Raw genomic sequence first — 56,691 nt, 5'->3', positions numbered from 1 at the left:
TCTACTTCGAACCCAAGGCGCACCGCCCCGAGGGCCCCCGGCTGTGGTTCGGCGGCCAGCGCCTGCACGGCCCGGTCCTGCGCCGCCTCGTCGGGTACGGTCACGGCTTCCACCCGCTCGGCCGGCCCACGCCCGAGGACCTTCAGGGACTCGAGAAGGCGATGTCGACGGCCGGGCGGGACATCGCGGAGCTGGAGATGATCGGCGGCACCCAGGCAGTGTTCCCGGACGACCGCTCACCGGCGGACCTCGGCGCGGCGCTCTCCGTGATCCCGGAGCAGGTGGAGCAGGGCTTCACGACGTTCTGCGTCAAGCCGAACCAGTTCATCGACGACCCGGACGGCGTGGGGGAGTTCTGCCGCGAGGTCATGCGGCGCGTCGAGGCGCTGACGTCCTGACCGCCCCGGCCCGGATCACCGCTCGACGAACCGCGCGAGGTGATCCGGGTCCGGCCGCAGCAGCCCGTCCCGCACGGCGAGGGCGGTGGCCTCGGCCCGCGAGGCGCAACCGGTCTTGCGCAGCAGATGCTCGACATGGCTGTGCACGGTCCGCGGAGACAGGAACAGTGCCTGGGCGATCGCCTGGTTGGTCTGCCCGGTGGCGGCGCGGGTGAGCACCTCCAGCTCCCTGGGGCTCAACCCGTACGGCAGTTCCGTGGGCATCTCGTGCACCAGCACCGCGTCCGCGGCCAGGCCGGGTCCCGCCGGATGCCGGTGCAGCACGACCCGCCGCCAGCCACCCCCGGACGGCCACAGCAGCCGCAGCCGCTGCCCGCCGGTGCCGGCGAAAGCGTCCAGCAGCGCACCGAACCCGTCCTCCTCCCGCAGGACCCGGGGCCGGTCGCGGCCGGGCAGGTCGATGACGCGACCGTCGCCGGTGACCAGGCTCGCCGCGTCCTCTGTCGCCAGGCCGTGCAGGTCGCAGGCACGGGCCAGCGGGTCGGCGAAGGCGGCCAGGGCGGGAATCACGGAGGCGAGCAGCCGCCGCGCGTCGGTGTCGTAGGCGTCCGCGCTTTCCGTGGACAGGTGCACCAGACCCACCAGCCGGCCCCGCTGCCGCAGCGCCCCAGTGACACCGTCCCGGAAGCCGGCCGGGCGGACCCGCTCCGCGTAGAACCAGCCGTGCCGGAAGCGGAGCCCGGCGTCCTCGGCGTCTTCCGAGATGGACGGCGGCAGCTCCCGCCGTACGACATTGCGGTACCAGGGGGTCGCGACGAACTCCCCGGCCAGGGCCTGCGAGGCCTCGGCGGTGTAGCCGATGCTCGCGATCTGGACGTGGGAGCCGGTCAGCGGGTCGATCGTGAGCAGGGTCGCCGCGTCCAGGGGCAGCGCACGGGCGAGTTCGCGCAGCGCCTGCGCGGAGGCGGCGGTGGTGTCGCGCTCGCGGGTGAGCATGCCGATGCGGGCGGCTGCCGCGATCTGGTGGTGGCTGGTCATGACGAGCCTCCGGTCGGCTCGGACAGCGATGTCGTTTGGGGCCTAACGATAGGGCTCCCGTCCGCGCCCGGCAAGGTGCGCCCGGAAGTCCGGCCGTGCCCGCGGTCGGTATTTGTACGGATGGTGCGGCGGGCCCGGCGGGACTTTCCTGTTCCGCACAGCCGGACGCCCCAGTCGGGCCCGCCCCTCGGAGAGTCCCCGCCATGACCCCACCCCCGTACACCGCCTCGCGCAGACACTTCCTCGCCCTGTCCGCCGCCACCGCCCTGGCCGCCGCCGGATGCTCGGCTCCGGGGAACACGGCCGCCTCGGCCAAGCCCTCGGCCTCCGGCGGCGCCCGCCTGACGAAGATCGGTCTCGACTACCCCTTCACCCAGCTCCCGCTCTACTCCACGCTGGTGAAGCTCTCCACCGCGCAGGCGAAGCGGCACGGCATCTCGCTGCTGACGACGAGCGACAACGCCAGTTCCGACACCCAGGCCACCAACCTCAACACCTGGGTGGCCCGCAAGGTCCCGGCGATCGTGTCCTTCCCCATGGTGTTCGAGGCCGCCGAGCCCATCGCCAAGGCGGCCCTCGACGCCGGACTGATCTGGGTGACCTACGGCGGCTCCCTGCAGCACCAGAGCGCCGACATCCGGTTCAGCTTCCGCGAGGGCGGCACCCTGCTCGGGCAGGCGGCGGCGAAATGGGCCCAGGAGCACCTCGGCGGCAAGGGCAAGATCGCCTTTCTCACCGACGACACCATCGAACTCGGCCGCGAACGCACCAAGGGCATGATCGACGCCTTCACCAAGGCGGCGCCGGGTGTCGACGTGGTGGCGCGGGAGCAGTCCATCGACCCGGACTCGGGCCTGTCGAAGACGAAGGCGATCCTCGCCAAGCACCCCGACCTCAACCTCGTTCTCGGCGTCACAGACGCCGCCGCGTACGGCGGATTCAAGGCCCTGCAGCAGGCGGGCCGGGACAAGGACGACGCGAAGACCTTCGTCGGTGGCCAGGACGGCTCCGCGCCCTCCCTCCTCGCCGTCAAGCAGGGCACGTTCTACCGGGCCTCCGCCGCCCTCGCTCCGAAGGACATCGCCGCGGCCATCGTGGACGTGCCGCGCGCGGTCGCCGCCGGGAAGGCGAACCCGAGCGCCCAGGTGCCCATCACACTCGTCCAGCGCGCCGACACCGCCCGGATCGACGCCCTGCTCGCCCAGAACGCCTAGGGCCGACGAATGACGACCACGAACCTCCGCATCAGCGGCCTGACGAAGTCCTTCGGCGGCGTCCGGGCCCTCGACGGCGTGGACCTCACCGTCCCCGCCGGCCAGGTGCACGCCCTGCTCGGACACAACGGCGCCGGCAAGTCCACCCTCATCAAGTGCCTGGGCGGCGCCTACCCGCCCGACGCCGGCACCATCGAGGTCTGCGGGACGCCTTACAGCCGGCTCACCCCGCGCGAGTCCATCGCGTCCGGCGTGGCGATCATCTTCCAGACGCTCAGCGTGGTCGACGCTCTGACCGTGGCGGAGAACATCTTCCTCGGTCAGGAGTGGACCCGGCACGGCCGCATCGACCGGCGTGCCCAGGAGGAGGTCGCCGCCGGGCTGCTCCAGCGTGTGGCCGCGAAGTGCTCCCCACGCGACCGAGTGGGGGATCTGCCCATGGGGCAGCGCCAGTTGGTGGAGATCGCCAAGGCCCTCAGCCGCAGCGCCGCCGTCCTCGTCCTCGACGAACCGACGGCCGCCCTGTCCGGCGCGGAGACCGACGCCCTCGCGGAACGCGTCGAGGACCTGCGCGCCCAGGGGCTCGCGCTCGTCTACGTCACCCACCTCTTGGGGGAGGTGGAACGGCTCGCGGATGCGGTGACCGTACTCCGGGACGGACGGGTGACCCACCACGCGACGGTCGCGGGGCGGACGCGGCGCGAGCTGGTGGAGGCGATCGCGGGCCCCCCGGCGGAGCAGGTGCGACCACGGACGGAGTCCGGCCCGCGGACAGGGAGCATCGGCCACACGCCGGCGCCGGACACACATCACGTCGTGCACGCGCCGGCGGCGCCCAGGGCCGGGCACCCACCCGCTGGGGAGGCGCCCCGGGCCGGGCACACACCGGACCCGCCCCGGCTGGAGGTCGAAGCCCTGCGGGGACCCGGCTTCGGCCCCGTCGACCTCACCGTCGCCGCGGGCGAACGTGTCGGCCTGTTCGGGCTCATCGGCTCCGGCCGCACCCGCATCCTGGAGACCCTCTACGGCCGGCGCCGCGCCACCGCCGGCACGACCCGGGTCGGCGACCGTACCGTCAGCCCGGCCCGTCCGGCCGACGCGCTCGCCGCCGGGATCGCGCTCGTCCCGGCGGACCGGCGGGCCCAGGGCCTGTTCCCCACGATGACCGCGCAGGACAACGCGCTGCTCCCCTCCGTCCAGCCGCTGTCCCGCTTCGGGGTGCGGGCACTGCGCTCCGAGCGGCGGGTGTTCGGCGCACTGGCCGACGCGGTCGGGCTGCGACCGGCCCGGCCCGGGTTGCCGGCGGGGGCGTTCTCCGGCGGCAACCAGCAAAAGCTCGTCCTCGGCCGGTGGATCAACGAGGCCCGGCACGTGGAGGTGCTGCTGCTGGACGAGCCGACACAGGGCGTCGACGTGGGCGCCCGTCAGGAGATCTACCGGGTGGTGTCCACCCTCGCCCAAGAACGCGGCACCGCCGTGCTGTTCGCCTCCAGCGACCCCGAGGAGATCGTGGCGCTCGCCGACCGCTGTCTGATCGTCGCGCAGGGACGGATCGCCGGCGAACTCTCCGGCGCCGAACTCACCGAACAGGCCCTGCTGTCGGCCGCTCACGACCCCCTGACCGCAGAAGGAGCAGCATGACCACCGCCGACCCGGCCCTCGCGCGGCCCCGCTTGATCACCACGGGCGGGCTCGCCGCCGTACGCCGCAACCCGCTCCTCGTCGTGCTCGTCGCGATGGTGCTGGTCTTCCAGCTGACCACGGGGAGCTTCCTGGACCCGGCCAATCTGAGCGGCATCGCCACCGACGCCGCGACCCTCGCCATCGTCGCCGTCCCGCTGGCCCTGCTCGTCATCAGCGGCTACCTCGACCTGTCGGTCGGCTCCACGCTCGCCCTCGGCGGTCTGGTCGGGGGCTGGCTCGCGGGGCAGCACCACCAGTCGCCCGCCGTCGCCCTGCTCGGGGCACTCGCCGCGGGGGCGCTGGTCGGGGCCGTCAACGGCGTGCTCTGCTGCTGGTTCGGGCTGTCCGCGTTCATCGTCACCCTGGGCATGCTGACCGCCGTACGGGGCCTGGCGCAGCAACTGTTCCCACTTCCGCTGAGCGGCTTCGGCTCCGGGTTCGCCTGGATCGGTGGGGCTCGCATCGCGTGGATCGCCGCCCCGGTCGTCGTCGCGGCGCTCGTGCTGGCCGCGGGCGCCCTGTTCCTCGCGCTCACCCCGGCCGGACGGCACGTCTTCGCCATCGGCGTCAACCGGGAGGCCGCCCACCTCTCCGGCATCCACATCCGCCGCACCCCGTTCGCGCTGTTCGTCGCCACCGGTGTGGCCGCCGCCCTGGCCGGCGCCATCAAGGCGTCGGTGCTGGACAGCGCGGTGGCCGGCACCTCCGGCGCCGGGTTCGAACTGACCGTGCTCACCGCGGTGCTGCTCGGCGGCGTCGCCCTCACCGGCGGCTCCGGCTCGATCCTCGGCGTCCTGCTCGGCGTGCTCTTCCTGGGCGGCCTGCAGAACGGCCTGACCCTGCTGAACGTGCCGACGTTCTGGCAGCAGATGGCCCAGGGCACCGCGCTGGTGGCCGGCGCGGCCCTGGCGTACTTCGCACCCCGCACCGGCCGCTGATCAACCATTCCCCTGAAATGAGGTCATCCGTGAGCGACACCGCATCCGTGGGCGAGACCCCCTCCGTGAGCGACAGCGCTCCCACCCTCGTCCTGACCGGCGGCCAGGTCCTGACCGTCGACGCGGGGTTCACCGTCGCCGAGGGCGTCGCCGTGCGCGGCCGGGACATCCTGGCCGTCGGCAGCGACGCGGAGATGCGTGCCCTGGCCGGGCCCGGCACCCGGATCGTCGAACTGGGCGGCCGGACCGTGCTGCCCGGCATCAACGACTCGCATCTGCACGGCGCCGCCTACGGCATGACGAAACCGCCGTTCGCCCTCGACGTCGGCCACCCGGCGGTCGGCTCCGTCGCCGACATCGCCGCGTCGGTCGGCCGGGCGGCACGGGAGACACCGCCGGGGGAGTGGATCATCGGCCTGGGCTGGGACCCCGGCTACCTCGCCGAGTGCCTCGCCGACCCGGGCCGCTTCCCGCACCGGCGGGACCTCGACGCGGTGGCGCCCGATCACCCGGTCTGCCTGACCGACTTCTCCTCGCACATGGTGTGGGTCAACTCCGCGGCACTGCGCCGTTGCGGCGTCGACGCCGGCACCCCGGCCCCGCCCGGCGGTGTGATCGACCACGACCCCGACGGCCGGCCGACCGGCATCCTGCGCGAGGCCGCCGGACGGCTCGTCCAGGCCGAGCTCCCCGCACCGACCCGGGACCAGCGCCGCCGTGCCATCCAGGGCGTGATCCGCGAACTGCACTCCCGCGGCATCACCAGCTACACCGAGCCCGGCCTCGGCCCCGGCGGCGCCGGCTCCCTCTTCGGCGGCCTGAGCACCGACAACTGGAACGCCTACGCCGACCTCGCCGCGAGCGGCGAACTCCAGGCCCGCGTCAGCGTCCTGCTCCTGCCCGCCCCCATGGGCGGCTCCGCCGCGGACGTCCGCGAGGGGCTGGCCGAACTGCGCCGCCCCGAGTCGGCCGACCCCCGGCTGCTGCGGGCCATCGGAGTCAAGATCTTCGCCGACGGCGTACCGCCCAACCGCACGGCGTGGATGAGTGAGCCGTACCCGGGCGGCGGTCACGGCGCCCTGTGCGTGCACGGCGACACGCCCGCGCTCCAGGTGCACGAACTGCGCGAGATGATCAGGCTCGGCCACGAGGCCGGCTTCCAGCTCGGCGTGCACGTCACCGGCGACCGGGCCATCGACCTCGTGGTGGACGCCTTCCTCGCCGCCAACACGGCCGCGCCCCGCCCCGACGCCCGCCACTACGTCATCCACGGCGACTTCATCAGCCCGGGCAGCCTGGCCAAGCTCGCCGCGCACGGCTACGGCGTCAACATGAACCCCGCCATCAAGTGGACCATCTCCGACCTGATGGACGAGCTCGTCGGCCCCGAACGCTCCGCCTACCAGTGGCCGGTGCGCTCCGCGCTGGACGCCGGCGTACGGGTGTGCGCCAGCTCCGACGCCCCCATCACCGAGCCCGACTGGCGCCAGGGCGTGGCCGCGATGATGCTGCGCGAGTCCAAGGCCAGCGGCCGTACCAGCGGCCCCGAACAGTGCGTCCCGCTCGCCGACGCCCTGCGCGCCTACACCTCCACCGCCGCCTGGCAGGACTTCGCCGACGACTGGAAGGGCACCATCGAAGCGGGCCAGGCCGCCGACCTGTGTGTGCTGGACCGGCCGCTGCTGGACCTCGACCCGCACGAGATCACTCAGGCGCAGGTGGACCTCACGGTGTTCGACGGGCAGGTGGTCTTCGAGCGGTGACTCACGATCCGGTTCGTGCCGCGAGGCCGTTTCGGTTCGTGCGGCGAGACCCGCTCAGGTGCGAGCGGTGAGACCTGCTCGGGCCGCCCGCACCGCCGGGCGCCGCGCCCCCCACCGCCGGGCGCGGTACCGGCCGGCCCCCCGGCACACCGCATAGATGCCGAACGAGATCGTCGTGACGTAGGGGCTGATGGGAATGCTGCTGCCCAGGGCGAGCAGGATGCCGCCCTCGATGGAGACCACGGCGAACACCACGCTCAGCGCGGGCAGCAGCACCGGCGACGCGGTGACGCGGGCGGCCGCCGCGGCCGGGGTGACGACCAGGGAGAGCACCAGCAGCGCGCCGACGATCTGCACCGACAGGGCGACCGCGAGCCCGAGCACCAGCATGAACGCGAAGGACAGCGCACGCACCGGCACCCCGCGGGCCTCCGCCACGTCCGGATCCGTACTGGCGAAGGACAGCGGACGCCACATCACCGCCAGGGCGGCCAGCACCAGGACGGAGGTGCCCAGCAGCCAGGACATCTGCGGGGTGTCCACGGCGACGATCTGCCCGGTGAGCAGCCCGAACTTGTTGGCGGCCCGGCCCTTGTACAGGGCGAGGAAGAGCACGCCGAGTCCCAGGCCGAACGGCATGATGATGCCGATCACGGAGTTGCGGTCCCGGGCCCGGGACCCGAGGACGCCGATGGCACCGGCGGCCAGGAGCGAACCGGCGATCGAGCCGACCACGATGTTCGCGTCCAGCAGCAGGGCCGCGGAGGCGCCCGCGAACGACAGCTCGCTGATGCCGTGCACCGCGAACGGCAGGTCCCGCATCAGGACGAACACCCCGGCCAGCCCGCCCACCAGGCCCAGTGCCACGCCGGCGACGAGGGAGTTGCGGACCAGGGCGAGGAGTTCGCCGTAGTCGGTGAAGTCGAAGATCTGGTGCCAGATCCCGTCGGCGAGTGTCATGCCCGCACTCCGTCCGTCTCCTGAGGCCGCTCGTGGGGCCTCCGTTCGTGATCCCGCTCGGGGTGGTGCGGCGGGGTCGCCGTCTCGTCGGGAGCTCCCGCGACCACCACCCGGCCCCGGACGCGGAGCACGTCGACCTGCGTGCCGTAGAGGCGGGACAGCGACTCCGAGGTCAGCACCTCGTCCGGGGTCCCGGCCCGGTGGCCGCCCGGGGCCAGGTACAGCACGCGGTCGGCCATGCCCAGCACCGGGTTGATCTCGTGCGTCACGAACACCACGGCCGTGCCGTGGGAGCGGCGCCGGGCGTCGATCAGCTCGGTGACGGCCCGCTGGTGGTGCAGGTCGAGCGACAGCAGCGGCTCGTCGCAGAGCAGGAGGCGGGGGTCGGTCGCCAGCGCCTGCCCGATGCGCACGCGTTGCCGTTCGCCGCCGGAGAGCATCCCGAGTGGGACGTCGGCGTAGGCCGACGCGCCCACCGACTCGAGGATCTCGTCCACCCTGCGGCGGATGCCGCCGGTGCGCAGCCGCGGCCCGAAGCGGTGGCCGTCGATGCCGAACCGGACGAGGTCGCGGGCGCGCAGCATGGCCTGCGCGGACAGGGCCGCCTGCTGAGGGACGTAGCCGATCTGCCGGGCGGCCTCGCGCGCCGGCCGGCCGAGGACGGTCAGCGTGCCGGCGGACAGCGGCTGACGCCCCAGCAGCGCCCGGACGAAGCTGGTCTTGCCCGCGCCGTTCGGCCCCAGTACGGCCAGGAACTCACCGGGCCGCACGTCGAGGTCGAGACCGCTCCACACCTCGCGGTCGCCGTAGGACAGGGCGGCCGCGCGCAGGGCGATGACCGGCGTGCCGTCCTGCCGGGGTATCGGGGTCACTTGGCCAGCGCGCTCGCGAGCGCGTCGAGGTTGGAGGTCATCCAGCTGAGGTACTTCTTGCCCTTCGGCAGGGTCTCGGTCACGGGCACGACGGGGACGCCGGCCGCCTTGGCCGCCGCCTCGGCCTTCTCGGTCTGGGGGCCGGAGGTCTGCTCGTTGTAGACGAGGGCCTTCACCTTCTTGTCGCTGAACAGCGCGAGACTCTCCTGGAGGATGCGCGGGGAGACGTCGTCGCCCTCCTCGATCGCCTCGCTGAACTGCGCGGGCGTCCGGTTCACCAGCCCGCTCGCCTCGGTCATGTACAGCGGCACCGGCTCGGTGATGGCGATGCCCTCACCGCCGTGCGCCTTCTTGATCTGCGCTTCCTCGGCCTCCAGCGGCGCGAGCTTCGCCTTGAAGGCTGCGGCGTTCTTCGTGAAGGCGGTGGCGCCGCTCGGGTCGGCCTTGGCGAGGGCGGCGGAGATCCGGTCGGCGACCTCGGCGACGGTGGGGAAGTCGTACCAGACGTGCTCGTTGAGCTCGCCGCCCTTGGGTGCGGTCTTGCCGGAGACCCGGACCGCGTTGATCACGGCGGCGGAGTCGTTGTGGCCGCTCTTGAGCATGTGGTCGACGAAGTCGTCGTAGCCGCCGCCGTTCTCGACGACGACCTTCGCCTTGGCCAGGGCCAGCTGGTTCTGGGGGTCGGCCTCGTAGGAGTGCGGGTCCTGGTCGGGGTCGCTGATGACCGAGGTGACGTCGACCCGGTCGCCGCCTATGCGCCGGGCGATGTCGCCCCAGACGTTCGTGGAGGCGACCACGGCCACGCGAGCCGGTGTGCTCTTGCCGCCGCCGGAGTCCGGCCCGGAGTCCGACGAGCTGCCGCAGCCCGCGAGCAGGGCCAGTGACGCGCTGGTCAGCAGCGCGATGCGGCGGGACGTGGACAGGGACATGGCTCCTCCAGGACGGGCGTGCACAAAGGTCATCGACGGGCATCACGCTAGATGGGAATGAATGTCAGAAGCGGGTCGCGGCCGAAGTCATGTGAAAGCCATTGCCAACTGTTGGCGATCCGCTGGACTGTCTATCCAATCGCTGGACTCCTGGTCTAAAGTGATGAAGGTGAGAGGGGGCGGTAATGGACAACGCTCTGAACGCCGAACGGGACGCGGTCCTCGCCGCGCTGAAGCCGGTCGTGGACGGGATCGCCGCGACCTTCGGGCCGGTCTGCGACGTCGTGCTGCACGACTACCGGGACCCGGAGCACTCGGTGGTCGCGGTGGCCGGAGCGGTGACGGGGCGCACGGTCGGCGGCGCGATGAGCGAGATCGGCTTGCGCGTCCTCGCCGCCGGCGACGAGGCGTCCGACGAACTGAACTACGTCACCCGCACCCGAAACGGCACGGCCGTGAAGTCCTCCACGATCGTGCTCCGGGACTCCACGGGGGCCGTGTTCGGCGCCCTCTGCGTCAACGTGGACGTCGGTGCGCTCACGCAGGTCCACGACCTGCTCGGTGCGCTCGCCGGAGCCGGTGCCGCCGCCCCGGCGGAGCTCCCGACGACCACCTTCGGCAACGACATCGACTCGGTGGTCGACGCCCTCGTCGACGCCCACCGCTCGCAGCAACGGGGCAGCTGGGCGGAGCTGGACCGCGCTGAACGCCTGGAGCTGTTCGGCGGCCTGGACACCCGCGGGGTCTTCGCCGTGCGCGGCGCCGTCGAACAGGTCGCCGCCCGGCTCGGCATCTCCCGCGCCTCCGCCTACAACTACCTGTCCCGGGCGCGGGCCGCCCACGACACTTCCACCGGAGGATCCGCGTGACGACCACCACCCCACCGGTCACCCTCGACGACGTCCGGGACGCCGCCGCACGGCTGAAGGGCGTCGCCCACCGCACACCCGTGCTGCGCTCCCGCACCCTGGACGCGCTGGCCGGAGCCGAGATCTTCCTCAAGTGCGAGAACTTCCAGCGTGTGGGCGCCTTCAAGTTCCGCGGCGCCTACAACGCCGCCTCCCGCCTCACCCCCGATCAGCTGTCCCGGGGCATCGCCGCCTACTCCTCCGGCAACCACGCCCAGGCCGTCGCCCTGGCGGCCCGGGAGCTGGGCACCACCGCCGTCATCGTCATGCCGGAGGACGCCCCGCCCTCGAAGCGGGCCGCCACCGCGGGCTACGGCGCCGAGATCGTCACGTACGACCGCTACACCGGAGACCGCGTCGCCGTCGCAGAGGCCCTCGCCGTCGAGCGCGGCCTGGCCCTCATTCCGCCCTACGAGCATCCGCACGTCATGGCCGGGCAGGGCACGGCCGCTTACGAACTCCTCGAAGAGGTGGGGGAGCTGGACGCACTGCTGACACCGGTCGGCGGCGGCGGGCTGATGGCCGGAAGCGCCACGGCGGCCAAGGGACTGCACCCCGGCATCCGGACCATCGGCGTCGAGCCGGAGGCCGGGGACGACACGAAGCGTTCGCTGGAAGCGGGCCGGCGCGTCAGCGTCCCGGTCCCGCGCACCATCGCCGACGGCCAGGCCCTGCACACCCCGGGAGAGCTGACGTTCTCGGTCAACCGGCGGCTCCTCGACGAGGTCGTCCTGGTCACCGACGACGAGATCCGGGACGCGATGCGGTTCGCCTTCGAGCGCCTGAAGATCGTCGTCGAGCCGAGCGGCGCCACCCCGCTGGCCGCGCTGCTCACCGGCCGGGCGGGCACGCTTCCCCCTCGGGTCGGTGTCGTCATCTCCGGGGGCAACATCGACGCCGGACGCTTCGCCGAGCTCTGCGGCGGCGCCACCACCTGAATGGCGCCGCCCCGAGGGCGGACGGACGATGGAACCAAACCCTCACCGAGGAGGAGCGTCATGCTTGAAGTGAAGACGCTCGACAAGCCGGACGAGCGGCGCGACTACCCCCGAGGCCACCTGGAAGCCGTCCATATGACAGGGCTGGACTTCGCCGTGGCCACCTTCGAACCGGGCTGGCGCTGGTCCGAGTCCGTGGCCCCGATCGCCGGGACGGACAGCTGTCGGATCCACCACAACGGCTATGTCGTCTCGGGTCGTATGCACATCCGCATGGACGACGGCGCGGAGAGCGAAGTGGGACCCGGTGACGTGTTCGTCTGCGCGCCCGGTCACGACGCCTGGGTCGTCGGCGACGAGCAGTGCGTGGTGTACGACTTCGCGGGCAGCATGGCCAAGGAGTACGCCAAGAAGGACTAGCGCGGCCTCTCACCTCCTTCGACCGGCCACCCGGTCTTCCCTTGCTCTTGGAAACCGATCGGTTTACGCTTCCCGGCATGGGAAACCGATCGGTTTCCGAGCTGAGCATCTGAGGGAGACCCCCATGACCGCCATCGAAGGTTCCGTCGCCCTGGTCACCGGCGGCAGCCGCGGCATCGGCCGGGCGCTGGTTGAGGCCCTGTACGAGAGGGGCGCGCGGAAGGTGTACGCCACCGCCCGCGACCCGCGCACCGTCACCCACCCGGACGCCGTGCCGCTGGCCCTGGAGGTGACCGAGCCCGCCTCCGTCGCCGCGGCGGCCCAGCAGGCCGGGGACGTCACCCTGCTGATCAACAACGCCGGTGCGTCGGTGAACGCGAACTTCCTCGACTCGCCCGTCGAGGACGTCCGGCGCGAGTTCGAGACGAACTTCTTCGGGCCGCTCCTGGTGACCCGCGCCTTCGTCCCCGTCATCGAGCGCAACGGCGGCGGCCACATCCTCAACGTCCACTCCGTGCTGTCCTGGATCGGCCTCGCAGGCTCCTACAGCGCGTCCAAGGCCGCCTTCTGGTCGCAGACCAACTCACTGCGCCTGGACCTGAAGCCGCGCGGCATCGACGTCACCGGCCTCCACGTCGGCTACGTCGACACGGACATGACGGCCGGGGTCGACGCCCCCAAGTCCTCGGCCCGCTCCGTCGCCGCCCAAGCCCTCGACGGCATCGCGTCCGGCGCCTACGAGGTCCTGGCCGACGACCTCTCACGGCAGGTCAAGGCCGGTCTCGCGGCCGACCCGGCCGCTCTCTACCCGCAGCTCGCCGCCGCCTGATCACACCGGCAGCAGCCGGGCCACCAGGGCGCTCAACTGCCGGGCGTTGCGGCACTCGTGCATCTCGGCCAGCTCGGCGTAGGCGGGCGCCACGGAATCGCCCGTGCCCCAGCGGGAGCGCTGCTCGGGATTGAGCCAGTGGACGCGACGGGCCCGCTCGGTGATCTGCCGCAGGGCGGGCAGATTCGGGTCGCTCCGGTTCGTCCGGGCGTCCCCGAGGACGAACACGGTCGTGCGGGAACCGGCCGCGTCCGCGTACCGCTCGGCGAACTCACCCAGGGCCATGCCGTAGTCACTGCTCCCGGGATAGCCCGTGACGGCCGCCTCCGCCTGGATGCGGGTGCCCAGCCCTTCCGGGTCGGCCCGCCCGTGCTCCAGCAGCCCGGTCACCTCGTCGATCCGGTTGACGAAGGCGAACACCCGCACCTTGCTGAACTGGTCGTGCAGCGCCTGCACCAGCAGCATCGTGAAATCGGAGAACCCGGAGACCGACCCGGACACGTCGCACAGCAGCACCAGTTCGGGGCGGGCGGGACGCCGGGCGCGCAGCACCGGCTTCATCGGCACTCCGCCCGTCGACAGCGAACCACGCAGGGTCCGCCGCAGATCGATCGTGCCCCGGGAGGCGCGACGGCGCCGGGCCGCCAGCCGGGTCGCGAGCTTGCGGGCCAGCGGCTGCACCGTTCTGCGCAGCTCGGCCAGCCGGTCCTGCCCGGCGAACAGGAAGTCGACCCGGTCCGCTGTCGGGGCCACCGCCCGCCGGGCGATCTCGTCCCGGCCGCGCCGCTCGGCGACCCGCCGCCGTGCCTCCGCGGCCACCAGGGCGCGGAAGGCGTCGATGCGCCGCCGGATCTCGTCCTCGAGCAGCCGGTCCGCGAACCCCTGCATCCCGCCCTGCCCCCGCACGTCGTCACGCACCCGGGCCAGCAGTGTCTGCGGTCGCAGCCGTTCGAGCGCCTGGTACGACGACCAGCCGTCCGACTCCGGCGAGGAACCGTAGCCGCCGAAACCGTCGACCGCCTCGATCGCCAGCCGGCCCAGCATCGCCCGGTCGTCGGCGGCCAGCGCGTCGGCCAGCCGGTCCCGCAGGTCCTCGCGCCCCGCCGCCCGCTGCTCCGGGCCGCCGACTCCGCGTGGGAAGTACAGGTCGAAGACCGGGTCGAACACCTGCCGTTGCGCGGGCCCGTGCAGCAGCGTCGCCGCGAGCCCCTCGCGCAGCAGCTCCCGGTCGGCGAGTCCGAGTTCCGCGACCGCCCGTGCCGCGTCGACCGTCTCTCCGGTGCCGATCCGCACCCCGTGCGCGCGCAGGGCCCCGACGAGCGACGTCAGCCGCTCGGCGACGCCCGCCGGCGTGGTCACAGGGCGTCCAGGTCGAGCTTGGCGGACGCCTTGAGGACGTCGTCCTGATGCTTGAGGAGCACGCCGAGCGTGGCCTTCACGACGGTCTCGTCCAGTGACTCGGCGCCGAGCGCGAGCAGGGTGTGCGCCCAGTCGACGGTCTCGGCGACCGACGGCACCTTGCGCAGATCCATCGCCCGCAGCGCACCCACGACCCGCACGACCGAGCGGGCCAGCGTCTCCTCGAGCCCCGGCACCTTCAGCCGTACGATCCGGCGTTCCAGCTCCTCGTCGGGGAAGCCGATGTGCAGGAAGAGGCAGCGGCGGCGCAGCGCCTCGGACAGCTCCCGGCTCGCGTTGGAGGTGAGGACGACGAAGGGGCGGCGCGTCGCGGTGATGGTACCCAGCTCGGGGACGGTCACCTGGAAGTCGCTGAGCACCTCCAGCAGCAGGCCCTCCACCTCGACGTCGGCCTTGTCGGTCTCGTCGATCAGCAGCACCGTCGGGTCGTCGCCCCGGATCGCCGTCAGAAGGGGCCGGGTGAGGAGGAACTCCTCGCTGAAGATGTCCGTGCGGGCCTCGTCCCACGTCTCGTCGCGGCCCGCGCTGATGCGCAGGAGCTGCTTGGCGTGGTTCCACTCGTACAGCGCCCGGGACTCGTCGACGCCCTCGTAGCACTGCAGGCGCACCAGCCGCGCTCCGGCCACCTCGGCGACGGCCTTGGCGAGCTCCGTCTTGCCGACACCGGCCGGGCCCTCCACCAGGAGCGGCTTGCCGAGGCGGTCGGCGAGGAAGACGGTCGTGGCGACGGCGGGCGAGGCGAGGTAGCCGGTCTCGGCGAGGCGCGCGGAGACGTCGTCGACGGATGTGAACAACGGTGGCCTCCAGGACGGCGGCGTGGACGTGACGGGCAGGGCACTATCTAAGCGCTTGTTCACCCACGCTGTCACGGGGGTCCCGTCCGGGCGGACGGTAAAACCGATCGGTTTCCCGGAGGGCCGCGGCGCGTTACTCTCGCCCGTATGGCCACAACCGACAAGACGTCCACCCGGGACCGGCTTCTCGACGCGGCGGGCGAGCTGTTCTACCGCGATGGCGTCTCCCTGGGCGTCGAGACGCTGTGCCGCAGTGCCGGCGTCTCCAAGCGGTCCATGTACCAGCTCTTCGGGAGCAAGGACGAGGTCCTCGCGGCGAGCCTGGCCCGGCAGCTCCCGGCGTACGAGGAACGGCTGGCGCCCGGACCGCAGGAGGGGGCCGGCAGCCCGCGCACGAGGATCCTGCACGTCTTCGAACGGCTGGAGAAGGCCTCGGCCGACCCCGCCTACCGCGGCTGCCCCTATCTCGCCGCCCTGGTCGAGCTGAAGGACCCCGGGCACCCCGCGAGCGCCGTCGCCCGCGGGGCCAAGGAGTGGCTTCTGGGCTTCTTCCGTACACAGGCCGCGGAGGGCGGGGCACGGGATCCGGAGTTGCTCGCACGTCAGCTGATGCTGGTCTTCGACGGGGCCAGCGCCCGGGCCGGAGCCGGGATCGAGACGCTGGACGGCCTGACCACGACGACCGTGACCGCCCTGCTGGACGCCTCCGGCACGCGCTGACGGGGCGGCCGCGGGGGCAGACCTCTCAACTGCCCGTCCGGATGTCGCGCCCCGGTGCCACGGGAAGGGGACGTGACCGCACTGCCCACAGCAGCCCTGGCGCCCGGTGTACGCAGCGCCACTCCGGGGGTACCCGATCCCCCCCGCACGGAGAGGGCTGACAGCGCATGCAGATCGATCTGAAGGGCCGCACCGCTCTGGTCACCGGTTCCACGCAGGGCATCGGCGCCGCGATCGCCGCGGGCCTGGCCCGGTCGGGCGCCCGGGTCGGCGTCAACGGCCGCTCGAACGGACGGGTACGGGAGGCCGTGGACCGGATGCGGGGTGACGTCCCCGGCGCCGAACTGGTGCCGGTCGCCGCCGACGTCACCACCGACGAGGGCGCACGGCAGGCGGTGGACACGCTGGGGCAGGTGGACGTCCTCGTCAACAACCTCGGCGTCTTCGAGTCGGCCGACCCGCTGGAGATCAGCGACGAGGAGTGGCGCCGCTACTTCGACGTGAACGTCCTGTCGGCCGTGCGCCTCACCCGGCTCGTCCTGCCCGGCATGACCGAGCGCGGCTGGGGGCGGGTGCAGAACATCGCCAGCGACTCGGCGGTCGTCATCCCCGCCGAGATGATCCACTACGGCATGTCCAAAACCGCCCTGCTCGCGGTGAGCCGGGGTTTCGCAAAGCAGGCGGCCGGCACCGGCGTCACGGTGAACTCCGTCATCGCGGGGCCGACGCACACAGGCGGCGTCGAGGACTTCGTGCACCAACTCGTCGGCCGCGATCTGCCGTGGGACGAGGCCCAGCGCACGTTCATGCGGGAGCACCGGCCGCAGTCCCTCCTCCAGCGGCTGATCGAGCCCGAGGAGATCGCCAACATGGTCGTCTACCTCGCGTCCGACCACGCCTCGGCGACCACGGGCGGTGCCCTTCGGGTCGACGGAGGTTACGTCGACTCGATCCTGCCCTGAGCGGAAAGGCGGGTCAGTCCTCGCCGATCAGGATCACCTCCAGGGTGCGCGGACCGTGCACCCCCTCGACCCGGTCCAGTTCGATGTCACTGGTCGCCGACGGCCCGGAGATCCACGTCAACGGGCGCGCCGGGTCGAGGCGTTCGAGCCCCTGGGGCACGGACGACACGACCTGGCCGGGCACCCGCACCACGCAGATGTGATGGTCCGGGACGAGGGTGATCCGGCGGCGGCCCTGGTCGGGTGAGCCGTCCAGCACGATGGTGCCGGTCTCGGCGATCGCGACCGCACAGGCCGTCAGCACGCTGTCCACCCGGTCCAGTTCCTCGGGTGTGCTCTCGGCCTGGTCGGCCACCCGCGCCACCTCGGTCGCCGCCAGCCACTCCTCGTTCAGCCCGGGCGGCACCAGCACCGAAGCCGACCCGTGTTTCTCCAGCAGCCCCGCGATCAGGGCGGCCAGCCCACCGGCGTCCGTGCGGTGCACGACCGCCCGGTAGTCCGCCAGGTTCTCGGCGAGCAGCTCCACCGTCTCCGCGGCGGTCCGCCGCCCGTGCTCGCGCAGGTAGTCCCGCGTGATCGGCGCCTCGTCCGCCGGTGCGTTGGCGAGCGCCCGACGCACCCGCCCCAGGACCCGTTCCCTGCTGTTCACCTGTCCCCGTCCTTCCCGCTGTGAGTCCGCTGCCACCAGTCCCGAAACGGTTCGGCGGGCACCGGCGGCAGATCCCGGGTCCCGCTCCAGGCCCGGCCCGGCCCGGGCAGCGTCCGGGGGTGGAAGCGGCGAGTCCGGGAGGCGGCACGCTGGCCGGTGCGCAGCGCGCCCGCGTGCGAGAACGCCCAGCGCGCAGCGCGCATCGCCGCCCGCTCGGCGGCATGCCCCTTCGCGGGCCGCAGCACCACCTTGTTGCCCTCCCGCGTGACCTCGCCGCCCTGCACCACCCGCTCCCGCAGGTGCACCAGCACCTCGGGGATGTCGATGGCGACCGGGCACACCTCGTAACACGCCCCGCACAGCGACGAGGCGTACGGCAGCGAGGCGTCGATCTCGCTGCCCGTGCCCCGCAGCTGCGGACTGAGGATCGCGCCGATCGGCCCCGGATACACCGAGCCGTAGGCGTGACCGCCGGCCCGCTCGTAGACCGGGCACACGTTGAGACAGGCCGAGCAGCGGATGCAGCGCAGCGCCTGCCGGCCCACCTCGTCGGCGAGGGTGTCGGTGCGGCCGTTGTCCAGCAGCACCAGATGGAAGGCGCTCGGGCCGTCCCGATCGGTCGTGCCGGTCCAGGTGGACGTGTACGGGTTCATGCGCTCCGCGGTCGAGGAGCGGGGGAGTGTCTGCAGGAAGACCTCCAGGTCCTGCCACGTCGGCACGATCTTCTCGATGCCGACGACCGAGATCAGCGTCTCGGGCAGGGTCAGGCACATCCGGCCGTTGCCCTCGGACTCCACGACCACGAGCGTGCCGGTCTCGGCGACCATGAAGTTGGCGCCGGAGATGCCGACCTTGGCCCGCAGGAACTTCTCCCGCAGGTGCAGGCGGGCGGCCTCGGCGAGTTCGGCCGGGGAGTCGGTCAGGCCCTCGGGAGCGGGGCGGCCCCAGGCGCTCATCTCGCGGGCGAAGACGTCACGGATCTCGCCCCGGTTGCGGTGGATGGCCGGGACGAGGATGTGGGAGGGCCGGTCCTGGCCCAACTGCACGATCAGCTCCGCCAGATCGGTCTCGTAGGCGTGGATGCCCTCGGCCTGAAGCGCCTCGTTGAGACCGATCTCCTGCGTGGCCATCGACTTGACCTTGACGACCTCCGACTCGCCGGTCATCTTCACCAGCCGGGTGACGATCTCATTGGCCTCGTCCGCGTCGGCGGCCCAGTGTACGACGCCGCCCGCGGCCACCACCGACTCCTCCAGCCGCACGAGGTAGTGGTCGAGACGGCGCAGGGTATGGTCCTTGATCCGCTTGCCCGCCTCGCGCAGCTCGGCCCAGTCGGAGACCTCCGCGACGGCCGTGGCCCGCTTGGCGCGGATGGTATGCGTGGCGTGCCGCAGGTTTCCGCGCAGGGTCGTGTCCCCCACGGCCGCCCGCGCGGCCTCCGGAAACGCCGGCATACCGAGATACGTCCCGCTCATACGGCCGCTTCCTCCTCCGTGCTCGCCAGGATCTCCGCGATGTGCACCGGCCGCATACCGGTCCGCAACCGGGTCATCGTGCCGCCGATGTGCATCAGGCAGGAGTTGTCGGCCGCGCACAGCACCTCGGCGCCCGTCGACTCGGCGTTGCGCACCTTGTCGGTGCCCATCGCCGCCGAGACGTCGGAGTTCTTGAGGGCAAAGGTGCCACCGAACCCGCAGCACTCGTCCGCGCCCGGCAGCTCGACGAGCTCCAGCCCCTTCACAGCCTGCAGCAGCCGCCGGGGCCGCTCACCGAGACCGAGTCCGCGCAGCCCGTGGCAGGTCGGGTGGTAGGTCACCTTGTGCGGGTAGTACGCCCCGACGTCCGTCACGCCCAGCACGTCGACCAGGAACTCGGTGAGTTCGTAGGTCTTGGGCACCACCGGCGCCAGCGTCGCCGCGAGGGTGTCCCCACGCCCCTCCGCCCGGGCCCGCTCACCCATCCGCGGATACAGCTCCCGCACCATCGCCCCGCACGACCCGGACGGTGTGACGATCGCCTCGTAATCACGGAATACATCGGAGAAATGCCGGGCTAGAGGCTCGGCCTCATGGCGGTAGCCGGTGTTGTAGTGCGCCTGCCCGCAGCACGTCTGCGCCATCGGGAAGTCGACCTCGATACCCAGCCTGGCCAGCAGTTTTACCACGGCGCGCCCGGTGGACGGATACAGCGTGTCGTTGACACAGGTCAGGAACAGGGCGACACGCATCGCGGCTCCTTGTGCTCGGTCATCGGATGAGTGCAGCGTAACCCGGGCGGGGGGCCGACGGGAGTCCCCATCAGTTCCGGGTGAGCCGGGCCTGTGCGGCGCGCCACCGCTCGGTCCCGCCGCGCGGCTCGTACCGCGTGAGCGGCTGCGTGTTCACGAGCAGCCGCCGCATCCCGGCCAGGTCGCCGACCAGCCCGTGTGCCCGCGCCTGCACCAGGACGTTCCCCAGGGCCGCCGCCTCGGTGGGTCCGGCCACCACCGGCAGCCCGCACGCGTCGGCGGTCAGCTGGCACAGCAGGGCATTGCGCGTGCCGCCCCCCACCACGTGCACGACGTCGACCGGGTGCCCGGCGAGCCGCTGGGCGTCCTGGACGGCCTCGCGGTGGGCGAGGGCGAGGGAGTCGAGGATGCAGCGCGTCACCTCGGCCGGCGACGTGGGCACCGGCTGCCCCGAGACACGGCACGCCTCGGCGATCCGCTCCGGCATCCGCCCGGGCGCGAGGAACGCCGCGTCGCCCGCGTCCACGACCGACCGCAGCGCCGGGACCTTGGACGCCTCCAGCAGCAGCGCGCCGAGATCCGGGTGGCCCCAGGCACGCACACACTCCTGGAGCAGCCACAGCCCCATGATGTTCCGCAGGTAGCGGACGGTGCCGTCCAGCCCCAGCTCGTTGGTGAAGTTGGCGGCCCGGCTCTCCTCGGTCAGCACCGGTGCGTCCAGTTCCAGCCCGGCCAGCGACCAGGTGCCGGTGCAGATGTAGGCGAACCGCTCGTCCGACGCGGGGACGGCCGCGACCGCCGACGCGGTGTCGTGCGACCCGACGGCCGTCACCGGCACGGGACCGGTCAGCCCGGTCTCCTCCAGAACCTCGGGCCGCAGCAGGCCCGCGGGATCGCCCGGTTGCCGCAGTGGCGCGAACAACTCCAGGTCGATGCCCAGCCGTTGTGCGAGGTCGTGCGACCATGCGCGGGTGCGGGGATCGATCAGCTGGGTGGTCGAGGCGTTGGTCAGCTCGGTGCCCTGCTCGCCCGTCAGCCAGTACGTGAGCAGATCGGGGATCATCAACAACCGCTGCGCACCGCCGAGTCGATCGGCGGCGAGCTGGTAGAGCGTGTTGAAGGGCGCGTACTGCAGGCCGGTCGCCGCGTAGAGCTCCGATGCGGGGACGGTGGCCCACACCTTCTCGGCGATCCCCTCGGTCCGGGAGTCCCGGTAATGCACCGGATTGCCGAGCAGGGCGCCGTCCGCGTCCAGCAGCCCGTAGTCCACGGCCCAGCTGTCGATGCCGACGGAGTCGACCTGCCCCGCGGCTCTCAGCCCGTCCAGGACACCGCCGTACAGCGAGAGGATGTCCCAGCGAAGGCCCTCCGGGACTCGGACCGGCCGGTTCACGAACCGGTGGGCCTCGGTCAGCTCCAGGCTGTCGAGTCCGACCCGGCCGACCATGACGCGTCCGCTGGATGCGCCGAGATCGACCGCGGCGTACGACTTCACGGCCGCGCTCATCGCAGGAAGGCGGCCGCGACGCCGGCGTCGACCGGGATGTGCAGACCGGTCGTGTGGGTGAGGTCGCCACCGGTCAGCGCGAAGACGGCGTTGGCCACGTGCTCGGGCAGCACCTCGCGCTTGAGGATGGTCCGCCGGGCGTAGAACTCACCCAGCTTCTCCTCCTCCACCCCGTACACGGCGGCCCGTTTGGCGCCCCACCCGCCGGCGAAGATCCCCGAGCCACGCACCACGCCGTCCGGGTTGACGCCGTTGACGCGGATGCCGTGCTCGCCCAGCTCGGCCGCGAGCAGCCGCACCTGGTGGGCCTGGTCGGCCTTGGTGGCGGAGTAGGCGATGTTGTTGGGCCCGGCGAACACGGCGTTCTTCGAGGCGATGTAGACGATGTCGCCGCCCAGCTGCTGGGCGATCATCACCCGGGCCGCCTCCCGCGACACCAGGAAGGAGCCGCGGGCCATGATGTCGTGCTGGAGGTCCCAGTCCTTGGCGGAGGTCTCCAGCAGCGGCTTGGAGATCGAGATGCCCGCGTTGTTGACGACGAGGTCGACCCCGCCGAAGGCCAGCACGGCCGCCCGGAACGCCTCGGCGATCTGCTCCTCGGAGGTGACGTCCACCGTCACGGCGACGGCCTTGTCGGGACCGCCCAGCTCCTCGGCGACGGCGGCGGCGTTCTCACCGTTCAGGTCGGCGACGACGACACACGCGCCCTCGGTCACGAGCCGGTGCGCGATGGCCTTGCCGATGCCGCTTCCGGCACCGGTCACGAGCGCGACCCGGGTCGCGAGCGCCTTGGGCTTCGGCATCCGCTGGAGCTTCGCCTCCTCCAGCGCCCAGTACTCGATGCGGAACTTCTCGGACTCCTCGATCGGCGCGTAGGTGGACACGGCTTCGGCCCCGCGCATCACGTTGATGGCGTTGACGTAGAACTCACCCGCGACCCGGGCGGTCTGCTTGTCCTTGCCGAACGAGAACATGCCGACGCCCGGCACCAGCACGATCGCCGGGTCGGCGCCGCGCATGGCGGGGGAGCCGGGCTCGGCGTGCCGCTGGTAGTAGGCGGCGTACTCCGCGCGGTACTCGGCGTGCAGCTCCTTCAGCCGGGCGATCGCCTCGTCGAGGGGCGCACTCGGCGGCAGGTCCAGCACCAGAGGCCGGACCTTGGTCCGCAGGAAGTGGTCCGGGCAGGACGTCCCGAGCGCGGCGAGCCGAGGGTGCTCCGCGCTCGCGAGGAAGTCGAGCACGACCTCGGAGTCGTTGAAGTGCCCGACCTGGGGCCGGTCCTGCGAGGCGATGGCCCGCACGTACGGGGCGAGAGCGGCGGCCCGCTCCCGCCGCTCCGCGGCGCCCAGCGCGGCATACCCCTCGATCACCGGCCCGAAAGGCTGGGCCTTCCCCCGCTCGGCGAGGAACTTCTCGGCGGTCCGGATGATGTGCAGCGAGTTCCGCTCGCACTCCTCGGACGTGTCACCCCACGCGGTGATCCCGTGCCCGCCGAGAACGCACCCGATGGCCTGCGGATTGGCCTCCTTCACCGCGGCGATGTCCAGCCCCAGCTGGAAACCGGGCCGCCGCCACGGCACCCACACCACGCTGTCCCCGAAGCACTCGGCGGTCAGCTTCTCCCCGTCGGCGGCACAGGCCAGCGCGATCCCCGAGTCCGGGTGCAGATGATCGACGTGCGCGGCCTCGACCAGCCCGTGCATCGCGGTGTCGATGGACGGAGCCGCCCCGCCCTTGCCGTGCAGGCAGTAGTCGAACGCGGCGACCATCTCGTCCTCGCGCTCGACGCCCGGGTACACGTCCACGAGCGCCCGCATCCGGTCCAGCCGCAGCACGGCGAGCCCGGCCTCGGTCAACGTCCCGAGATCCCCACCGGACCCCTTGACCCACATCAGCTCGACGTCCCCACCGGTGACGGGGTCGGTCTCGGTGCCCTTGGCGGAGGCATTGCCCCCCGCGTAGTTCGTGTTCCGCGGATCGGAGCCGAGCCGGTGCGACCGATCGAGCAGAGCGTCGGCTTCGGGATGAACAGCCATGCCAGTTCCTTTTCAAGAGAGAGGGGTGTGAGGCGCCTTCTTGGGGGCGCGGGGAACTGCGCGACCAGCCACATACGGCCCGCACCCCGCAGACAACAGATCTCGGCAGACGCCTACGCCCCCCACCCCGCCTGCTGCCCACCAACCCGCTCGGCAACGATCTTCTCGGCCCACCCGGACGCCTTGTACGCGGCGATCGGGTTCGCGTCCAACCCCATCTCGCCCCGGACCTCCGCGAGCAACGGCCGCACATCCGTGTTGTACGCGTCCATGATCACGGCATTCGCCCCGAGCACGTCACCCGATGCCTGTGCATCGGCCAAAGCGACGCGGTCAATCAGCAGCGCCTTCGCCGTCGCCTCCTGCACGTTCATCACCGACCGGATGATCGCCGGGATCTTCGCCTCGATGTTGTGACACTGGTCGAGCATGAAGGCGACCTCGGGCGTGAACCCCCCACCTCGAATCACCTCGTACATGATCCGGAACAGCTGGAACGGATCGGCGGCCCCGACCATGAGGTCGTCGTCCGCGTAGAACCGCGAGTTGAAGTCGAACCCGCCGAGCTTCCCCTCGCGCAGCAGCGTCGCCACGATGAACTCGATGTTGGTCCCCGGCGCGTGATGCCCCGTGTCGACGACGACCTGTGCCTTCGGCCCGAGCTTCAGGCAGTGGGCATAGGCGGTACCCCAGTCCGGTACGTCCGTCGTGTAGAACGCCGGCTCGAAGAACTTGTACTCCAGCAGCATCCGCTGCCCGTCCCCGAGCCGCTCGTAGACCTCCGCCAGCCCCTCGGCCAGCCGGTCCTGCCGCCCCCGGATGTCGTCCTGGCCGGGATAGTTCGTCCCGTCGGCGAACCACAGCTTGAGATCCGCCGAGCCCGTCGCATCCATGATGTCCACGCACTCCAGCAGATGGTCGACGGCCTTCCGCCGCACGGAGGCCTCCGGGTGGCAGATGCTCCCGAGCTTGTAGGCGTCGTCCTGGAACGTGTTGGAGTTGATCGCCCCGAGCTTCACGCCCCGCTGCTCGGCGTGTTTCGCCAGCGCCGCGTAGTCGTCGACCTTGTCCCACGGGATGTGCAGGGCCACGGTCGGGGCGACCCCGGTGAACTCGTGCACCTTCGCCGCGTCGTCCAGCTTCTCGAACGGGGTGCGCGGCACGCCCTCCTGCGCGAAGACCTTGAAGCGTGTGCCCGAGTTCCCGTACGCCCACGACGGCGTCTCGACGGCCTGTGTCTTGAGAGCGGCCTTCGCCGCGGCGAGCTCGGTCACGTCAGGCTCCTGTGACATCGGGTCGTGACGACCACTGAATGAAACGATTCAGGACGCGAAGCTATGGGCCTCCCGTAGGGGTGTCAACCCCTCCGGCCCAGGCGGTTTCCCGTGACTCATGCGTGACCTTCTGTCCTCGAAACTTTTTCGACCAGAACCCATTGACGTGACATGCGCGGCCCGCCTAACGTCCCGGCAACCAAGTTGAAACCTTTCACGACGCCGAGAGGGCCGACCCGCCGGCGTCGTCGAGGAGCCCTCATGACCCACCCGTCCACCACGGGTCCGGCCCCGGTTCTCGCCCTGAAGGATGTCTCCAAGTCCTTCGGCGCGGTCCGCGCACTGCGGGACGTCTCCCTGGAGCTGTTCCCCGGGGAGGTGCACGCACTCGCCGGTGAGAACGGTGCCGGCAAGTCCACCCTGATCAAGACCCTCGCCGGCGTGCACCGACCGGACGCCGGCCAGGTGCTGCTCGACGGTGCGCCCGTCGCCTTCCACGGACCCGGCGACGCCCGCGACGCCGGCATCGCCGTGATCTACCAGGAGCCCACGCTCTTCCCCGACCTGTCGATCGCCGAGAACATCTACATGGGCCGCCAGCCGCGCCGCGCCCTCGGCCGGATCGACCACAAGGCCACCCACAACGCGACGGCCGCCCTCATGCAGCGCCTCGGGGTCGAACTCGACCCCGACCGGCCCGCCCGCGGCCTGTCCATCGCCGACCAGCAGATCGTCGAGATCGCCAAGGCCCTCTCCTTCGACGCCCGCGTCCTGATCATGGACGAGCCGACCGCCGCGCTCACCGGCAGCGAGGTCGCCCGCCTCTTCGGCGTCGTCCGCACCCTGCGCGACCAGGGCGCCGCCGTGCTGTTCATCTCCCACCGGCTGGAGGAGATCTTCGAGATCTGCCGACGGGTCACCACCCTGCGCGACGGCGCGTGGATCGCCAGCGAGCCGCTGGAGGGCATGACCGAGGACGACCTCGTGCGCCGCATGGTCGGCCGCGACCTGGACGAGCTCTACCCCAAGCAGGACGTGACGCCGGGCGAAGTCGCCCTGAGCGTGCGGCGGCTGACCCGCGAGGGCGTCTTCACCGACGTCTCCTTCGAGGTCCGGCACGGCGAGATCGTCGGCCTGGCCGGACTCGTCGGCGCCGGGCGCACGGAGGTCGCCCGGGCCGTCTTCGGCATCGACCGCCGGGACGCCGGCGAGGTCTCCGTCCACGGCAAGGCCCTCGTCAACGGCGCGCCCTCGGCCGCCATGGCCGCCGGACTCGCCCTGGTCCCCGAGGACCGGCGCGCCCAGGGCCTGGTGATGGACATGTCCATCGAGCGGAACATCGGGCTGACGGGCCTGCGAACGACGGTGAAGGCCGGGCTGATGGACCGCGGCGCCGAGCGCAGCCGCTCCCTCGACTGGGCCGTCAGGCTCCAGGTCAAGTACGCCCGGATCGCCGACACCGTCAACACGCTGTCCGGCGGCAACCAGCAGAAGGTCGTGCTCGCCAAGTGGCTGGCCACCGGACCCAAGGTGCTGATCGTCGACGAGCCGACCCGGGGCATCGACGTCGGCACCAAGGCCGAGGTGCACCGGCTGCTGTCGCAGCTGGCCGCCGACGGCGTGGCCGTCCTGATGATCTCCTCCGACCTGCCCGAGATCCTCGGCATGGCCGACCGCGTGCTGGTCATGCACGAGGGCCGCCTCACCGCCGAGATCCCACGCTCCGACGCCACCGAGGAAACCGTGATGGCCGCAGCCACCGGGAGGGCCGCCGCATGACGGTCGTGACCCCGCAAGAAGCCCCTGTGGCCGATGTGCCCAAGTCGAGCGGCACCCGGCTGGTCGACCGCGTCTTCAAGATGCGCGAACTCGCCATCCTGGTCGTCTTCCTGGTGATGATCGGCGTCACCCAGGCCGGCAACAGCCAGTTCCTGTCCGAGCAGGGCATCAAGGACCTGCTGCTGAACGCGACGATCCTGGTCCTGGTCGCCACCGGCCAGTCCCTGGTCGTCATCACCCGCAACGTCGACCTGTCCGTCGGGTCCACGCTCGGCATCAGCGCGTTCGCCGCCGGAACGTATCTCCAGGCCGGCGGCAACCCCGTCGTGGCGATCGCGCTGGCGGTGCTGCTCGGCATCGGCTTCGGACTGCTCAACGGACTGCTCGTCAGCCTCGGCCAGGTGCCCGCGCTCGTCGTCACCCTCGGCACGCTGTACATCATCCGCGGCATCGACTCCATCTGGGTGGGCTCCCGCCAGATCACCGCGGCCGATCTGCCCGGCGGATTCGTCGACTTCGGCTCCGGCGGCATCTCGGCGGTCCCGTACCTGGCGCTGATCGCGCTGGCGGTGCTCATCGCCACCGCCTACTACCTCAGGCACTTCGCCAGCGGCCGCGAACTGTACGCGCTCGGCTCCAACCCCGAGGCCGCCCGCCTCGCCGGCATCCCGGTCCGCAAGCGGATCCTCGCCGCGTACACCTTCTGCGGCGCCCTCGCCGGACTCGCCGGCGCGATGTACCTCGCCCGCTTCGGCAACGTCGACTCCGGCACCGGAAACGGCTACGAACTGACCGTCGTCAGCGCGGTCGTGGTCGGTGGCGTCGTCTTCACCGGCGGTTCCGGCAGTGTCTACGGGGCGGCCCTCGGCGCGCTGCTGCTGACCTCCATCAACAGCGTGCTGCCCGCCCTCGGCGTCAGCTCCGTGTGGGTGCTCGCGATCAACGGAATCCTGCTCATCCTCGCGATCGCGGTCGACCGGATCGTCGCGCTGCGCGTGGCCTCCGCCCTGAAGAAGAGGAACGCCCGCCATGGCTGACAACCCCCTGAGCCGAGCGGTCCGCTGGGACACCGTCGTGGGCGCCCTGCTCGTCGTCGTCCTGCTGTTCTCCTTCGGCTTCGTCGACGGATTCGGCAACGCGCTCAACCTGTCCTTCCTGATCGGAAACACCCTGCCCATCGCCCTGATCGCGCTCCCGATGACCCTGCTGGTGGTCTCCGGCGAGATCGACCTGTCGGTCGCGTCCACGGCCGGTCTGTCCGGTGCCGTGATGGGCGCGCTGTGGAACCAGGGCATGGCCATCGAGACGATCATCCCGATCTGCCTGCTGCTGGGTGTGGTGTGCGGGCTGGTCAACGGGCTGCTGGTGACCCGGCTGGGGCTGCCGTCCCTCGCCGTCACCATCGGCACCCTCGCCGCCTACCGGGGTATCGCACAGATCGTGCTCGGGTCCGACGCGGTGACCGACTTCCCCACGCAATACCTGGACTTCGCGGCCGGGCGCATCGGCGGAACCTTCATCCCGTACGCCTTCCTGCCCTTCCTCGTCCTGCTCGCCATCGCCGTGGTGGCGCTGCACGCCACGCCGTTCGGGCGGTCGCTGTTCGCGATCGGCGCGAGTGAGGAGGCCGCGCGGTTCGCCGGCGTCCGGGTCAAGCGGCAGAAGCTGATCCTGTTCACGCTGACCGGCCTGATGGCCTCGTTGACCGGCATCTTCTGGGCGCTGCACTACGCCAGTGCGCGCTACGACAACGCCACCGGCCTCGAACTGTCCGTGGTCGCCGCGGTGTTGCTCGGCGGTATCGACTTCGACGGCGGCAAGGGCACGTTGGGCGGGGCGATCGCCGGGGTTTTCCTGCTGGGCGCGCTGCAGAACGTGATGAGCCTCCAGGACGTGTCCGCGCAGTCCCAGATCGTCGTCACCGGCGTCCTGCTCGTTCTGTCCGTGCTCGGCCCGCGGGTCGTACGGCAGATCTCCACAGCGAGGGCGGGCCGCAGAGCCGCCTCGACTCCCACCTCGTAACCCAGCCCTTCCTCGTAAAGGACCACCGTCATGCGTAAGACAACCCTCCGCCGCAGCTGCGCGGCCCTCGCCACCGCCACCTCTCTCGCCCTGGCCCTCACCGCCTGCGGCGGCGGCACCACCAAGAAGGACGTGGCGAACGAAGGCGCTTCCGCCGCCACCGCCGGCAAGGCCGACCCGAACGCGGCCACCAAGAAGGGCCTCACCGTCGGGTTCCTGCCCAAGCAGGTCAACAACCCGTACTTCACCTCCGCGGACAAGGGCGGCGAGAAGGCGCTGAAGGAGCTGGGGTCCAGTTACAAGGAGGTCGGGCCGTCCAGCGCGACCGACACCGCCGGGCAGGTCAGTTACGTCAACACGCTCACCCAGCAGCAGGTCGACGCGATGGCCGTCTCCGCCCAGGACCCGGGTGCGCTGTGCACCGCGCTCAAGCAGGCCATGAAGAACGGCATCAAGGTCGTCACCTACGACTCCGACACCACGCCCGGCTGCCGCAACGCGTTCGTCTCGCAGGCCTCCGCCGAGGACCTGGGCCGTACCGAGGTGCAACTGCTCGCCAAGCAGATCGGCTACAAGGGCGAGATCGCGATCCTGTCCGCCGCGCAGACCGCGACGAACCAGAACACCTGGATCGACTTCATGAAGGACGAGCTGAAGAAGCCCGAGTACAAGAACATCAAGCTGGTCAAGACCGCGTACGGCAACGACGACGCCCAGCAGTCCTTCCAGCAGACCCAGGGCCTGCTCCAGGAGTACCCGAACCTGAAGGGGATCATCTCCCCGACCACCGTCGGCATCAAGGCCGCCGCCCAGTACCTGTCGGGCTCCAAGTACAAGGGCAAGGTCAAGCTGACCGGCCTCGGCACCCCGAACGACATGCGCAAGTACGTCAAGAACGGCACGGTCGAGGCGTTCGAGCTGTGGGACCCGGCGAAGCTCGGCGAGCTGGCCGCCCGCACGGCCGTCGCCCTGTCCTCCGGGCAGATCACCGGCAAGGAAGGCGAGACGTTCAAGGCCGGCTCCATGGGCGAGTACACCATCGGCAAGGACGGCGTGATCAGCCTCGGCAAGCCGACCGTGTTCGACGCCAAGAACATCGACCAGTTCAACTTCTAGTCCTGGAGGATCGTTGATGCAGCGCGTGTGCTTCCTGCTGAAAGTCCGGGCGGACCGCCTCGACGAATACCGCGAGCGGCACGCCGCGGTATGGCCCGAGATGCTCCAGGCGCTCTCGGAGACCGGCTGGCACAACTACTCGCTCTTCCTGCGCGAGGACGGACTGCTGGTCGGCTACCTGGAGACCGAGGACTTCGAGGCCGCCCAGGCCGGCATGGAAGCCACCGACGTCAACGCCCGCTGGCAGACGGAGATGGCGCCGTTCTTCGAGTCGCTGGACGGCGCCCGGCCCGACGAGGCCATGAAACCGCTCACGGAAGTGTTCCACCTCGCCTGAACGATGGAGTTCATGAGATGCGCAGACGTACGTTGCTGGCCGCCGCGATCGCCGGTGCGGTCGTGACCCCCGCCATCGCCTCCGGCACCGCGCGGGCCGCCGACCCCGGCCCGTCCGTCACGCGGACCGGCACCACCACCCTCGACAGCCAGGCCATCTTCTTCGTCTCGTACGACGGCTTGGTCAACAACAACGCGTTCCAGAAGAACGGCCTGCTGACCTACAAGGGCTACCAGTACGCCGTCTGGTACACCGCCGACCGCAACGCCGTCGTCGGCCGCCGTGTCCTCGGCGGGAGCACCTGGTCGACCGTGAAGGTCGGGCACACGCTCAAGGTCAACGACTCCCACAACGTCATCTCCATGGGCGTCTCCAAGGTCGACGGCCGCCTGCACCTCAACATGGACTCCCACAGCGACGGCTTCACCTACGTCAAGTCCGTCGCCGGGCTGATGGACAACCCCGCGGGGCTGAGCTGGGACTCGAGTCGCTTCGGCGCACCCCAGTCCACCCTGGACGGGCTGGCGCTCACCTCGCAGTTCACCTACCCGCAGTTCGTCTCCACGCCCGACGGCAAGCTCCAGCTGAGCTACCGCGTCGCCGTCTCCGGCAACGGCCGCAACGCCCTCGCCGAGTACGACGGAACCAAGTGGACCAACCTCGGCGAGTGGTCAGCCTCCACCGGCACCTACACCAGTGAGCACGGCTCCTCGACGGCCCGCAACATGTACCTGCACGGCATCGACTACGACCGCAACGGCCGGCTGCACTCCTTCTTCACCTGGCGCGAGCAGAACGGCGCCGTGATGTGCAGCGGCGGCGGCATCACCAACCACGACACCGGCTACGTCTACTCCGACGACCGGGGCCGGACCTGGCGCAACAACGCCGGAACCGTCGTCGGCGTCACCGGAGGCTCCGACAAGGTGTCCGTGACCGACGCCGGCCTGGTGATCGACCCGCTGAACCCGGATCACTCCCTGATGAACCAGGAGAGCCAGTTCACCGACTCCGCGGGCAGGCCGCACGCGATCATCTCCTACGTCCCGGGCCGCTTCGGACAGTGCACCACGAACTACGTCGCGGACCGGACCGCCAACGGCCGCGCCTTCCACGTCCGCAAGAACGCCTCCGGCAGCTGGCAGAAGACCGAGATACCGGTCCCGCTGAACTCCAGCCAGCGCACCAAGCTGATCCTGGACAAGTACGACAACGCCTATGCGGTCTTCCCCTTCGGCCGGATCGCGGGGGCCTCCGCCGCCTCCGGGTACACGGACTGGAGGATCCTCTTCGACGGCAGCGGCCTCAACGCCTTCGGCGAGGTCGTCATCGACGAGACGCGGGTCGCGCAGGACGGCGTGCTGTCGTTCATGTACCAGGAGAAGTCCAGCGGTACGACGCCCTCGGCGCTGCACGTGACGGACTTCCGCCTGCCCGCCTGACCGCCTCCGGTCCCGGGGCGGCGTGCCGGTAATGTGAAGCCGCCCCGGCCGCCGCCCCCCCCTCGTCTCCCTGGAGGTCCCTGCCCGATGGCCCAGTCGGTGGGTATCAAGGACGTCGCCCGCGTCGCCGGAGTCTCCGTCGGCACGGTCTCGAACGTGATCAACCGCCCGGACACGGTGGCGGCCGAGACCCGGGCGCGGGTGCTGTCCGCGATAGACCGGCTCGGGTACGTCCGCAGCGAGTCCGCGCGCCAGCTGCGCGCGGGCCGCAGCCGCATCATGGGGCTGCTGGTCCTCGACATGGGCAACCCCTTCTTCGTCGACGTCGCGCGCGGAGCCGAGCGCGCCGCCCGCCAGGCCGGGCTGGGCGTGATGGTCTGCAACAGTGCCCAGAACCCGGGCGAGGAGGCCGAGTACCTGTCGCTCTTCGCCGAGCAGCGGGTGCGGGGCGTGCTGCTCACCCCGGCGGACGCGACCGGCCGCAACATCGAGACGTTCCGTCGGCACGGCATCCCGTTCGTCCTGGTCGACCGGGTCGCCGAGGGCACCACCGAGTGCTCGGTCTCCGTCGACGACGTGGCGGGCGGCGCCCTGGCCGTACGCCACCTCGTCGACGCCGGGCACCGCTCGATCGCCTACGTCAGCGGCCCGCCCGGCCTGAACCAGGTCAGTGACCGCCGCACCGGCGCCCTCGCAGCACTCGCCGAGGCGGGGCTCGGAGCCGACGCGCTGCGTGAGCTGCCGACCGAACGGCTGGACGTCGCCGCGGGCCGGGACGCCGGGGCCCGGCTGCTCGGGCTCGCCGACCGGCCCACCGCCGTGTTCTGCGCCAACGACCTCCTCGCCCTCGGCGTCCTGCAGGCCATGTACGCGGCAGGCGTCGGCGTCCCCGACGACCTGGCCATCGTCGGCTACGACGACATCGAATTCGCCGCCGCGGCGGCCGTCCCGCTCACCTCGGTGCGGCAGCCCGCCGTCACCATGGGCGCCCTGGCCGCCGACCTGCTCCTGGAGGAGACGGAGGAGGAGGGCGCGGCGCGCACCCACGAGCACCGCAGGGTCGTCCTGCAGCCCGAGCTGGTGGTCCGCCGCTCCAGCCTGTCCGCACGCTGAGCCTGAACGGCCGTTCAGCAAGGTTTCATGATCGAGGGGCTCACTCACGGGCGATCCTTGTGATGAACTGGGACGCGGCCCGAAAGTCCGTCCGTCCCGGGAGCCCTGTTGACCATCAGCTACCGCCAGCCCGGAGTCCTCCTCACCGACCGCCGCTTCACCGTCCCCCTCGACCACGGCCGCCCCGACGGCGAGACGATCGAGCTGTACGCCCGCGAGGTCGTGGCGAGCGACAAGGCGTCCCAGGACCTGCCGTGGCTGCTCTACCTCCAGGGCGGGCCCGGCTTCGGCGCCGACCGGTCCGTCGGACGGCCGGGCTGGCTCGGCAGGGCCCTGAAGGAGTACCGCGTCCTGCTCCTCGACCAGCGCGGCACCGGCCACAGCACCCCCGCGAACCGCCAGACGCTCCCGCTGCGCGGCGGCCCGGCCGAGCAGGCCGACTACCTCACGCACTTCCGCGCCGACGCGATCGTCCGCGACTGCGAGGCCGTCCGCGCGCGGCTCACCGGCGGCAAGCCCTGGACCGTCCTCGGACAGAGCTTCGGCGGCTTCTGCGCGACCACCTACCTTTCGCTCGCCCCCGAAGGTCTGGCCACCGCTGTGATCACCGGCGGGCTGCCCTCCCTGGACGCCCACGCCGACGACGTCTACCGGGCCGCCTTCCCGCGCATCGAACGCAAGGTCACCGCCCACTACGCCCGCTACCCGCAGGACGCCGAGCGCGCCCGCCGCATCGCCGAGCACCTGCTCCACCACGACGTGGTCCTGCCGAACGGCTACCGGCTCACCGTCGAGGCCTTCCAGTCCCTCGGCATCGCCCTCGGCACCGGCGACGGAACCCACCGCCTGCACTACCTCCTGGAGAACGCCTTCGTCCGCACCCCGCAGGGATCCACGCTCTCCGACGCGTTCCAGGAGCAGGTGCAGGCCATGCTCTCCTTCGCCCGCCACCCGCTGTACGCCCTGGTCCACGAGTCGATCTACGGCCAGGACGCCCGGCCCACGGCCTGGTCGGCCGAGCGGGTCCGCGCCGAGTTCCCGCAGTTCGACGCCGCCAAGGCCCTCGCCGGTGACGAACCCCTGCTGTTCACCGGAGAATCGATTCACCCCTGGATGTTCGACTGCGACCCGGCCCTGCGCCCGCTGCGCGAGGCCGCCGAACTGCTCGCCGCCCGCACCGACTGGACGCCCCTGTACGACCCGGCCCGCCTCGCCGCCAACACGGTGCCGGTGGTGGCGGCCGTCTACCACGACGACCTGTACGTCGACACGGCCCACTCCCTGCGCACCGCCCGCTCGATCCGGGGGCTGCGCACCTGGGTCACGGACGAGTTCGAGCACGACGGCATCCGCACCGGCGGCCCCCGCGTCCTCGACCGGCTGCTGGCGCTGGCGCGGGGCGAGGCGTGATGCCGAGCCGTACACCGGGTGATGCGGGTGGCTCGGACTAGTCTGCCGACATGACGACCACTCAACTCCAGCCCATGCCCGGCGACTGGCGGCGTGCCCTCGCGGTCGTGGCACATCCGGACGACCTCGAGTACGGCTGCTCGGCGGCGATCGCGGCCTGGACCGACGAAGGCCGCGAGGTCGCCTACGTCCTCGCGACCCGGGGCGAGGCCGGCATCGACACGCTGGAGCCCGAGCGGTGCGGGCCGCTGCGCGAGCGGGAGCAGCGGGCCAGCGCGGCGGTGGTCGGTGTGTCGGAGGTGGAGTTCCTCGACCACAGGGACGGTGTCATCGAGTACGGCACCGCCCTGCGCCGCGACATCGCCGCCGCCATCCGCCGCCACAAGCCCGAGCTGGTCCTTACCCTCAACCACCGCGACACCTGGGGCGGCGTCGCCTGGAACACCCCGGACCACGTGGCCGTCGGCCGGGCCACGCTCGACGCGGCCGGCGACGCCGGGAACCGGTGGATCTTCCCCGAGCTCGTCGAGCAGGGCCTCGACCCCTGGGACGGCGTGCGCTGGGTCGCGGTCGCGGGTTCCAGCACGCCCACGCACGCGGTCGACGCGACAGCCGGGATGGAACGGGCCGTGCGCTCCCTGCTGGAACACCGCACCTACATCGAGGTGCTGACCAGCGAGGACCCGGAGACGTATGTACGCGGCTTCCTGACGCAGCACGCGGAGAAGACGGGGGAGCGGTTCGGGGGCCGCCCCGCGGTGGCGTTCGAACTGTTCAGCAGATGACCAGCGGTTGACCGACGGACGACGGGGGAGACCATGACAGGCAACGAGGAACTGGCGCGCCGCTTCGAGGAACACCGCGGACACCTCAATGCGGTGGCCTACCGCATGCTCGGATCGCTTGCCGAGGCGGAGGACGCCGTCCAGGAGACCTGGTTCAAGCTCAGCCGCACCGACACGGACGACATCCAGAACCTCGGCGGCTGGCTGACCACGGTGACCGGCCGGGTCTGCCTGGACATGCTGCGCTCGCGCACCGCCCGCCGCGAGGAGCCGATGGGCGACACCCAGGAGACCGTGCGGGCGTACGTCCCTGACCCGGTGCTCCGGCCCTTGTCCCACATCGATCCGGCCGAGGAGGTGCTCCAGGCCGACTCCGTGGGCCTGGCCCTGCTCGTCGTGCTGGAGAACCTGACGCCCGACGAGCGGCTCACCTTCGTGCTGCACGACATGTTCGCCGTGCCGTTCGACGAGATCGCGCCGATCGTGGAGCGCAACCCGGCCGCCACCCGGCAGCTCGCGAGCCGCGCCCGGCGCCGGGTACGCGGCGCCACCCCCTCGGCCGAGCCGGACCTCGGACGGCAGAAGCAGGTGCTCGACGCCTTCCTGGCCGCCTCCCGCGCCGGGGACTTCGAGGCGCTGCTGGCCGTCCTCCACCCGGACGTGCTGCTGCGGGCCGACTCGGGCGCGCTCGTGCGGGGCGCGGCCGCCTCCAAGCTGGTCCAGGGCGCGAAGGCGGTGGCGGAGCAGGCGCTCATGTTCGCCCCGTTCACGCAGGCTGCGGAGCTGGTCCTGGTCAACGGCTCGGTCGGGATGGTCAACGCGATCGAGGGCCGCGTCCAGTCGGTCATGGGCGTCACGATCGTCGACGGCCGCATCACGGACATGTACATCCTGGCCGACCCCGAGCGGCTGGAGCGTCTGGAGGTGCCCGGGCCGGCGGTGTGACCGGAACCGGTCCGTCAGTTGTCATTTCGTATGCTGAACGGCATGCGAGAACACCAGGCCGAGCAGGCGGAACTGCGCGGCGACTGCGAGCGGTGCTTCGGGCTGTGCTGCGTCGCCCTGCCCTTCGCCGCGTCGGCCGACTTCGCGGTCGACAAGGCCGCCGGCACGCCCTGCCGCAACCTCAGGGAGGACCACCGCTGTGGCATCCACGCCCGGCTTCGGCAGAAGGGATTCACCGGCTGCACGGTCTACGACTGCTTCGGCGCCGGGCAGCAGGTCTCGCAGATCACCTTCGGCGGACAGGATTGGCGGACCGGTCCGCCGGAGCGGGCCCGCCGCATGTTCGACGTGTTCCCGGTGGTCCGGCAGCTGCACGAGCTGCTCTGGTACCTGACCGAGGCGCTCACCCTGCCGGCGGCCCGCCCCGTCCACGCCGAACTGCGCGAGGCCCTGGAGAAGACCGGAGAACTGACCGCCGGCACCCCCGAAGAGCTCGCCGTGCTGGACGTGGCCGCGCACCGCAAGGAGGTCAACGTCCTGCTGCTGAGGACGAGCGAGCTGGCCAGGGCCCGCTTCAAGGGCCGTAAGAAGGACCGCCGGGGCGCGGACCTCATGGGGGCCCGTCTCAAGGGCGCCGACCTGCGCGGTGCCTGCCTCCGCGGCGCCTACCTGATCGCCGCCGACCTCACCGGAGCGGACCTGCGGGGAGCCGACCTGATCGGTGCCGACCTGCGCGACGCGGACCTCACCGACGCCGATCTGACCGGGGCGTTCTTCCTCACCCAGCCGCAGCTGAACGCGGCCCGGGGAAGCGCCGGTACCCGGCTGCCCGGCTCAGTCACCCGCCCCGGGCACTGGACGGCGCAGGTCTGAGGCCGGCTCCCGCACCGGGCTGCGGCGCTCCGGGTGCAGCCGCAGCCCCTCGGGCATCAGCGTCAGCCGCTCCGTCACGCGCAGCCGGTAGGCCGGGTCGGCCCGCAGTTCGTAGCGTCGCAGCAGCAGCCCGAGTACCAGCGTGGCCTCGTGCAGCGCGAACTGCCGCCCGATGCAGGCCCGCGCGCCCGTCCCGAACGGCTTGAAGGTGTGCGGGGGCCGGGACCGTACGGCGCCGGCGTCGAAGCGGTCGGGGTCGAACCGTTCGGCGTCCGCTCCCCACACCTCGGGGTCCCGGTGCAGCATCGGCGTCAGCACCAGCGCCCACGCCCCGCGCCGCATGGGATGCTCTCCGGCCAGCACCGTGTCCGCGCGGGCCTCCCGGGAGAACGCGGGCGCGGTGGGCCACAGCCGCAGCGACTCGTCCAGCACGCGGCGGACGTAGCGCAGCCGGGCCACCTGCTCGTAGGCCGGTTCCGCCGTGTCCCCCCACACCCGGTCCACCTCGGCGCGGGCCCGGGCGGCGATCTCGGGGTGGCGGGCGAGGTAGTGCAGGGCGAAGGAGAGCGCGCCCGAGGTCGTCTCGTGGCCGGCGACGAGGAACGTGATGACCTGGCGGCGGACGTTCTGCGGCGCCAGCCGTTCCTCGGTGCCGGGATGGGCCGTCTCCAGCATGCGGTCGAGCAGATCGCCGTCACCGCCGCCGGTGGCGCGCCGGGCCCGTACCAGTTCGTCCACGGTGTGGTTGAGGTGGGCGATGTCGGCGGCGTTGCGGCGGCTCGCGCTGCGCAGCAGGAGGGGAGCCAGCGGGAAGGGCACGGTGTTGAGCCGCTGGGCGTAGGTCAGCGTGCCCACCATCGCGGTGACGAAGGGATGCGGGCGGGAGCGTTCGAACGAGCCGAAGTCGTGCCCGAAGCCGGTGCGCGCGATCGTCTCCAGCGTCAGCTTGGTCATGTCGCCGGGCACGTCCACCGCCCGGCCCGTCGCCGCCGCCCGGTCCCAGTGCTCCGTCAGCCGCTGCGCGACCGACAGCATCATCGGGTGGTAACCGGCCATGGCGTCGCGGCTGAACCCCGGCGCGAGCACATCGTGGGCCAGCTGCCAGTTCGGCTCGTGGTTGTACGCCGTGAACAGGCCGTCCCCGGCCACCGGCCGCAGGTTTGCCACGCCGAGCCCCACGTGCTTCGCGAACCTCGACTCGTCCGCGAGGTCGGCCGCGTGCCGGGCGCCCCACACGAACACGAACTCCTTGCCGAACGCCTTCCGCCGGAACACCGGCCCCAGTGCGCGGGCGTGGCGCAGCGAGTCCTGCAGGGGAGTGCGCCGGTTCACCCCCACCACGTCCCCGAGCAGCGGGATCCGGCGCGGGGGGTGCGGGATGCGGTCCAGCTCCGGCCAGCCCAGCTCGGCACTCCGGAAACCCTTGGGCTCCCCGGTCCGTATCGGCGCCTGGGTCATGACGCGATCTCCCTTGATCCGGCGGCGCGTTCACAGGTGTTGTACGTGAGTTCAATAGCGCGGTTCAGTGTGGTCCCGTTGTTGAACCGGCGTCAAGTAAAGTGCGGGCATGGCCGCGAACCAGGGCGGGCGCACGCGCCGCCGGCTCAGCACCGAGGAGCGCCGGGAGCAACTCCTGTCGGTCGGTGCGCGGCTGTTCTCGGAGAGCCCCTACGACGACGTGTGGATCGAGCAGGTCGCCGAGATCGCCGGGGTGTCGCGCGGGCTGCTGTACCACTACTTCCCGACCAAGCGGGACTTCTTCGCGGCGGTCGTCGAGCGCGAGAGCGAGCGCATGCTGCGCATGACGGCGGCGGTACCCGGCGTACCGGTCCGCGAGCAACTCGGGGCAGGTCTGGAGACGTTCCTGGAGTACGTCCAGGCGCACGCGCACGGCTATCGCGCCTTCCACCGCGCCGACGCGGCCGGGGACCAGGCGGTGCGGCGCGTCTATCAGCGGGCCCTGGCCGCGCAGGAGCGGCAGATCCTCGCCGCCCTCGCCGCGGATCCCGAGTTCGGCCCCGCCGTCGAGGGACGGCCGGAGGTCCGGCTGGCCGTGCGCGGCTGGCTGGCGTTCACCACGGCCGTCTGCCTGGAGTGGCTGCGCGGCACGGAGTTGGGCCGCGAGCAGGTGCGCGAGCTGTGCGCACGCGCCCTGCTGGGCGTTCTCACGCCCTGAAAGGTCTCGCAAAGGTCGTGTGACGCGGTTGGCGTGCACCCCGATCTCCGATAAGTTAGGTGAGGCTTACCTAAGGAGGTCTGGGATGGGTGACGACAGGCACAGCTGGACGGCGGCTCCCGCCGCGGCGGAGCTGGCACGTTCGGTGCTCGCCGCCGCGTGGTCCTGCTCCGTGACCGCGGAGGGCGCACGGCAGGAACTGGTGGGCGCGCACAGCGTGGACGAGGACGGCCGGGTGCTCGTGGACGTGCCCGAGGACAGCGCCCTGCTCGCGGCCGCGATCTGCGCACCCCGCGGGGAGCCGTCCGCGGTGCTGGAGTTCGCCGACGTCGCGCCCGTCCCGGTCCGCGACCGGATCCGCGCCCGGCTGTGGGTCGCGGGCTGGTTCGCCGTCGAGGGGGAGAGGCTCGCCTTCACGCCCACCCGTGTCGTGCTGCGGCGGCCGTCCGGCTCCGTGGTCGTGGACCTCGCCGAGTTCGCCGCCGCCGTGCCCGACCCGCTCACCACGGCAGAGGCCCGGCTGCTGACCCACCTCGCCGACTGCCACGCCGACGCCGTCGAACGGCTCACCCGGCTCGTCGAGCCCGACAGCCTGCACGGTGCGGTGCGCGTCCAGCCGCTCGCCGTCGACCGGCACGGACTGACGCTGCGCATCGAACGGGTCCGCGCCCACGGCGACGTACGCCTCGCCTTTCACACGCCCGCCGACGACGTCGCGCAGCTCACCGAGCGCATGCACGTCCTGCTCGGCCAGGCCGCCGCCGCGTCGTGCCCGCGGGCCCTACAGCGGCAGCGCGCAGACGGCGACGGGTGAGGGGAACGATTCCTCCGTGTGCCGCAGTTCGCCGTTCGCCTCGTTCACGTGGAAGACGGTGACGGTGGAGGATTTCTGATTCGCCACGAACAGCAGAGTGCCCTCCGGAGAGAACGCGATCTGCCGGGGGAAGTCGCCGCCCACCGGCACCGTGTCGAGCAGCCTGAGCCGGGACCCGTCGGCCTCGACGGCATAGCGGGTGATGCTGTTGTGGCCGCGGTTGGCCAGATAGGCGTACCGGCCGTCGCTCGTCACCAGGATCTGTGCCGGGTAGTTCGTGCCCGAACCCGTGCCCGTGGACTGCGCCTCGCCCACGGTCAGCCGGCCGGAGGCCTTGTCGTACGAGCAGACCGCCACCGTGTTGTCGACCTCGTTGGCGAGGTACGCGTACCGGCCGCCCGGGTGGAACGTGAGATGGCGTGGTCCGGTGCCCGGCCGGGTGTGCGCCTGCGCGACCTCGGCGAGCTTGCCGGTCTTCTCGTCCAGCCGGTACGTGTAGACGGTGTCCGTCCCCAGGTCGACGGCGAGCACATGGCCTCCGTCCGGACTCGTGACGACCTGGTGGGCGTGCGGGCCCTCCTGGCCCGGGCCGGGCGGGGGAGTGGAGTGCCTGACGAGGGCGGTGCGTTCGCCGAGGGCGCCCGAGGCGTCGATCGGATGCACGGCCACGCTGCCCGACCCGTAGTTGGCGCTGAGCAGCCAGCGCCCGCCCGGATGCACCGACAGGTGGCAGGGGGCCGCGCCGCCGGTGCTCCGGCTGCCCAGCACCTTGCGGTCGGACAGCCGGACGGCGGTCACGGCACCGTCGTCACGCTCGTCCACCGCGTACAGCGTGCCGCGGTCCGGGTGGACGGCGAGGTACGACGGGTCGCCGACGCCGCCGATCGTTCCGACGCCGGTGATCTCACCCGTCGCCGCGTCGTACGTGGCCAGGCCGATGCCCTTGCCGCCGCCCTCGACGGACGTGTAGGTGCCGAGGTGGAGCGGACGGGGCCCGGAAGGGCGCCGGGCCTCGCGCGACGGGCTCGTACCCGCCTCGGGCGTCGCGGCCGGGGCCGACGGGGGCGCGGGCGCGTTGTCGCAGGACGGCAGCGCCGCCGCGGCGGCCCCGCCCGTCAGTGCGCCGACGAACCGGCGCCTGCTCCAGCCACCACTGCTCATGTCGCCCCTCAGGTCGTCACTGGTCCCCGTCGTGACTGCCACCTTGGCGTTTGCGGGCACTCGGGTGCAACAAGAGGCAGCGGGTGTTGCGTCGGGTGCAACATCCGCGGGAGGGGGAGGGGGAGGGGCGGACGGTCCCCGTCCTCGACGTCCCCCGCCGGGCACCAGTCCCCGTCGGTGCCTCACGACCGACTGCCGGCTCCTCGTCTGCGGCCGGTCGACTCGGCCGGTTATCAGTCTCCCGTCCATGACCGGTATGCAGACTGTCAGTCCCCTCTCCCTGACCGGTATGCCCGGCCGGCTACCAGTCCCCGTCCGTGACCGGTCGGCCCGTGGCGTCCTTGAGTTGCTGCGTCTGCCCCGGCGTGGGCGGCTGCCAGGGCTCGTGGTCGTCGCCGAGCCAGTCGCCGACCGGTTTCACGGACTGGAGTGGGTCCGTGGGGGCGAGGTCCTCCGCGTCCTGGTCGAAGTAGTCGAACCAGGGCAGGCCCGCGCGGGTGTAGGCGGCCCGGTCCACCGGCGACGGCGGTGCGGCCTCGCCGGTGATGCGGCGCCACTCCGGCGGCGTCACCAGGTGCACGAACACCCGCCCGGCGGGCTTCTCCGACCAGTCCGAGAGCGGTCGGTCGTCCTGGTAGACCTCCTGCCGCATGGAGCCGCCGACACCCAGGCCCATGGCGGCGGCCGCGCGCGGAGCGCTCGCCGGTGGCGCAGGCGCTGCTCCGGGGGCCGGCGGAGCCGCTCCGGTCGCGGCCGGTGCCGGGACGGCGCCCGGTGCGGCGGGCGCCGCCATCGGCATCGCGGCGCCGTAGCCACCGGCCGCGGGCGCACCGTAAGCACCGGCCGCGGGCGCCCCGTAGCCGCCGGCCGCAGGGCTGCCGAACGCGGCCGGCATCGCGGCGCCGTAGCCGCCCGGCGGCGCGGGCGCGGGAGGTACCTGCCGCCGCCGCTCCTGCGCTCGCCACCGCGCCAGCTCCCGGTCGTTCAGCGCGAAGGACTGCAGTTGTACGCCGCCCCACACCTCCTCGCCCGTGACCTGCCCCTCGACGGTGGCGCCCAGACCGAGCGGGACGGCCACGAACTGCCGGACCGTCCCCGTGCCGGAGTTGATGCCGTCCAGCCAGGGCTGGCGGGGGAGCACCACGTAGTTCTGCGGGCCGCGAGCCGGCCGGTCGCTCCAGGGCCGGCCCGAGACCGCGCACACCTTGCCGACGCCGACCTGGAGCGCGGCCGGCTCCGAGGTGCCCGCGAAGCTCAGCCACATCGCCTCGCGCAGATACACCGGCAGCATCACACCGCCGCGTGCCCGCCATTCCTCGGGGACCCGGTCCGCGTAGTCCGCGACGCGCCGCACCGGGAACTCGCCGAGGCCCGGCGGCAGCGGATGCGTGCCCGTCTCCGGCAGGCGCAGCGTGCGGATGAACCGCACGGCGACCCCGCCGGGGAGCCGCAGTGTGTTCCCGTCGACCCGCACGGTCGTGTCGGCCATGGCCCGCTCCTCGCCTCAGGTGCCGGCCCCCTGCCGGCGTTCCCCTCAGCGAGAACGCCCATCGAACCCCGCGCGGTTCCGCCACATCTGCTCCGTGACGCCCAGCCGCTCCCGCAGGCGCGTCAGACGGGGCATCCGGGCCCGCTGCTCGCGCGACACCCGGTCGAGTTCCTCGAACAGGCGGCGGGTGCGGTGCTCGGTGTCGAGCTCGTCGAGGATGCGGTTGACCTCCGTCAGGATCGCTCCCGGCAGCTGCCAGTGCCGCGGATCGCGCTCGGCCTCCTCGCGCAGCAGCAGGGCCAGCTTGTCGCGGGTGCCCGCGGCGGTGCGCAGTTCCGCGGCGAGCCGTTCCTCCGCCGATTCGGCGCTCGCGCTCAGGTGCGTGGTGACCAGCACCGCGAAGCTCACCACGGCGTCGGCGATCTCGGACAGCAGCTGCGCCAGGGCGGCGCCCGTCTCGGCCTCGAACTGCGGCTCGGGCTCGCGCTCCTTCGCGAGGTCGGTGAGGGAGCGGGCCAGCACGCGCAGGACGACCGTGCAGATCTCCAGCGTGTCCAGGCCGGTGCGCATCACGACCCGGTGCAGCACGCTGTCCTGCACGCGCGGGTTGAGCCGCAGACTGTCCTCGGCCTGCCGCAGCGCCGCGTCCACCTCGACGATGTCGTGGTCCAGCCGTCGCGCCTCGTGCAGCTGACTCTCCGCGCGGTCCACGGGTGTGCCGCCGGCGGCCTCCTCGCCCATCCGCAGCATCAGCTGCCGCAGGCGGCGCGCCAGACCCTCGATCGACTCGCCCGCCTCCTCCACCCACACCGGCGGAGCCAGCAGCAGGTTGCAGGCGAGCCCGACGGAGGCGCCGATCAGGGTCTCCACCACCCGGGCCCACGCATAGTCCCCGACGCTGGTGACGCCGAGGACGAGCATCGCGCTGATCGCGACCTCGGGTACGTACTCCTCCACCCGGACCAGCCGCCCCACGGCCAGCGAGGCCACCAGGAGCAGTGCGAGGCTCCACCAGGTCAGACCCACCAGCAGGCTGAACGCGATGGCGACGAGCACGCCCGTCACCACGGCGTTCACCCGCCGGAAGCCGTTGGTGATCGTGGCGTACAGCGTCACCTGGACGACGAGCAGTGCCGTAAGGGGAGCGGTGAGAGGGGCCGGCTCCGGGCTCAGCCGCAGCGCGATGACGTACGCGATCGTCGCCGCCGTCGCGGACCGCAGCGTCTGGACGACCACCGGATCACGGCGCTTCCTCACGATCCGCTCGGCGTGCGCCGTCCACTCACGTACCTCTCGCATCCTCGGGCTGTTCCCCTTCCCCGGCGCATCGAACACATCCGTCGATCATCCATCAAGGACGCTCACGAAGGACGTTAGTGCCGGGGCAATCCGCGGGCGACCGAGGGGCTCAGGCGTACACCTTGTCGAGGAAGGCGTCCAGGTGGCTCCTGGTCCGCAAGATCTGCTCCTCCAGGGTGAGGCTCTCCTCGAACCGGGATGCCGCCTCCGGAGCCTTCTTCCCGCGTACGTATAGGGAGCAGGCGAGGTCGGTGCACATGTACGCGCCGACGGAGTTGCCCTCGCGCCCGGCCGGCCCCGCCTTCCGGGCGGTCATCAGCGAGACCCCGCCCCGGGGATGTGTCGTCAGGCACAGCGAACACATGCTGCGGTGCAGGAACCCGCGCTGCGCGGCCTGGAACCGCATCGAGAGTCCCACGATCCGCCCGTCCCGCTCGGCCACCAGATAACTCCGGTCCGGCGCCCCCGGATCCCGCCACCCGAGGAAGTCGAGGTCGTCCCAGAGCCGCGCGTCGAGATCCCTGGGCACGGCGAGCCGCTTGGCCTCGCCCTTGGAGCAGTTGACGAAGGAGGCGCGGATGTCCTGCTCGGTGAGCGGCTGCATGAGAGCTCCTGAACGTTGGCTTCGCAAACCTAGGGGCTCTAGGTTTTGGGGGCGGGGTCAGACTAGACAGTCGTGACGCCGGGGAGCGACCGGATTTCCGTCAGGTCCCGTCGCCTGAGACCTCCGGCGGCCAGACGCCCGGCCTGAGTACCCCCAGCGCATAGGCCCGGGCCACCAGTTCCGTGCGGTTGGACGCGTCCCAGCGGGACGACAGGCGGCGCAGGTGGTAGGTCACGCCGTCGGTGGTGAGGCCCGTCTCCCGGGACGCTCGGGCCGTGGTGGCGCCGGCGGCCAGGAGGGCCAGGATGCGGGCCTCCGCCGGGGTGACCCGGGGTTGTTCCGCGGGGGCGGCCGGGGAGGGGACGCGTTCGGGGGCCACCCGGAGCATCACCAGCAGGGCCGGGGTGTCCTCCGCCGAGTCGCTGACCGGATCCGCCGTCAATTCGCCGGTGCGTTCCGTGCCGCACGGGGCCCGCCAGCGCACCGACACCTGGTAGCGCGAGCGGTGCCGCAGGCGCAGGGCCTCGGCGATGCGCTCCACCTGCGTCGCCTCCCGCGGGCTGAACAGGTCCAGCACATCGCGTCCGCGTAGCTGCCCCGGTGTCCTGCCGCACTCCGCCGCCATCGCCGGATTGGCCAGCAGCACCGCCCCGTACACGTCACACACCGCGACCGGCATCGCGACCCGGTCGAACAGGAGCAGCGCGCGGTTGCGCCACGTCACGGCCTCGTGCCGGGCCAGTTCCACGAGCTTCTCCTGACACGCCGGGCCGCTCCCGCGCAAGAGCGGCGCATCTGCTCGCACTACACAATCATGTAGGGCCGGGGCGTCGGTTCCCCGGCCCGGTGGATCACGCTGGTTCGCAGTACTTCCGTACCGCGAAAGGCAGTTGCCGCGTCATGCCCCCCACCGGACAGACCCCCCTGACCGCCGACCCCCTCCCCGGCGTCCCCGTCGCCGACATCTCCGCCACCGGCCCCGGCGGTGCGCCCATCCAGCAGGTCATGGACCTGATGCGTGAGCACGGGCCCGTGCTCGTGCGGCGGCTGTACGGGCGGGACACCCTGTTCGTGGGCGATCTGGACCTCGTGGCCGAACTCGCCGACGAGCAGCGCTTCGCCAAGCACATCGGGCCCGGTCTGGGCAATGTCCGCGAGTTCGCCGCCGACGGGCTGTTCACGGCGTACAACGACGAGCCCAACTGGGCCAAGGCGCACGACATCCTCATGCCCGCCTTCGCGCTCGGCTCCATGCGCACCTACCACCCCGTGATGCTGGAGGTGGCCCGTCGGCTCATCGCGTCCTGGGACCGCGACGCCCGCGCCGGGAAGCCGGTGAACGTGCCCGACGACATGACCCGCATGACGCTCGACACCATCGGACTCGCCGGCTTCGGCTACGACTTCGGGTCCTTCGAACGGGCCGAGCCGCACCCCTTCGTCCAGTCGATGGTCCGCTGCCTGGAGTGGAGCATGACCCGCCTGGCACGCGTCCCCGGCCAGGACTACTCGGAGCAGGACACGGCCTTCCGCGAGGACTCCGCCTACCTCGCCCGGGTCGTCGACGAGGTCATCGCCGCGCGCACCGGCACCGACCAGAGCGACTCCGACGACCTCCTCGGCCTGATGCTCACCGCCGAGCACCCGGCCGACGGCACCAAGCTGGACGCCGCCAACATCCGCAACCAGGTCATCACGTTCCTGATCGCCGGCCACGAGACCACCTCCGGCGCCATGTCCTTCGCGCTGTACTACCTGGCCAAGCACCCCGCCGCGCTCCAGCTGGTGCAGCGCGAGGTCGACGCGCTGTGGGGCGACCGGGCCGACGTCGAGCCGACCTTCGACGAGGTCGGCCGGCTGACCTACACCCGCCAGGTCCTCAACGAGGCGCTCCGGCTGTGGCCCACCGCCGCCGTGTTCTCCCGGGAGGCCCGCGAGGACACCGTGCTCGGCGGCCGCATCCCGCTGCGCGCCGGGCAGGGCGTCCTGGTCCTCACGCCGATGCTGCACCGGCAGCCCGTGTGGGGCGACAACCCCGAGCTGTTCGACCCCTCCCGCTTCACGGCCGAGGCGGAGGCGGAGCGGCCGGTGCACGCCTTCAAGCCGTTCGGCACCGGCGAGCGCGCCTGCATCGGACGGCAGTTCGCGCTGCACGAGGCGACCATGCTGCTGGCCATGCTCGTCCACCGCTACCGGCTGGGCGACCACGCCGACTACCGGCTCGACGTCAAGGAGACCCTCACCCTCAAGCCCGAGGGCTTCACCCTCGCGCTGACGCCGCGCACCTCCGCCGACCGTGTCCACAGCCCGCTGCCCGGAGCCGCCCCGGCCCAGGACACCGCCGCGGCCGAGCCGCAGGGCCTGCCCGCCCGCGTCCGCCCCGGCACCGCCGCCCTCTTCCTGCACGGCAGCAATTACGGTACCTGCCGTGACTTCGCGGCCCAGCTGGCGGACGAGGCCGCCGCCATCGGCTGCGAGACCGAGGTGGCACCCCTCGACGCCTACGCCGGAGGCCTGCCCACCGACCGGCCCGTCGTCATCACCGCCGCCTCCTACAACGGCCGCCCCACCGACGACGCCACCGCCTTCGCCGCCCGGCTGGAGGAGACCCACGACCTGTCGGGCGTGACGTACGCCGTCCTCGGCGTCGGCGACCGGAACTGGGCCGCCACCTACCAGCACGTCCCCACCCGCATCGACGAGCGGCTCGCCGGGTCCGGCGCCGCCCGCCTGGTGGAACGCGTCGCCGCCGACGCCTCCGGCGACCTCGCCGGCACCGTCCGCGCCTTCACCGCGTCCGTGCGCACCGCCCTCCTGGAGCGCTACGGCGACCCCGACGCCACGACCCCTGACCCCGAGCCCGCGACCGCCTACGAGGTCCGCACCCTGACCGGCGGCCCGCTGGACGCTCTCGCCGAGCGGCACGGCCTCGTCCCCATGCGCGTCACCGAGGCCCGCGACCTCACCGCCCCCGGCTACGCCCGGCGCAAGCGGTTCCTCCGCGTCGCGCTGCCGGACGGCGTCACCTACCGCACGGCCGACCACCTCACCGTGCTGCCCGCCAACGCCCCCGGCCTCGTCGCCCGCGCCGCCGCCGCGCTCGGCGCCGACCTCGACACCGTCCTGGACATCCGCGCCACCCGCCCGCGCCGCGACGGCATCGCCGTGGACCGGCCCCTGACGGTGCGGCAGCTCCTCACCCACCACGTGGAGCTGCAGGAGCGCCCGAGCGCCGGGCAGCTGGCCGCGCTCGCCGCCGCCAACCCGTGCCCGCCGGAGCGCATGGCCCTGGCCGCCCTCGCCGACGACCCGCGCACCCTCGTGGAGATCCTGGAGGACCACCCGGCCCTGCGCGGCGCCCTGGACTGGCCGAAGCTCCTCGACCTCCTCACCCCGCTGCGCCCGCGCCACTACTCCATCTCCTCCTCGCCCGCCGTCGACCCCGGCCACGTGGACCTGATGGTGTCGCTGCTGGAGGCGCCCGCCCGCTCCGGCAAGGGCGTCTACCGGGGCACCGGCTCCGGCCACCTCACCACCGTCGAGCCCGGCGACACGGTCTACGCGCGCGTGCAGCCCTGCCGGGAGGCCTTTCGGATCGACGTCAGCGGCGACCCGTCACCGGTCGTCATGGTCGCGGCGGGCACCGGCCTCGCCCCGTTCCGCGGCACCATCGCCGACCGTACGGCCGCCCTCACGGCCGGCACCGAACTCGCCCCGGCCCTCTGCTACTTCGGCTGCGACGCCCCGGACGCGGACTTCCTGCACGCCGAGGAACTGCGCGCCGCCGAGACCGCCGGCGCCGTCTCCCTGCGCCCTGCATTCAGCGAGACGCCCGCCGGCGAGGTGCGCTTCGTGCAGCACCGGATCGCCGCCGAGGCCGAGGAGGTCTGGGGCCTGCTGGACTCCGGAGCGCGGGTGTACGTCTGCGGTGACGGTTCCAGGATGGCGCCCGGGGTGCGGGAGGCGTTCCGTACCCTGTTCCGGAAGCACACGCCGGGCTCCGACGAGACGGCCGCCGAGCAGTGGCTCGACGGACTGATCGCGGACGGGCGTTACGTCGAGGACGTGTACGCGGCCGGCTGACCGATGCGGCAGGGGAGGGGTGGGCACACGGTGGTGGACTCCTGGGAACGGGCCCGGCACATCCTCCAGGCGGCGGGCCTGGACCCCGGCCGTCTCGCCCACCTCGCCCCGCTGACCGGCGGCACCTACAACACCGTCGAGGAACTCCGGCTCACCGACGGCAGCCGCTACGTGCTGAAGATCCCGCCGGCCGCCGCCGTCCCGGGTCTGCGGCACGAGAAGCGGCTGCTCGTCTCGGAGGCCGAGTTCTACCGCTCGGCGGCCCGCGCCGGGGTGCCCGCGCCGCGGACGGTGTCGGCGGGGGACGACTTCCTGCTCATGACGGCCCTGCCGGGCGACCCCTGGGACGGCACGCTCACCGACCCCGAACAGACCGCCCTGCGCACGGAACTGGGACGCCAGGTCGCCCGCCTGCACGAGGTGACCGGCCCCGGTCACGGTTACCCTTCCGGCGCCCTCGGCCCGCTCGCCCCCGACTGGCGGACGGCGTTCACGGCGATGTTCGACGCCGTCCTCGACGACGCCCGGCGCTACGGGGCGTGGCTGCCCCGCTCCGTCGACGCCGTGGCCGGCATCGCCGCGTCCGCGTACGGCGCCCTCGACGAGGTCACCGACCCGTGTCTCGTCCACTTCGACCTGTGGCGGGGCAACATCCTCGTCCATCGCCCGGACGGCGAGGCCCGTATCGGCGGCCTCATCGACGGGGAGCGCATGTTCTGGGGCGACCCCCTGGCCGACTTCGTCTCCCTGGCCCTGCTCGGGGACATCAGGAAGGACGAGGACTTCCTCGGCGGCTACCGGGAGGCCGGCGGCCGGGTCCGCTTCGACGCCCCGGCCCGTGTGCGACTGGCCCTGTACCGGGCCTACCTGTACCTGATCATGCTCACCGAGACGATTCCCCGCGAGGCCGGCGAGGAGCAGCGGCTCTGGGTGCGGGAGAGGGTCGGCCCCGCACTCGTCGCGGCCCTGGACGAGATCGAGGAGACGTCCTGAACCCGCCGGCCGGACACCGGTTAGCTCACATCATGAAATAAGGGTTGGAGGATGTCGCGCCGGGCCCGGCCCCGACGGTATGTTGCAGGTCGGACAGGGGACGCGAAAGGAGCCACATGGCTGCGCGGAACGGGCGCACGGTACGCGATCTCAGGCGGGCCAACCGTACGGCCGTGCTGCAGAGGCTCTACTTCGACGGCCCGCTCAGCCGCTTCGAACTCGGCCCGGCGACCGGCCTGAGCTCCGGTTCCGTCAGCAACGTCGTCGCCGACCTGGTCGCCGACGGGCTGGTCGAGGAGGCCGGCAGCGTCGACTCCGACGGCGGCCGCCCCCGCACCCTGCTGCGCGTCGCACCCGGCAGCGGCCACATGATCGGGGTCGACGTCGGCGAGACCCGGGTCCGGGTCGAACTCTTCGACCTCACCCTCACCGAACTGGCCCGCGCCGAGCACCCGCTGTCGCCGCAGCGCTACGAGGTCGAGGCCATCGTCGGCCACGTCCACCGGGGCATCGCCGAGGTGCTGGCCACGGCCGGCCTCGCACCCGAGCGGCTCCTCGGCGTCGGCATCGGCGTCCCGGGCATCGTCGAGCGCACCGCCGACCGCGGCACGCTGGTGCACGGGCAGACCATCGGCTGGGAGGCCGTCCCGCTGGAGGCCCTGCTCCGCACCGGATCCCCGCTGCCGGACACCGTCCCGCACTTCATCGACAACGGTGCCAAGACGCTGGGCCAGGCCGAGATGTGGTTCGGTGCCGGACGCGGCGCCCGCAACGCCGTCGTGGTGCTGTTCGGCTCCGGCGTCGGCGCGAGCCTCGTCACCCCCGACGTGGAGCAGGGCCGCGCGGTCGAGTGGGGGCACCTGACCGTACGGGTCCGCGGGCGCCGCTGCCGGTGCGGGGCGCTCGGCTGCCTGGAGGCGTACGCGGGTGCCGAGTCCCTGCTGGATCGCTGGCGGGAGGAGGGCGGCCGAATCCCGGACGGCGCCGACGAGGAGACCGCCCTCACGGCGATGCTCGCCGCGGCCTACCCGCCCGAGGGTGGTGCGGCCGACCCCGTGGCGCTGGCCGTCCTGGAGGAGACCGCCGAGTACCTCGGGGCGGGCCTGTCCGACCTGATCAACCTCTTCCAGCCCGAGCGCATCCTCATCGGCGGCTGGGCGGGCCTGGCGCTCGGCTCACGCTTCCTGCCCGCCGTACGCCGTCACGCCATGTCGTACGCGCTGCGTCACCCGGCCGGGAAAGTGACCGTCGATCTCGGCCGGCTCGGACCCGACGCGGTCACGGTCGGTGCCGCGATCCTGCCGCTCGCCGACTTCTTCGCACGCGGCGGACGGCGCCCCGACCCGGCACCGGAGTATCCGCTCCCCGCCTGGCGCACGGCACTTCAGGAGCGGATTCCGCGCTGAGGTTTCGCCGATCACCGCGGAGGTACTCGCGTGGCGCCCGGACCACAGAAGGGAGTACGCCGTGACCGACCACCGGCTCGAAGGACCCGGCGAGAACGGTGAGCCCATCCCGCGGGACATGCCGGACCAGCAGGCCGACGACGGCGAGGACCCGTGGGAGGTCGCCCCGCGCTTCACGGGCACCGGCGAGGGTGAGAAGACCGAGCGCCGGAGCGACGACGAGACCGACGAGCCCACCGGCGACGTCCCCGACACGGACGAAGCGGGGACGGGCCGGCAGGGAGCACCGCACTCGGGAACGGTTCACCCCGAGCACCCGGTGCCGGACGAGCCCTCCGCCTGAGGAGGGCATCCCAGCGAGGGCCGCAGCCGGCTGTGGGGGTCGGCTGCGGCCTTCGCGCATGTCGTGGGTCTCGTGCAGCACCGCCCGGATCAGCCCACCTTGCGTCCCCGCAGTGGCTCCGTCGGCGCCCCCGCCCCCTGCCGGAAGCCCAGCAGGAACTCCTCCAGCACCTCGGGAGCCGTGTGCTCAGGCCGCCAGCCGAGTTCCGTTCGCGCACGCGTGCAGTCCATGAGCGGCAGCCGCAGCACCGCGTCGAACAGGTGCGGGGAGGCGGGCAGCAGATGCAGACCCCAGGCGGCGGCGATCGCCGACCGGGCCGCGCCGCGCGGCAGCCGCACGGGGCGTGCGTCGAACATCTCGCCCAGCAGCCGCGTGTCTACGGGCGAGTCGGCCGCCAGATTGAAGGCGCCCCGGACGCCGGAGCGCAGCGCCAGCCGGTACGCGTTCGCCGCGTCGTCCGTGTGCAGCGCCTGCACCCGGAGCCCCGGGATGTCCGGCAGGAACGGCAGGAGCTCCGGGCGGGCCAGCGGGCCGGGCAGGAACCAGCCGCCGAAGATGCGGCGCTGCTCGCTCGCGGACTCCCGCTGGAAGAGGAAGGCGGGCCGCATCCGCACCACCCGGATCTCGGGCCGGTCCCTCTCGAACGTGTCCAGAGCCCGTTCCAGATAGGCCTTCTCCCGGCAGTACGCGGCGTCCGGCCAGCCGTGCGTCGGCCAGGACTCGTCCACCGCCCCGTCCTCGGGGCCGGGCGAGTAGGCGCCGACCGACGAGGCGTGCACCAGAACCGGGACGTCCGCCTCGGCCACCGCCTCGAAGACCCGCATGCTGCCGAGCACGTTCGTGCGCCAGGTCGCAGCCGGGTCGTGCGTCGGCTGGAACGCCCAGGCCAGATGGATCACCGCGTCGGCGTCCGTGAACCGCTCCACCAGGCCGGACCTCTCGGAGGCCAGATCGACTGCGGCCCAGTCCGTCTTCGGCGGAGACCAGTCGGGGATCCGCCGGGCCAGACCCAGCACCGAGGCGACCTCCGGGTCCTTGGACAGCAAGCGCACCACGCTCGTGCCGACGTTGCCGGTGGCGCCCGTGACGACGACCTTCATGCCCGTTCCGCTGCTCACTTCGTGCTCCTCTCGGCCGTCTGGTTCCACGAGAGGTGACCGAGTACCCGGGACGCACGGAATGCACGTGGGGAGAGGAAAGCCCCGGCCGGACGGGGGAATCACGGCCGGGGCGGCTCAGGGGCGGGTCCGGTCCGGACCCACACCTTGTTCAACGGGCAACCACCTGCGGGTGTTCCGCGCCCGGAACCCCTGCCCGGTGAGGTGTGTCACTCCTCCTCGACGCCCGGGACGGTTTCGGCCCAGAGGTTCTCCGCCTGGAGCAGCAGCGTGCCCAGGACGGCGGTGTGGGCGGCCCCCTCCCCGGCGTGCCGGCGCAGTCCGTCCTGCAACTCCTCGTGAAGCTCCCGCATGGCCTTCTCGGTCTCCTCGCCCGGCCTGGCGGTCACACTGCCGTCGAGCAGACTGTCGGCCTCCGCGCACAGGGCGTCCCCGATCAGCTCCAGCAGACGCGCGTACGAGCGCAGCGCCGGGCCCTCGGGCGGGGCGGGAGTGCGCTTGTCGTCCACGGACACCGCGAGCGCCCGGGTGAGCGTGGCGACGTGCCCGGTGACCCTGCTGAGCCGCTCGTCCTCCTCCACCGCCGGCAGGACACCCTCGTGCGGCACCCGATGCAGTACGCGCAGCGGGGCGTAGGTCAGGCGCAGGCTCTCCTGACTCCACCGGCGCGCCGAGCGAAGCGCCTTCAGGCGGTGGTCCAAGCGGTTCGAGGCGCTGACCCAGCCGGCGGCGGTCTGCGCGTCCCAGTCGCCCTCGCGCAGATCACCGGCGATGAGGTGCAGCACGTCCCCCGTCTCCCGGGCGAGCCCCGCCAGGTTCGTCCGTACGTCCCGCAGGTGGATCGGCGGGAACACGAACGCGTTGACGGCGACGCCGATGACGGCGCCGATCGCCGCCTGCTCCACCCGGTGCCCGACGGCGGACAGACTCACCATGCCCGAGGAGATGGTGAACAGGGCCGTGGTCGCCGCGTAGATGCCCTGGTCGCCGAAGCGGGGCCAGTTCGCGAGCAGCATCAGCACCGGTACGGAAAGGGCGATCGCACCGAGCGTGTCGTCGGTGATCGCCTGCGCCGCCGAGGCCACCAGCGTGCCGACGCAGATGGCCCCGAACTGCCGCGCTCCTTGCACCAGGGAGCTGAAGACGGTGGCCTGCACCAGCACCAGCGCCACCCAGGGCGCCATCAGCGCCAGCGGGTCGCCCATCCAGACGCCGCCCACCAGCCAGGCGAGCACGGCCGCCCCGGCGGCCTTCAGCGACTGGACGACCAGGTCCCGCTCCCGTCCGGGCCCGCGCCAGGCAGCCCGCACGGCCTCCCAGGCCGACCGTGAATCCCGCCGCACGGCATCCACCGGACGCACGCTCCGCGTTCTCTGCTGCAGATCCGCGAACCGCCCCTGAGCCCTGGGTGCTCCCTGGGGCCGTGCGTTCGAGGCCGCCCCCATGTCTTCGTTCATGTCCCTCCGCCCGCGGAAGGCTCCCGCCCTCCGCCGTCCCGCACCGGTCACACGCGTCATGCGCTGTGGGTATCCGCATGACCGGCGGTTTCACGTTCTTTCATGCCAGCGGGCTGTCGCCGAGGACCGACAGCAGGTGCGCGGGGTCGGCGTAGACCGCGTCCGCGCCGGACTCCGCGAGGTCGGCGCGCGGGATGCCGCCGCACAGGACGCCCACACAGCGCACCCCGGCCCTGCTGCCCGCCCGCATGTCCCACACGGTGTCGCCGACGAACACCGCCCGCTCCGCCGGCACGCCGGCCAGCTCCAGGGCGTGCTCGACCGGCTCGGGGGAGGGCTTGCCTTCGTCGACGTCGTCGGCGCTCGCCGTGGCGGCGATGGCCTCGTCCGCGTCGATCGCCCCGCGCAGCGCGCTCAGCTCCGCGCCACCCGCCGAGGTGGCCAGCACCACCCTCCAGCCGTCCCGGTGCAGCCGCCGCAGCAGCGCTCCGGCCTCCGGCAGCGCGGGCAGCCGGTCGAAGTACTGCCCGTACAGCGCCTTGTGACCGGCGCTGATGTCGGCGTCCTGGTCCTGGTCCCGGTCATCGCCCAGCAGATGGGCGACCAGGTCGGTCGACGGCAGGCCCACGGCCCGGTGGATGGCGTGCATCGGCACCTGGTGGCCCGCCTGCCGGAACGCCTCCCACCAGGTCACGACATGCAGATGATTGGTGTCGACCAGCGTGCCGTCGACGTCGAACACAGCCGCCCGTTCCGCGCGTTCCATAGGTGCAGTCCCTTTCTCTCCGGCCGCGCGGGTACCACGTCAGCCGCCCGCCACGCCGGACGGCAGCCGCCGCTCACGGGTCCAGGCCAGCAGTTCGCCGAGGGACCACGTGGTCACCACCCGCTCGGGCGGCACACCGCACTCCTCCGCCCGTGCGCATCCGTTGATCTGCCAGTCCAGCTGTCCCGGCGCGTGCGCGTCGGTGTCGATGGAGAACAGCACCCCCGCGTCCACGGCCCGGCGCAGCAACCGCCGCGGCGGATCCAGCCGCTCCGGCCTGCTGTTGATCTCCAGGGCCGTGCCCGTCTCCGCGAGCGCGGCGAACACCTCGTCGGCGTCGAACTCCGACTCGGGCCGCCCCCGCCCGGTCACCAGCCGCCCCGTGCAGTGCCCGAGCACGTCCGAGTGCGGATCGCGTACGGCCGCAACCATCCGCCGGGTCATCGGCCTCGTGTCCATGCGCAGCTTGGAGTGCACCGACACCACCACCACGTCGAGCCGGTCCAGCAGCTCCGGCTCCTGGTCGAGCGTGCCGTCCTCGAGGATGTCGCACTCGATGCCGGTCAGCAGCCGGAACGGCGCCCAGGTGTCGTTCAGCTCCGCCACCACGTCCAGCTGCTCGCGCAGCCGCTCGGGCGACAGCCCGCGCGCCACCGTCAGCCGCGGGGAGTGGTCGGTCAGCGCCGCCCAGTCGTGGCCCAGCTCGGCGGCGGCCCGCCCCATCTCCTCGATCGGGCTGCCGCCGTCCGACCAGTCGGAGTGCAGATGGCAGTCCCCGCGCAGCAGCGCCCGCAGCTTCTCCCCGCCCCGCACGGCAGGCTGTTCCTCCGCCTCGCGCTCCAGCTTGTCCAGATAGCCCGGGACCTCACCGGCCAGCGCCTCCCGGGCCACCTGGGCGGTCTTCGGGCCGACGCCCTTGAGCTTCTCCAGCGAGCCGTCCGCCGCCCGCCGGCGCACCTCGTCCCCACCCAGGTCCTTCAGTACACGGGCCGCCGTACGGAAGGCGCGCACGCGGTAGGTCGGTGCCAGGGACCGCTCCAGCAGAAAGGCGATCCGGTCCAGTGCCTCGACGGGATCCATCGCCACCTCCACCTCAAGGGTTGCCCAGCGCCCGGCGGGGCGCACGACGGGCGGACGGTTTGCCCGGTATCCCCCCGGGTACTGCGATGCCTCGCCCCCACCCCTCGACGAGGAGACCCGCCATGTCCGACCCCACCGCGCCCACCAGCAAAGTCGCCGTGATCACCGGTGCCGACTCCGGCATCGGCCGCGCCACCGCGGTCCACCTGGCGCGGGTGGGCATGGACGTCGGCATCACCTACCACACCGACCGCAAGGGGGCGCAGGAGACGGCCGACGAGGTGCGTGCGCACGGGCAGCGGGCCGAGGTCGCCCGGATGGACCTCACCCGGCTGCCCGACGCCGCCGACACCGTCGACGAGCTGTGCGAACGGCTGGGCCGCATCGACGTGCTGGTCAACAACGCCGGCACCGGCACCATGACGCCCTTCCTCGACCTGGAACTGTCGGACGTGCGCGAGGTCCTCGACGTCGACCTCGTGGGGCCCTTCCTGTGCGGGCAGAAGGCGGCCCGGCACATGATCGGGCACGGCCAGGGCGGCCGGATCATCAACGTCACATCCGTCCACGAACACCAGCCGCGGGTGGGCGCCGCCCCCTACTGCGCCGCCAAGGGCGGGCTCGGGCTGCTCACCCAGGTCATGGCACTCGAACTGGCCGAGCACCGCATCACCGTCAACGCCGTGGCCCCGGGCGAGATCTCCACGCCCATGACCGGGCAGGAGGACACCGACCCGCACACCGAGAGCCGCCCGGGCATCCCGCTCGGCCGGCCCGGCGACGCCCGCGAGGTCGCCGCGGTCATCGCCTTCCTCGCCGGTCCGGACGCCTCGTACGTCACCGGCGCGTCCTGGAGCGTCGACGGCGGCATGCTGCGGATGGGCCCGCAGGCCGGGTCCCACCTGACCGGGCACGACTGGCGCCGCCCCTGAGCGGCCGGAGGGTTCGGCGGACGCCCTGGACCCGCGCCGGCGCCGGTTGCGTTCTAGGCTCGATGCATGACCGAAAGCGCGAGCCCGTACATATCGCACCCGCGGATCCTGGTGCTCGGGGTACAGCCGGGCACACCGCCGTTCCGGATCGTGCAGATCGACGGCCAGGTGGTCGGGGAGGCCCGGGCCGTCACCGACGTGCTGGCGGCCGCGGCCGCGTTCGGCATCCCCGTGCACGACATGGACGACCCGGACGTGGTCCGCTGGGTGGGCGGAGACAAGTTCACCTGGACCGTGCATTAGTGCCGCAGACAGGCCCTAGGTGTATTGACCCGCAGGGTTGTTTACGCGGCTGATGGGTGGGTGGCCGCCGAGTGCGGTGTGGCAGCGGTGGTGGTTGTAGGTGTGCAGGAAGTCTGTCAGAGCTGCCATCCGCTCGGTGTTGCTGGTGTAGGGGCGTAGGTAGGCCCATTCGTCGAGCAGGGTGCGGTTGAAGCGTTCGACCTTGCCGTTGGTCTGCGGCCGGTAGGCGCGGGTGAGCTTGCCGGTCGCGTCGAGGTCGGCCAGGGCCTGCTGCCAGGCGAAGCTTTTGCGGTAGGGCCAGGCGTTGTCGGTCAGGACGCGCTCGATGCGGTCGATGCCGCAGGTGGCGAAGAAGGCTGCGGCCCGG

53 protein-coding genes (1 of these 53 only partly in view) are annotated in these 56,691 nt (G+C 72.2%); 30 read left to right on the top strand and 23 right to left on the bottom strand.

The window, feature by feature from the left end:
- Positions 1-398 carry the 3' portion of an LLM class flavin-dependent oxidoreductase gene (locus tag ABTX60_RS21230; RefSeq protein WP_352098554.1) on the top strand. Its footprint begins 544 nt before the window's first position, so 398 of the gene's 942 nt are visible here — the last part of the coding sequence; the start codon falls outside the window, past its left edge; the stop codon is at positions 396-398.
- Between the two features lie 15 nt (positions 399-413).
- Here ABTX60_RS21230 and ABTX60_RS21225 read toward each other — a convergent pair whose 3' ends face one another.
- A complete protein-coding gene (locus ABTX60_RS21225; RefSeq protein ID WP_352098553.1) occupies positions 414-1,436 on the bottom strand; it encodes a helix-turn-helix transcriptional regulator in 1,023 nt (340 codons plus the stop codon).
- 203 nt (positions 1,437-1,639) lie between these two features.
- Between ABTX60_RS21225 and ABTX60_RS21220 the strand changes: the two genes are divergently transcribed.
- The 4 genes from ABTX60_RS21220 to ABTX60_RS21205 all read left to right on the top strand — a co-directional run bounded on the left by ABTX60_RS21220 (position 1,640) and on the right by ABTX60_RS21205 (position 7,034).
- Positions 1,640-2,650, top strand: a complete 1,011-nt coding sequence (locus tag ABTX60_RS21220; RefSeq protein ID WP_352098552.1) for a sugar ABC transporter substrate-binding protein — start codon at positions 1,640-1,642, stop codon at positions 2,648-2,650.
- 9 nt (positions 2,651-2,659) lie between these two features.
- Entirely contained in the window at positions 2,660-4,291 is a 1,632-nt protein-coding gene (locus ABTX60_RS21215) for a sugar ABC transporter ATP-binding protein (protein ID WP_352098551.1), read from the top strand.
- Positions 4,288-5,271, top strand: coding sequence for an ABC transporter permease (locus tag ABTX60_RS21210; protein ID WP_352098550.1), 984 nt, complete (start codon positions 4,288-4,290; stop codon positions 5,269-5,271). Before ABTX60_RS21215 ends, ABTX60_RS21210 begins: the two co-directional genes overlap by 4 nt.
- Before the next feature lie 65 nt (positions 5,272-5,336).
- Positions 5,337-7,034, top strand: a complete 1,698-nt coding sequence (locus ABTX60_RS21205) for an amidohydrolase (RefSeq protein WP_352098702.1) — start codon at positions 5,337-5,339, stop codon at positions 7,032-7,034.
- A gap of 54 nt (positions 7,035-7,088) precedes the next feature.
- On the opposite strand, the gene ABTX60_RS21200 is transcribed toward ABTX60_RS21205, so the two are convergent.
- From ABTX60_RS21200 to ABTX60_RS21190, 3 genes are read right to left on the bottom strand one after another with little or no spacing between them, the layout of a single operon-like run.
- Entirely contained in the window at positions 7,089-7,994 is a 906-nt protein-coding gene (locus ABTX60_RS21200; RefSeq protein ID WP_352098549.1) for a metal ABC transporter permease, read from the bottom strand.
- A complete protein-coding gene (locus tag ABTX60_RS21195) occupies positions 7,991-8,866 on the bottom strand; it encodes a metal ABC transporter ATP-binding protein (RefSeq protein WP_352098548.1) in 876 nt (291 codons plus the stop codon). The genes ABTX60_RS21200 and ABTX60_RS21195 overlap by 4 nt, the downstream gene beginning before the upstream one ends.
- Positions 8,863-9,795 carry a metal ABC transporter solute-binding protein, Zn/Mn family gene (locus tag ABTX60_RS21190; protein ID WP_352098547.1) on the bottom strand — a complete coding sequence of 311 codons (933 nt, stop codon included), beginning with the start codon at positions 9,793-9,795 and terminating at the stop codon, positions 8,863-8,865. Before ABTX60_RS21190 ends, ABTX60_RS21195 begins: the two co-directional genes overlap by 4 nt.
- A gap of 185 nt (positions 9,796-9,980) precedes the next feature.
- Between ABTX60_RS21190 and ABTX60_RS21185 the strand changes: the two genes are divergently transcribed.
- From ABTX60_RS21185 to ABTX60_RS21170, 4 genes are all read left to right on the top strand, one after another.
- Entirely contained in the window at positions 9,981-10,664 is a 684-nt protein-coding gene (locus ABTX60_RS21185) for a helix-turn-helix transcriptional regulator (RefSeq protein ID WP_352098546.1), read from the top strand.
- Positions 10,661-11,641, top strand: coding sequence for a pyridoxal-phosphate dependent enzyme (locus tag ABTX60_RS21180; RefSeq protein WP_352098545.1), 981 nt, complete (start codon positions 10,661-10,663; stop codon positions 11,639-11,641). Before ABTX60_RS21185 ends, ABTX60_RS21180 begins: the two co-directional genes overlap by 4 nt.
- A gap of 60 nt (positions 11,642-11,701) precedes the next feature.
- Positions 11,702-12,061, top strand: a complete 360-nt coding sequence (locus ABTX60_RS21175; protein WP_053673613.1) for a cupin domain-containing protein — start codon at positions 11,702-11,704, stop codon at positions 12,059-12,061.
- A gap of 124 nt (positions 12,062-12,185) precedes the next feature.
- A complete protein-coding gene (locus tag ABTX60_RS21170; RefSeq protein WP_352098544.1) occupies positions 12,186-12,890 on the top strand; it encodes an SDR family oxidoreductase in 705 nt (234 codons plus the stop codon).
- On the opposite strand, the gene ABTX60_RS21165 is transcribed toward ABTX60_RS21170, so the two are convergent.
- Both ABTX60_RS21165 and ABTX60_RS21160 read right to left on the bottom strand, forming a co-directional pair.
- On the bottom strand, positions 12,891-14,249 hold the full coding sequence (locus ABTX60_RS21165) for a vWA domain-containing protein (protein ID WP_352098543.1): 1,359 nt from the start codon (positions 14,247-14,249) through the stop codon (positions 12,891-12,893). It abuts the gene before it with no gap.
- A complete protein-coding gene (locus ABTX60_RS21160; protein ID WP_352098542.1) occupies positions 14,246-15,103 on the bottom strand; it encodes an AAA family ATPase in 858 nt (285 codons plus the stop codon). Before ABTX60_RS21160 ends, ABTX60_RS21165 begins: the two co-directional genes overlap by 4 nt.
- A 147-nt stretch (positions 15,104-15,250) precedes the next feature.
- Here ABTX60_RS21160 and ABTX60_RS21155 point away from each other — a divergent pair, with 147 nt between their 5' ends.
- Together ABTX60_RS21155 and ABTX60_RS21150 are read left to right on the top strand one after the other, a co-directional pair.
- The gene (locus tag ABTX60_RS21155; protein ID WP_352098541.1) at positions 15,251-15,823 is read left to right on the top strand and encodes a TetR/AcrR family transcriptional regulator; all 573 of its coding nucleotides are present in this window, start codon (positions 15,251-15,253) and stop codon (positions 15,821-15,823) included.
- 167 nt (positions 15,824-15,990) lie between these two features.
- Entirely contained in the window at positions 15,991-16,785 is a 795-nt protein-coding gene (locus ABTX60_RS21150) for an SDR family NAD(P)-dependent oxidoreductase (RefSeq protein ID WP_352098540.1), read from the top strand.
- A 13-nt stretch (positions 16,786-16,798) separates the two neighbouring features.
- Here the strand turns inward: ABTX60_RS21150 and ABTX60_RS21145 are convergent, their stop codons facing one another.
- The 6 genes from ABTX60_RS21145 to rhaI all read right to left on the bottom strand — a co-directional run bounded on the left by ABTX60_RS21145 (position 16,799) and on the right by rhaI (position 24,478).
- Positions 16,799-17,434, bottom strand: coding sequence for a LutC/YkgG family protein (locus ABTX60_RS21145; RefSeq protein WP_352098539.1), 636 nt, complete (start codon positions 17,432-17,434; stop codon positions 16,799-16,801).
- Entirely contained in the window at positions 17,431-18,909 is a 1,479-nt protein-coding gene (locus tag ABTX60_RS21140) for a LutB/LldF family L-lactate oxidation iron-sulfur protein (protein ID WP_352098538.1), read from the bottom strand. The genes ABTX60_RS21145 and ABTX60_RS21140 overlap by 4 nt, the downstream gene beginning before the upstream one ends.
- Positions 18,906-19,661, bottom strand: coding sequence for a (Fe-S)-binding protein (locus ABTX60_RS21135; RefSeq protein ID WP_352098537.1), 756 nt, complete (start codon positions 19,659-19,661; stop codon positions 18,906-18,908). Before ABTX60_RS21135 ends, ABTX60_RS21140 begins: the two co-directional genes overlap by 4 nt.
- A gap of 70 nt (positions 19,662-19,731) precedes the next feature.
- Positions 19,732-21,168: a rhamnulokinase gene (locus ABTX60_RS21130; RefSeq protein WP_352098536.1), complete on the bottom strand. Its 1,437-nt coding sequence runs from the start codon at positions 21,166-21,168 to the stop codon at positions 19,732-19,734.
- Positions 21,165-23,204 (bottom strand): bifunctional aldolase/short-chain dehydrogenase, encoded by a 2,040-nt coding sequence (locus ABTX60_RS21125; RefSeq protein WP_352098535.1) that lies wholly within the window; start codon positions 23,202-23,204, stop codon positions 21,165-21,167. The genes ABTX60_RS21130 and ABTX60_RS21125 overlap by 4 nt, the downstream gene beginning before the upstream one ends.
- A 113-nt stretch (positions 23,205-23,317) precedes the next feature.
- Positions 23,318-24,478 (bottom strand): L-rhamnose isomerase, encoded by a 1,161-nt coding sequence (rhaI, locus tag ABTX60_RS21120; RefSeq protein WP_352098534.1) that lies wholly within the window; start codon positions 24,476-24,478, stop codon positions 23,318-23,320.
- Positions 24,479-24,739: 261 nt separating this feature from the next.
- On the opposite strand from rhaI, the gene ABTX60_RS21115 reads away from it, so the two are divergent.
- The 11 genes from ABTX60_RS21115 (at position 24,740) to ABTX60_RS21065 (ending at position 36,300) form a co-directional block, all read left to right on the top strand.
- Entirely contained in the window at positions 24,740-26,257 is a 1,518-nt protein-coding gene (locus ABTX60_RS21115) for a sugar ABC transporter ATP-binding protein (RefSeq protein ID WP_352098533.1), read from the top strand.
- Entirely contained in the window at positions 26,254-27,294 is a 1,041-nt protein-coding gene (locus ABTX60_RS21110; RefSeq protein WP_352098532.1) for an ABC transporter permease, read from the top strand. The genes ABTX60_RS21115 and ABTX60_RS21110 overlap by 4 nt, the downstream gene beginning before the upstream one ends.
- On the top strand, positions 27,287-28,279 hold the full coding sequence (locus ABTX60_RS21105) for an ABC transporter permease (RefSeq protein WP_352098531.1): 993 nt from the start codon (positions 27,287-27,289) through the stop codon (positions 28,277-28,279). The genes ABTX60_RS21110 and ABTX60_RS21105 overlap by 8 nt, the downstream gene beginning before the upstream one ends.
- A gap of 30 nt (positions 28,280-28,309) precedes the next feature.
- Entirely contained in the window at positions 28,310-29,395 is a 1,086-nt protein-coding gene (gene rhaS / locus ABTX60_RS21100; RefSeq protein WP_352098530.1) for a rhamnose ABC transporter substrate-binding protein, read from the top strand.
- Positions 29,396-29,411: 16 nt separating this feature from the next.
- Positions 29,412-29,732 (top strand): L-rhamnose mutarotase, encoded by a 321-nt coding sequence (locus ABTX60_RS21095; RefSeq protein WP_352098529.1) that lies wholly within the window; start codon positions 29,412-29,414, stop codon positions 29,730-29,732.
- A gap of 17 nt (positions 29,733-29,749) precedes the next feature.
- On the top strand, positions 29,750-31,174 hold the full coding sequence (locus tag ABTX60_RS21090) for a BNR repeat-containing protein (protein ID WP_352098528.1): 1,425 nt from the start codon (positions 29,750-29,752) through the stop codon (positions 31,172-31,174).
- An 87-nt stretch (positions 31,175-31,261) separates the two neighbouring features.
- Positions 31,262-32,287, top strand: coding sequence for a LacI family DNA-binding transcriptional regulator (locus ABTX60_RS21085; RefSeq protein ID WP_352098527.1), 1,026 nt, complete (start codon positions 31,262-31,264; stop codon positions 32,285-32,287).
- 108 nt (positions 32,288-32,395) lie between these two features.
- Positions 32,396-33,697: an alpha/beta fold hydrolase gene (locus ABTX60_RS21080; protein WP_352098526.1), complete on the top strand. Its 1,302-nt coding sequence runs from the start codon at positions 32,396-32,398 to the stop codon at positions 33,695-33,697.
- Positions 33,698-33,747: 50 nt separating this feature from the next.
- On the top strand, positions 33,748-34,482 hold the full coding sequence (locus ABTX60_RS21075) for a PIG-L deacetylase family protein (protein ID WP_352098525.1): 735 nt from the start codon (positions 33,748-33,750) through the stop codon (positions 34,480-34,482).
- A gap of 33 nt (positions 34,483-34,515) precedes the next feature.
- Complete coding sequence (gene sigJ, locus ABTX60_RS21070) at positions 34,516-35,427, top strand: RNA polymerase sigma factor SigJ (protein WP_352098524.1); 912 nt, start codon at positions 34,516-34,518, stop codon at positions 35,425-35,427.
- 30 nt (positions 35,428-35,457) lie between these two features.
- Entirely contained in the window at positions 35,458-36,300 is an 843-nt protein-coding gene (locus tag ABTX60_RS21065) for a pentapeptide repeat-containing protein (protein WP_352098523.1), read from the top strand.
- Here ABTX60_RS21065 and ABTX60_RS21060 read toward each other — a convergent pair.
- Positions 36,262-37,758 (bottom strand): cytochrome P450, encoded by a 1,497-nt coding sequence (locus tag ABTX60_RS21060; protein WP_352098522.1) that lies wholly within the window; start codon positions 37,756-37,758, stop codon positions 36,262-36,264. The genes ABTX60_RS21065 and ABTX60_RS21060 overlap by 39 nt on opposite strands.
- 109 nt (positions 37,759-37,867) lie before the next feature.
- Between ABTX60_RS21060 and ABTX60_RS21055 the strand changes: the two genes are divergently transcribed.
- Together ABTX60_RS21055 and ABTX60_RS21050 are read left to right on the top strand one after the other, a co-directional pair.
- A complete protein-coding gene (locus ABTX60_RS21055; RefSeq protein WP_344455602.1) occupies positions 37,868-38,476 on the top strand; it encodes a TetR/AcrR family transcriptional regulator in 609 nt (202 codons plus the stop codon).
- 85 nt (positions 38,477-38,561) lie between these two features.
- Positions 38,562-39,290: a DUF2470 domain-containing protein gene (locus ABTX60_RS21050; RefSeq protein ID WP_352098521.1), complete on the top strand. Its 729-nt coding sequence runs from the start codon at positions 38,562-38,564 to the stop codon at positions 39,288-39,290.
- On the opposite strand, the gene ABTX60_RS21045 is transcribed toward ABTX60_RS21050, so the two are convergent.
- The 5 genes from ABTX60_RS21045 to ABTX60_RS21025 form a co-directional block, all read right to left on the bottom strand.
- Positions 39,258-40,451: a lactonase family protein gene (locus ABTX60_RS21045; RefSeq protein WP_352098520.1), complete on the bottom strand. Its 1,194-nt coding sequence runs from the start codon at positions 40,449-40,451 to the stop codon at positions 39,258-39,260. The two genes, ABTX60_RS21050 and ABTX60_RS21045, sit on opposite strands and share 33 nt — an antisense overlap.
- Before the next feature lie 301 nt (positions 40,452-40,752).
- Positions 40,753-41,940, bottom strand: coding sequence for a hypothetical protein (locus ABTX60_RS21040; RefSeq protein WP_352098519.1), 1,188 nt, complete (start codon positions 41,938-41,940; stop codon positions 40,753-40,755).
- A 45-nt stretch (positions 41,941-41,985) separates the two neighbouring features.
- Positions 41,986-43,239, bottom strand: coding sequence for an FUSC family protein (locus ABTX60_RS21035; RefSeq protein WP_352098518.1), 1,254 nt, complete (start codon positions 43,237-43,239; stop codon positions 41,986-41,988).
- A 109-nt stretch (positions 43,240-43,348) separates the two neighbouring features.
- On the bottom strand, positions 43,349-43,843 hold the full coding sequence (locus ABTX60_RS21030) for an FBP domain-containing protein (protein ID WP_352098517.1): 495 nt from the start codon (positions 43,841-43,843) through the stop codon (positions 43,349-43,351).
- A gap of 100 nt (positions 43,844-43,943) precedes the next feature.
- Positions 43,944-44,522, bottom strand: a complete 579-nt coding sequence (locus ABTX60_RS21025; protein ID WP_502992365.1) for a PAS domain-containing protein — start codon at positions 44,520-44,522, stop codon at positions 43,944-43,946.
- Between the two features lie 221 nt (positions 44,523-44,743).
- Here ABTX60_RS21025 and ABTX60_RS21020 point away from each other — a divergent pair, with 221 nt between their 5' ends.
- From ABTX60_RS21020 to ABTX60_RS21005, 4 genes are all read left to right on the top strand, one after another.
- Positions 44,744-47,926 carry a bifunctional cytochrome P450/NADPH--P450 reductase gene (locus ABTX60_RS21020; protein WP_352098515.1) on the top strand — a complete coding sequence of 1,061 codons (3,183 nt, stop codon included), beginning with the start codon at positions 44,744-44,746 and terminating at the stop codon, positions 47,924-47,926.
- Between the two features lie 30 nt (positions 47,927-47,956).
- Entirely contained in the window at positions 47,957-48,919 is a 963-nt protein-coding gene (locus tag ABTX60_RS21015) for a phosphotransferase family protein (RefSeq protein WP_352098514.1), read from the top strand.
- Between the two features lie 116 nt (positions 48,920-49,035).
- Entirely contained in the window at positions 49,036-50,325 is a 1,290-nt protein-coding gene (locus ABTX60_RS21010; protein WP_352098513.1) for an ROK family transcriptional regulator, read from the top strand.
- Between the two features lie 61 nt (positions 50,326-50,386).
- Complete coding sequence (locus ABTX60_RS21005) at positions 50,387-50,668, top strand: hypothetical protein (RefSeq protein WP_352098512.1); 282 nt, start codon at positions 50,387-50,389, stop codon at positions 50,666-50,668.
- An 89-nt stretch (positions 50,669-50,757) separates the two neighbouring features.
- Here ABTX60_RS21005 and ABTX60_RS21000 read toward each other — a convergent pair whose 3' ends face one another.
- The 4 genes from ABTX60_RS21000 to ABTX60_RS20985 all read right to left on the bottom strand — a co-directional run bounded on the left by ABTX60_RS21000 (position 50,758) and on the right by ABTX60_RS20985 (position 55,089).
- Positions 50,758-51,786 (bottom strand): SDR family oxidoreductase, encoded by a 1,029-nt coding sequence (locus ABTX60_RS21000; protein WP_352098511.1) that lies wholly within the window; start codon positions 51,784-51,786, stop codon positions 50,758-50,760.
- Positions 51,787-51,995: 209 nt separating this feature from the next.
- Positions 51,996-53,138: an FUSC family protein gene (locus ABTX60_RS20995; protein ID WP_502992364.1), complete on the bottom strand. Its 1,143-nt coding sequence runs from the start codon at positions 53,136-53,138 to the stop codon at positions 51,996-51,998.
- 205 nt (positions 53,139-53,343) lie between these two features.
- Positions 53,344-54,009, bottom strand: coding sequence for an HAD family hydrolase (locus tag ABTX60_RS20990; RefSeq protein ID WP_352098509.1), 666 nt, complete (start codon positions 54,007-54,009; stop codon positions 53,344-53,346).
- Positions 54,010-54,048: 39 nt separating this feature from the next.
- On the bottom strand, positions 54,049-55,089 hold the full coding sequence (locus ABTX60_RS20985) for a PHP domain-containing protein (protein WP_352098508.1): 1,041 nt from the start codon (positions 55,087-55,089) through the stop codon (positions 54,049-54,051).
- 122 nt (positions 55,090-55,211) lie between these two features.
- Here ABTX60_RS20985 and ABTX60_RS20980 point away from each other — a divergent pair, with 122 nt between their 5' ends.
- Positions 55,212-56,021 (top strand): SDR family oxidoreductase, encoded by an 810-nt coding sequence (locus ABTX60_RS20980; protein WP_352098507.1) that lies wholly within the window; start codon positions 55,212-55,214, stop codon positions 56,019-56,021.
- Between the two features lie 66 nt (positions 56,022-56,087).
- A complete protein-coding gene (locus ABTX60_RS20975; RefSeq protein ID WP_104784418.1) occupies positions 56,088-56,324 on the top strand; it encodes a hypothetical protein in 237 nt (78 codons plus the stop codon).
- Positions 56,325-56,339: 15 nt separating this feature from the next.
- Here the strand turns inward: ABTX60_RS20975 and ABTX60_RS20970 are convergent.
- A partial coding sequence (locus tag ABTX60_RS20970; RefSeq protein WP_352098506.1) for an integrase core domain-containing protein occupies positions 56,340-56,691 on the bottom strand: 352 nt, incomplete at its 5' end.

This window comes from Streptomyces sp. NPDC126510, from assembly GCF_040302345.1.
Lineage (GTDB): Bacteria > Actinomycetota > Actinomycetes > Streptomycetales > Streptomycetaceae > Streptomyces.
The sequence above is the reverse complement of the archived record's forward strand: the minus strand, read 5'-3'. Positions and strand labels throughout refer to the sequence as shown.

Coding starts and splice junctions, on each gene's coding strand:
- ABTX60_RS21225 (WP_352098553.1), bottom strand. CDS start 1,436: ATGACCAGCCACCACCAGATCGCGGCAGCCGCCCGCATCGGCATGCTC.
- ABTX60_RS21220 (WP_352098552.1), top strand. CDS start 1,640: ATGACCCCACCCCCGTACACCGCCTCGCGCAGACACTTCCTCGCCCTG.
- ABTX60_RS21215 (WP_352098551.1), top strand. CDS start 2,660: ATGACGACCACGAACCTCCGCATCAGCGGCCTGACGAAGTCCTTCGGC.
- ABTX60_RS21210 (WP_352098550.1), top strand. CDS start 4,288: ATGACCACCGCCGACCCGGCCCTCGCGCGGCCCCGCTTGATCACCACG.
- ABTX60_RS21200 (WP_352098549.1), bottom strand. CDS start 7,994: ATGACACTCGCCGACGGGATCTGGCACCAGATCTTCGACTTCACCGAC.
- ABTX60_RS21190 (WP_352098547.1), bottom strand. CDS start 9,795: ATGTCCCTGTCCACGTCCCGCCGCATCGCGCTGCTGACCAGCGCGTCA.
- ABTX60_RS21185 (WP_352098546.1), top strand. CDS start 9,981: ATGGACAACGCTCTGAACGCCGAACGGGACGCGGTCCTCGCCGCGCTG.
- ABTX60_RS21175 (WP_053673613.1), top strand. CDS start 11,702: ATGCTTGAAGTGAAGACGCTCGACAAGCCGGACGAGCGGCGCGACTAC.
- ABTX60_RS21170 (WP_352098544.1), top strand. CDS start 12,186: ATGACCGCCATCGAAGGTTCCGTCGCCCTGGTCACCGGCGGCAGCCGC.
- ABTX60_RS21155 (WP_352098541.1), top strand. CDS start 15,251: ATGGCCACAACCGACAAGACGTCCACCCGGGACCGGCTTCTCGACGCG.
- ABTX60_RS21150 (WP_352098540.1), top strand. CDS start 15,991: ATGCAGATCGATCTGAAGGGCCGCACCGCTCTGGTCACCGGTTCCACG.
- ABTX60_RS21140 (WP_352098538.1), bottom strand. CDS start 18,909: ATGAGCGGGACGTATCTCGGTATGCCGGCGTTTCCGGAGGCCGCGCGG.
- ABTX60_RS21135 (WP_352098537.1), bottom strand. CDS start 19,661: ATGCGTGTCGCCCTGTTCCTGACCTGTGTCAACGACACGCTGTATCCG.
- ABTX60_RS21130 (WP_352098536.1), bottom strand. CDS start 21,168: ATGAGCGCGGCCGTGAAGTCGTACGCCGCGGTCGATCTCGGCGCATCC.
- ABTX60_RS21125 (WP_352098535.1), bottom strand. CDS start 23,204: ATGGCTGTTCATCCCGAAGCCGACGCTCTGCTCGATCGGTCGCACCGG.
- ABTX60_RS21115 (WP_352098533.1), top strand. CDS start 24,740: ATGACCCACCCGTCCACCACGGGTCCGGCCCCGGTTCTCGCCCTGAAG.
- ABTX60_RS21110 (WP_352098532.1), top strand. CDS start 26,254: ATGACGGTCGTGACCCCGCAAGAAGCCCCTGTGGCCGATGTGCCCAAG.
- ABTX60_RS21105 (WP_352098531.1), top strand. CDS start 27,287: ATGGCTGACAACCCCCTGAGCCGAGCGGTCCGCTGGGACACCGTCGTG.
- rhaS (WP_352098530.1), top strand. CDS start 28,310: ATGCGTAAGACAACCCTCCGCCGCAGCTGCGCGGCCCTCGCCACCGCC.
- ABTX60_RS21095 (WP_352098529.1), top strand. CDS start 29,412: ATGCAGCGCGTGTGCTTCCTGCTGAAAGTCCGGGCGGACCGCCTCGAC.
- ABTX60_RS21090 (WP_352098528.1), top strand. CDS start 29,750: ATGCGCAGACGTACGTTGCTGGCCGCCGCGATCGCCGGTGCGGTCGTG.
- ABTX60_RS21085 (WP_352098527.1), top strand. CDS start 31,262: ATGGCCCAGTCGGTGGGTATCAAGGACGTCGCCCGCGTCGCCGGAGTC.
- ABTX60_RS21075 (WP_352098525.1), top strand. CDS start 33,748: ATGACGACCACTCAACTCCAGCCCATGCCCGGCGACTGGCGGCGTGCC.
- sigJ (WP_352098524.1), top strand. CDS start 34,516: ATGACAGGCAACGAGGAACTGGCGCGCCGCTTCGAGGAACACCGCGGA.
- ABTX60_RS21065 (WP_352098523.1), top strand. CDS start 35,458: ATGCTGAACGGCATGCGAGAACACCAGGCCGAGCAGGCGGAACTGCGC.
- ABTX60_RS21060 (WP_352098522.1), bottom strand. CDS start 37,758: ATGACCCAGGCGCCGATACGGACCGGGGAGCCCAAGGGTTTCCGGAGT.
- ABTX60_RS21055 (WP_344455602.1), top strand. CDS start 37,868: ATGGCCGCGAACCAGGGCGGGCGCACGCGCCGCCGGCTCAGCACCGAG.
- ABTX60_RS21050 (WP_352098521.1), top strand. CDS start 38,562: ATGGGTGACGACAGGCACAGCTGGACGGCGGCTCCCGCCGCGGCGGAG.
- ABTX60_RS21045 (WP_352098520.1), bottom strand. CDS start 40,451: ATGAGCAGTGGTGGCTGGAGCAGGCGCCGGTTCGTCGGCGCACTGACG.
- ABTX60_RS21040 (WP_352098519.1), bottom strand. CDS start 41,940: ATGGCCGACACGACCGTGCGGGTCGACGGGAACACACTGCGGCTCCCC.
- ABTX60_RS21035 (WP_352098518.1), bottom strand. CDS start 43,239: ATGCGAGAGGTACGTGAGTGGACGGCGCACGCCGAGCGGATCGTGAGG.
- ABTX60_RS21030 (WP_352098517.1), bottom strand. CDS start 43,843: ATGCAGCCGCTCACCGAGCAGGACATCCGCGCCTCCTTCGTCAACTGC.
- ABTX60_RS21025 (WP_502992365.1), bottom strand. CDS start 44,522: ATGCCGGTCGCGGTGTGTGACGTGTACGGGGCGGTGCTGCTGGCCAAT.
- ABTX60_RS21020 (WP_352098515.1), top strand. CDS start 44,744: ATGCCCCCCACCGGACAGACCCCCCTGACCGCCGACCCCCTCCCCGGC.
- ABTX60_RS21010 (WP_352098513.1), top strand. CDS start 49,036: ATGGCTGCGCGGAACGGGCGCACGGTACGCGATCTCAGGCGGGCCAAC.
- ABTX60_RS20990 (WP_352098509.1), bottom strand. CDS start 54,009: ATGGAACGCGCGGAACGGGCGGCTGTGTTCGACGTCGACGGCACGCTG.
- ABTX60_RS20985 (WP_352098508.1), bottom strand. CDS start 55,089: ATGGATCCCGTCGAGGCACTGGACCGGATCGCCTTTCTGCTGGAGCGG.
- ABTX60_RS20980 (WP_352098507.1), top strand. CDS start 55,212: ATGTCCGACCCCACCGCGCCCACCAGCAAAGTCGCCGTGATCACCGGT.
- ABTX60_RS20975 (WP_104784418.1), top strand. CDS start 56,088: ATGACCGAAAGCGCGAGCCCGTACATATCGCACCCGCGGATCCTGGTG.